Annotated in this window: 23 protein-coding genes; 13 read left to right on the top strand and 10 right to left on the bottom strand. The window is 42.9% G+C overall.

The window, feature by feature from the left end; all coding sequences use genetic code 11:
• Nucleotides 1-520: 520 nt before the first annotated feature.
• From D0T84_RS22935 to D0T84_RS10525, 3 genes are all read left to right on the top strand, one after another.
• On the top strand, nt 521-649 hold the full coding sequence (locus tag D0T84_RS22935) for a hypothetical protein (protein WP_255495312.1): 129 nt from the start codon (nt 521-523) through the stop codon (nt 647-649).
• Between the two features lie 680 nt (nt 650-1329).
• The gene (cysK, locus tag D0T84_RS10530) at nt 1330-2277 is read left to right on the top strand and encodes a cysteine synthase A (protein WP_163307837.1); all 948 of its coding nucleotides are present in this window, start codon (nt 1330-1332) and stop codon (nt 2275-2277) included.
• Between the two features lie 272 nt (nt 2278-2549).
• Complete coding sequence (locus tag D0T84_RS10525; protein ID WP_163307836.1) at nt 2550-3845, top strand: O-acetylhomoserine aminocarboxypropyltransferase/cysteine synthase family protein; 1296 nt, start codon at nt 2550-2552, stop codon at nt 3843-3845.
• A 247-nt stretch (nt 3846-4092) separates the two neighbouring features.
• Here the strand turns inward: D0T84_RS10525 and D0T84_RS10520 are convergent, their stop codons facing one another.
• Together D0T84_RS10520 and D0T84_RS10515 are read right to left on the bottom strand one after the other, a co-directional pair.
• Entirely contained in the window at nt 4093-6090 is a 1998-nt protein-coding gene (locus D0T84_RS10520) for a glycoside hydrolase family 97 protein (RefSeq protein WP_163307835.1), read from the bottom strand.
• A gap of 303 nt (nt 6091-6393) precedes the next feature.
• A complete protein-coding gene (locus D0T84_RS10515; protein WP_370525490.1) occupies nt 6394-7773 on the bottom strand; it encodes a Gfo/Idh/MocA family protein in 1380 nt (459 codons plus the stop codon).
• Between the two features lie 284 nt (nt 7774-8057).
• Here D0T84_RS10515 and D0T84_RS10510 point away from each other — a divergent pair, with 284 nt between their 5' ends.
• From D0T84_RS10510 to D0T84_RS10470, 9 genes are all read left to right on the top strand, one after another.
• Nucleotides 8058-8636: an RNA polymerase sigma-70 factor gene (locus D0T84_RS10510; RefSeq protein WP_163307833.1), complete on the top strand. Its 579-nt coding sequence runs from the start codon at nt 8058-8060 to the stop codon at nt 8634-8636.
• Between the two features lie 63 nt (nt 8637-8699).
• Complete coding sequence (locus tag D0T84_RS10505; protein ID WP_163307832.1) at nt 8700-9686, top strand: FecR family protein; 987 nt, start codon at nt 8700-8702, stop codon at nt 9684-9686.
• A gap of 212 nt (nt 9687-9898) precedes the next feature.
• A complete protein-coding gene (locus D0T84_RS10500; RefSeq protein ID WP_163307831.1) occupies nt 9899-13282 on the top strand; it encodes a TonB-dependent receptor in 3384 nt (1127 codons plus the stop codon).
• Nucleotides 13283-13293: 11 nt separating this feature from the next.
• Nucleotides 13294-14829 carry a RagB/SusD family nutrient uptake outer membrane protein gene (locus D0T84_RS10495; RefSeq protein WP_163307830.1) on the top strand — a complete coding sequence of 512 codons (1536 nt, stop codon included), beginning with the start codon at nt 13294-13296 and terminating at the stop codon, nt 14827-14829.
• A 195-nt stretch (nt 14830-15024) separates the two neighbouring features.
• Entirely contained in the window at nt 15025-17952 is a 2928-nt protein-coding gene (locus tag D0T84_RS10490; protein WP_163307829.1) for a GH92 family glycosyl hydrolase, read from the top strand.
• 13 nt (nt 17953-17965) lie between these two features.
• A complete protein-coding gene (locus tag D0T84_RS10485) occupies nt 17966-18820 on the top strand; it encodes an endonuclease/exonuclease/phosphatase family protein (RefSeq protein ID WP_163307828.1) in 855 nt (284 codons plus the stop codon).
• A 57-nt stretch (nt 18821-18877) separates the two neighbouring features.
• Nucleotides 18878-20848: an alkaline phosphatase gene (locus D0T84_RS10480; RefSeq protein ID WP_163307827.1), complete on the top strand. Its 1971-nt coding sequence runs from the start codon at nt 18878-18880 to the stop codon at nt 20846-20848.
• 118 nt (nt 20849-20966) lie between these two features.
• Nucleotides 20967-22421, top strand: a complete 1455-nt coding sequence (locus tag D0T84_RS10475) for a metallophosphoesterase (RefSeq protein WP_163307826.1) — start codon at nt 20967-20969, stop codon at nt 22419-22421.
• A gap of 251 nt (nt 22422-22672) precedes the next feature.
• The gene (locus tag D0T84_RS10470) at nt 22673-24280 is read left to right on the top strand and encodes a trehalase family glycosidase (protein ID WP_163307825.1); all 1608 of its coding nucleotides are present in this window, start codon (nt 22673-22675) and stop codon (nt 24278-24280) included.
• Nucleotides 24281-24349: 69 nt separating this feature from the next.
• Here D0T84_RS10470 and D0T84_RS10465 read toward each other — a convergent pair whose 3' ends face one another.
• The 7 genes from D0T84_RS10465 to D0T84_RS10435 form a co-directional block, all read right to left on the bottom strand.
• Nucleotides 24350-25165: an SDR family oxidoreductase gene (locus D0T84_RS10465; protein WP_163307824.1), complete on the bottom strand. Its 816-nt coding sequence runs from the start codon at nt 25163-25165 to the stop codon at nt 24350-24352.
• A gap of 36 nt (nt 25166-25201) precedes the next feature.
• Complete coding sequence (gene uxuA / locus D0T84_RS10460) at nt 25202-26377, bottom strand: mannonate dehydratase (protein WP_163307823.1); 1176 nt, start codon at nt 26375-26377, stop codon at nt 25202-25204.
• A 307-nt stretch (nt 26378-26684) separates the two neighbouring features.
• Nucleotides 26685-28709, bottom strand: a complete 2025-nt coding sequence (locus D0T84_RS10455) for an alpha-glucuronidase (RefSeq protein ID WP_163307822.1) — start codon at nt 28707-28709, stop codon at nt 26685-26687.
• Between the two features lie 352 nt (nt 28710-29061).
• Nucleotides 29062-30033, bottom strand: coding sequence for a Gfo/Idh/MocA family protein (locus D0T84_RS10450; protein WP_163307821.1), 972 nt, complete (start codon nt 30031-30033; stop codon nt 29062-29064).
• Between the two features lie 56 nt (nt 30034-30089).
• Nucleotides 30090-31052: a glycoside hydrolase family 43 protein gene (locus D0T84_RS10445; RefSeq protein ID WP_163307820.1), complete on the bottom strand. Its 963-nt coding sequence runs from the start codon at nt 31050-31052 to the stop codon at nt 30090-30092.
• Nucleotides 31053-31156: 104 nt separating this feature from the next.
• Entirely contained in the window at nt 31157-32572 is a 1416-nt protein-coding gene (locus D0T84_RS10440; protein ID WP_163307819.1) for an MFS transporter, read from the bottom strand.
• Between the two features lie 21 nt (nt 32573-32593).
• Nucleotides 32594-35146, bottom strand: a complete 2553-nt coding sequence (locus D0T84_RS10435; RefSeq protein ID WP_163307818.1) for a glycoside hydrolase family 11 protein — start codon at nt 35144-35146, stop codon at nt 32594-32596.
• A 638-nt stretch (nt 35147-35784) separates the two neighbouring features.
• Between D0T84_RS10435 and D0T84_RS10430 the strand changes: the two genes are divergently transcribed.
• Entirely contained in the window at nt 35785-39867 is a 4083-nt protein-coding gene (locus tag D0T84_RS10430; protein ID WP_163307817.1) for a two-component regulator propeller domain-containing protein, read from the top strand.
• 97 nt (nt 39868-39964) lie between these two features.
• Here the strand turns inward: D0T84_RS10430 and D0T84_RS10425 are convergent, their stop codons facing one another.
• Nucleotides 39965-42166, bottom strand: coding sequence for a glycoside hydrolase family 97 protein (locus D0T84_RS10425; RefSeq protein WP_163307838.1), 2202 nt, complete (start codon nt 42164-42166; stop codon nt 39965-39967).
• Between the last annotated feature and the right edge of the window lie 337 nt (nt 42167-42503).

Genomic DNA, 42503 nt, shown 5'->3' with positions numbered 1-42503 from the left:
TTTAATTAAACTTTGAATGTTAGATACTTAAAGTTAATCAAAAAATCGCTATTATGCTAATGTTTAAGTAATTATCTTATTTCGAACTCACGTTAATTTAAAACACCTTACGGCATAATACCCCATCACTCTTTTACTACAAGTCCCGCTTTGCTAAACTTGCGCCAAGAAATGGTAACCCCTACCCGCGCAGACTTGCAGTCTGTGCGTTACGAAGCAATAATTACTCTTGGAGTAAGACACGGACAAAATGTCCGCACCAACAGAGAGGTTTTCGAAATCATGAAAAAAAGTAACATAAAAAACAAAGTGAAAAGCTGTCACTTTTGTCACTTTTTATTTATAAACAATTAATGTCAATCAGTAGTTGATAAATTTCATTAGTCGTTTTACATACGCTTCGCTCCTGTGAACGTTGTTTGTCGTGACTCGGCATAACATAAAATAAATTTTAGTTCTGCCCTCGTTACTTAAAACGTTCTTTTATCCTGCGCGCAATCACAGATTGCTTACCTTACTTTTGGCCAAAGCTCCAAAAGTAAGCAAAAAAGCATTACGCCCCGCTTCACCGTACGACCCACCATCGGCTTGCCGGCTGAATGAAGTGATGAAAGATTCATCGTTCTACAGATTGGCAAACGATGCTTAAAAGCGCCCGCACTTCATTCTACGCCGCCTGCACCGGGTGGGTGCCCCGTACGCTCGCTAATGGCGCTGGCTGACGCCTGACGGGCAGGATTTATCCCAATGTCATCAAGTTAAGTAAATCTTATAGCCTGTCATCCTGAACGATAGTGAAGGATCTCTTTTCTTAAAAGCAATTTGCCTACACGGGATGCTTCGTCCCTCAGCATGACAAGGACAAAAAAGCTTGACTTAATGACATTGGAGTCTATCTTCTTTCTTGACGTTGCGTTGCGACTCCGTGCATAAGTTCCGCAGGCGGGGTACCCACCCGGTGCAGGCGGCGTGAAACGGGATGTTGTCCGAGCCGCAGGCGAGTTTCGTCCCGTTTAACCGGCCAACCGTTGGTGGGTCGCCGAGGGACAAAGCACTAGCCTTTTGCCTTCTTTTGGGCAATGCCAAAAGAAGGGGCAAGCCCGGGAGGGCGCGGCAGTAGGGAGCTACGACTAAAGTATTTAGCCTAGGATAGCCTTTATGTAAAAAATGAAAGAACATATAATTTAAACAAAACGAAATACTGATTCGCATTACTAATAAATATACCACAAACATGGTATAAAAATACCTCACTTTAGCGATTTCAGGTATGTAGGAAAGCATGTACCTTTGTATCAATAATTAAACAAATAAAAAAAATAAAAAATTATGGGAAAGATTGCAAAAAAATTGACAGACCTGATAGGGAATACTCCGCTTCTGGAGTTGTCAAACTATAATAAGAAACATGGACTCGATGCCCACGTTATTGGCAAACTGGAATATTTTAATCCGGCATCCAGCGTAAAAGACCGCATAGCAAACGCAATGATAGAGGATGCCGAAGCATCAGGTATCCTGAAACCAGATAGTGAACTGATAGAACCTACCAGTGGAAATACCGGTATCGGTCTGGCATTTGTAGCCGCGGCTAAAGGTTATAAACTGACCCTGACTATGCCCGAAACGATGAGTATAGAGCGTAGAAACCTGTTAAAGGCTCTTGGTGCAAACATCGTACTGACTCCCGGCCCTGACGGCATGAAAGGAGCTATAGCGAAAGCGGAGGAACTACAAAAGCAGAATCCGAAAGCTGTAGTATTACAGCAGTTTGCAAACCCTGCCAATCCTGCTATACATAGAAAAACTACAGCAGAAGAAATCTGGCGCGATACGGATGGGAAGGTAGACATCTTCGTAGCCGGTGTGGGTACGGGTGGTACGGTTAGCGGAGTAGGCGAAGTGTTGAAGAAGTACAACCCGAATGTAAAAATCGTTGCTGTAGAACCAGCGGATTCCCCTGTGTTGTCGGGAGGTAAACCGGGTCCGCACAAGATACAAGGCATAGGCGCAGGTTTCGTACCCGAAACATATGATGTCTCGGTAGTAGACGAAATCATTCAGGTAAGTAATGATGACTCGATACGCACAAGCCGTGAGTTAGCCCGTGAGGAAGGGCTTCTGGTAGGAATATCATCCGGCGCGGCAGTATATGCGGCAACACAATTAGCGAAAAAGGCTGAAAATAAAGGGAAAAACATAATCGTTATACTTCCCGATACAGGCGAACGTTATTTATCAACCGTATTATATGCTTTCGAAGAATATCCTCTTTAATCAATATACAGCCATTTAGAAACTGTTTAAATTTTATTCGTTCAAATTTTTAGAGATGTTTTAGAGATGCTTTTTTACATACGCTTCGCTCCTGTGACCGTTGGTTGAGTTGAGAGAAAGGAAAAAACAGCCGAAAACAGACTAAAAATGAACGAAGAAAAAGATATAATAAAATATTCGTATAAAATTTAAACAGTTTCTTTGGTTATCTTTATTTAGTTTGAGTAATTGGCTTCCGACCAGTTGTTAAAAACATTATTAAAAACAAGAATATGAGCAACTATAAATTTGAGACACTACAAGTACATGCCGGACAAGAAATAGATACCGTTACCCGTTCGCGCGCTGTGCCCATTTATCAGACCACATCGTATACATTCGACGACGCGCAATATGGAGCCGATTTATTCGCTCTTCGCAAATTCGGGAATATTTATATCCGCCTGATGAATCCGACCACAGATGTCTTCGAAAAACGTGTAGCTGCACTCGAAGGCGGAGTATCTGCATTGGCGACCGCATCGGGACATTCAGCCCAGTTTATAGCGTTAAATAACATCTTATCTCAGGGAGATAACTTTGTAACAACTTCTCATCTATATGGGGGAACACACAACCAGTTTAAATCGCAGTTTAAACGCCTCGGAGTAGAAGCGCGATTTACACCGGACGATGAGCCTGCTTCATTCGAGAAACTGATCGATGGCAAAACAAAAGCCCTCTATCTGGAAACTATAGGGAATCCAGACCTGAATGTACCCGATTTTGAAGCTATTGCTGCTATTGCTAATAAATATGATATTCCTTTGATTGTGGATAATACATTCGGTGCAGGGGGAGCAATATTCCGCCCAATAGAGCATGGGGCTACTATCGTTGTGGAAAGTGCTACCAAATGGATAGGCGGTCATGGTACATCGTTGGGTGGCGTTATCGTAGACAGTGGAAAATTCAACTGGGGCAATGGTAAATTCCCTGAGTTTACACAGCCATCCGAAAGTTATCATGGTCTTGTATTCTGGGATACCTTCGGAGCAAACAGTCCGTTTGGCAATATCGCATTTACAATTCGCGCACGCGTGGAAGGGCTTCGTGACTGGGGTAGTACAATCAGTCCGTTTAATTCATTCCTGCTTTTGCAGGGGCTCGAAACTTTATCACTCCGTGTAGAGCGTCATGTGGAAAATACGCTGGCAGTAGCCAAATGGCTGGAGAAACATCCGAAGATAGAATATGTCAATTATCCCGGACTGGAAAGCAGCCCGTATCATGCTGTAGCTAAAAAATATTTTAACCGTGGATTTGGAGGCGTACTATCTTTCAAATTGAAAGGAGCAGGCGAGAATGCAGATACATTAATAAATTCGCTGAACCTGATAAGTCATCTGGCAAATGTGGGCGATGCAAAATCTTTAATTATCCACCCGGCAACAACTACACACGAACAGCTTTCTGCCGAAGAAAAGGTTATCGCAGGAGCCGTTCCCGGATTACTCCGGTTATCTGTAGGTATAGAAAATATTGACGATATATTAGCCGATTTGGAACAGGCTTTGAAGAAGATATGAAAATATGATTTTTAGAGATGAAAAAGAGACTAACAGCACAATTCTGTTAGCCTCTTCTTCTTTAACCAAAAACTTTTTTATTTTTCAGATTCTCCAGTTAAAACTATGCACTTGGGTGCAAGGCTTTCAGCTTCTACAAACATCCTGAATCTTTTTGTCTTCATCAGTATATGTGTATAATAGAGCCTAAAAATAAACGAAAAACAACCCATAAAAAAGCTATGGAAAAGTTACTAAGAAGATAATTTTACTTCCTTGTGATTTTCACCACATATCCGCCTCCTGATGCCATAGTAATCAGCAGTTTCCGGTCTGACGGAATATCTATGATTTCTTTCTTGTAATCTTTGGCTACACGGTCGGCATTGATACCGTCTTTGAAAACCTCCCCCTTGAAATTTCCTGCGCCGAGGAACGACAGGTCGAGTTCCATATTGCGTGCATCCCAGTTAGTCATTGCACCTACATACCATGTATCCCCTTTCTGGCGGGCAATAGCTACATATTTTGCTATCTCTCCGTTCAGGGCTATGGTGTTGTCCCATATTGTAGGCACCGCAGCGATAAACTCAGTACATTCAGGTTCGGCCATATAGTTTGACGGGCTGTCGCAAAGCATATTCAGCGGTGATTCGAATATTACATATTCTGCCAACTGCCGGCAACGTGTGCCCTGGCTCATGGCTTCGTTATTCACACTTCTGTAATTACTTTTAGTCGCGTTGCGCATCGAACCCTGAGTGTAATCCATAGGACCTGCTACCTGACGAATGAATGGGATAGTAACATCATATGTCACCTGATCCAGATCTTCAGCCCATTTCATCTGTTCCAATCCGTTTACACCTTCAAAGTTGATTACATTCGGATAAGTACGTTGCAACCCTGTTGGCTTGTATGAGCCGTGATAGTCTATCAACAGTTTATACTTTGTAGCCATTTCTGCGCCACGGCGGTGGAAGTCAACCATAATCTGGTCGTCCCTGTCCATAAAGTCTACTTTGAAGCCTTTGATACCCATTTCGCTGTAATGCTTGCAAACGGCTTCCATATCGCGGTCGAAGGCGTGGAATCCGGCCCACAGGATAAGGTCTACATTTTTGGATTTGGCATAGGCAACCAGTTCGGGCAGGTTGATTTCGGGCACTACTTGGAACAGGTCGGCCTTTTTGTTTACAGCCCAGCCTTCGTCGAGGATAACATATTCGACACCATATTTGGATGCAAAGTCGATATAATACTTGTATGTTTCGTTGTTTACCCCTGTTTTGAAGTCCACATTGTACAGGTTCCAGTCGTTCCACCAGTCCCATGCCACTTTGCCCGGTTTCACCCACGAGTAGTCGCCCTGCGATGGGGTAGCCAGTTTGTATATCATATCGCTGTCTGCCAGCTCCGCATCTTTTTCGGAAACGATAACCACACGCCACGGGAAGTTTGTTGCTCCGTCAAATTTAGCCAGATAGTTTTCACGCGATTTTACCAGCATTTGCAGGTTGTTGTGCCCTCCCTGTTCCACTTCTTTCGGATATGGAGCAAAGACGCCTTTCAGGCTGTTTGCTTTATCGGCAGGATAGAGGAACATGCCCGGATAGTTCATCAGGTCGGCCTCGGCGATACAAACTTTCTTGCCTTTCACGCCTTCTACTACCAATGGGTTTATCGCAAGCCTTTTTTTGTTCCATTCCGACAGCAGGAGGTGGGAATATGGCTGTTCAAAAGAATTTGAGAATTGTTCTTCCAGCGTTGCTGTCTCCGGCTTGTTGGCATAATTGATAAAAGCCTTGCTGTCGGCAGGGAAATTAAATTCGGCCTGCTCGTTATCCACTATAAACGGTTTCTTCGAAGTGGATACAAAACGATATGCTATACCATCGTTGTAGGCTCTGAAAATGATGTTATAATCCTTAAACTTCAGTGTGAGTTCGTTATAGTTATCTACGATTTGCTTACGTTTATATATTATGGCATTGATGGTCTGGTCTACTGTCTTGGTGGAAGAACCCGATAATTTAGCTTCTTTTCCGTAAGAGGAACCATCGTTGAGCGTCATGGATATGGCGGATTTATCGAGCATCAGGTCACCGTTGTGCGATACCGAATAATCGATGGTTTTACCTACATTGATGGTCGCTTCCAGTTTTCCGTTTGGTGCTTTCAGGCTGAATTGTTTTTGTGCCATTGCCGTGACGGAAAGTAAAGTCATGCAAAAAACAGACAAAATGATTAGATAATTTTTCTTCATGGTTTATTTTAATGTTTAGAGTTTTAGCATCCAGTGTCAATAATCTGTAGGTATAATGTAAGAATTTGTCTCAAAAATATTTTTTGTATCTTTTTACATACCCTACGTTCCTGTGGCCGTTGGTTGTCGTGCCGAACGGAGTGAAACAACGTTCGGCGTTAGCCGATTGAAAACCGGCAAAGTGAAGCCGATGACAAAGATAATAACAATTTAACAGCCTCAGTGCAGTTCCCCGGCAAAAATCTAATTGAAAGACTACCTGCCGGGTCAACTGAATCAGCAATGAATTATTAAAAAAGAGTTTTATTGCGCAAACTTCAATCCCTGTACTTTATTCCATCCTCCACGGGTGAAGTCCGGAATTTCTACAGGAGCAGAATTGTTATCCAGAGAGATTTCTGTCAGCGGAATCAGGCAGCACCATTCAGCCAGGTCATATACATCCATATCCAGCGGCAAGCCTTTTTGCAGGCAGTAAATCAGGCGGTAGTCCATGATAAAGTCCATACCTCCGTGACCCCCTACTTTCTTTGCTTGGTCTTCTATATCTCTGGCAATAGGATGTTTGTATTTCTCCATCAACGCTTTGCGTACATCATCCGGTACAAAGCTGTGGGCGCTCAGGTTTTCGTGGTTTTTAGCAAACTCAGGGTCTAGTTCCTCGCTATCCAATGCATAGCCTTGTATCGGATATTTGTTGGCAAATCCTTTTGTTCCGGTCAACTGGTACATGCGGCTGTAGGGGCGCGGGGAGTTTACATTATGTTCGATAAGGATAGATTTGCCTTTCTCGGTAGAGATAAGGGTACTTGTATGCTCCCCATTGCGGAAGTCTTTTACATCCTCACCTCTTTTCTCTTTCAGGTAGTTGATGCTCGATATCTGTTTGGCGTCTACCGATACCAGATAGTTCAGTTTGTCGCCGCGGTGGATGTTCATGGCCTGGCATACAGGACCCAGTCCGTGGGTCGGATACACATCGCCACGGTGTTTCATATTATAATCCATGCGCCAGTTGTTCCAGTATTCGTCCCAGAAAGGTTGCAACCCATGTATATAAGCGCCTTCGCCATGAACGACCTCACCCAGCAGCCCTTGCTGAACCATATTCAGGGTAGTTAGTTCGAAGAAGTCGTATACACAGTTTTCGAGTTGCATGCAGTGCTTGCGGGTTTGTTCTGAAGTATTGATCAGACCCCATATTTCGTCCATCGTCATGGCAGCCGGCACTTCTATGGCTACATGCTTGCCGTCTTTCATGGCCTGTATACCTATGGTAGCATGTGACAGCCAGTCGGTGGCTACATAGATAAGGTCTACATTGGGCAGGGCGGTTACCTTGCGCCACACGGCAGTATCGCCATAAAACTCCTGTGCTTTGGGGAATCCGCGTTTAACCAGTATTTCATTCACTTTCTGAGTGTTCTTTTGCTCCACATCGCAGAGGGCGACTATCTCTACTCCGGGGATATGTGTCATGCGGCTTACCGCTCCGGGGCCTCGCATACCCAGCCCGATAAAGGCTACGCGCACAGTAGGCAGCGGGTCGGTGCGCAGTTCCAGTACATCGGTCTGTCCGGCAGGGCGGGTAGGAGCAGTCGTTTTAATAATATTCTGCGAGAATACATTCAGATTACCAAGAAGAAGTAAGCCAAGTAAAACTGTTGTGATTTTTTTCATGATGTATAATTAATTTAGGATAAATCGGATCAATATAATATACCTAGACCAAAGGTTTATAAATTGCGCGATCAATCACATTTTACAAATACTATACAATGATGGTGTGGTTTTATACTCACTTTTTTTATATTTTTCTTTTTATTAATCGCGAACTAAAAGAATAAATAAGGGCATAACTAACTGTATAAAGATAGGAGATTTTTTCCAGAATCTTTTTTTAATTAACCCCTCAACCTAAAAATATATATACATTTGTACCATACTATTACCATGTTTTATCGACAATGGAAAGAGAAAACACATATAATCAGCTGTTTGAAATGATGCGTGAAGACAATTCCGACGCATTTGACAAACTATACCACCTTTTTTATGCTCCTCTATGTGTATTTGCAAACAGGTACATAGAAGATTATAGCGCCGTGGAAGATTGTATACACGACATATTTCTGAAAATATGGAGGGATAGGAAAAGTATATCTATAAATACATCGGTACGCTCCTACCTGCTCACAACTACCAGGAATCATTGTCTCAACCTGATTGAAAAAAGAAAAACTGAACTCACTTACGAACAATATATACTGAATACATACGATCCATACTCTCCCGAAGATTTATATTCTGTAGAAGAACTGGAGAGTATGATCGAAAAAGCAATTGAAAAACTTCCCGAAAAATACAGGACAGTATTCAGAATGAGCCGATTTGAATATATGACCTATAAAGAGATCGCCGAAAAACAAAATATATCGATAAAAACAGTTGAAGCATACATGCATAAATCTCTGGCTATGCTGTCTGTATCATTAAAAGAATACCTTCCCTACATTATTCTTTTCATTTTTTTCAATAAAAATTAATTTTTCCATAGGGTGTCCTGCAAGTTATCTGTCTTATATATGTAAGCAACCATAAAATGCATTATGAATAGAGAAAGATTTGAAGATCTTATATACAAGTTTCACAACAAACAATTAAATTCCGAAGAAAAAGCGGAATTTGAATATTTCCTGACTTCCTTTGATGAAGCCAGGGAAATATTCCACGATTGGAACCTTGTACATCAGGCATCCGAAGCACTTTCCATCCATAAAAATATACCTGAGATATCTATTCCTTCTACTAGAGTTCCGTTATTTACCGGTTTGCGCCGTTGGGTGATAAATACGGCAGCTGTTATTTCCATACCTTTAATTCTTGGCCTGACATACCTGTTAATTGATAAATATAGCCACGAGACGCTGACTTACAATGAAATAACGGCAGCCAACGCGAAGGTGGTTAATATCACATTATCAGACGGTTCGAAAGTCTCATTATATGCAGGTTCTACACTTAAATATCCAAATCAGTTCGAAAACGATGAACGCCTTATAAAGCTGAACGGGGAGGCGACCTTCGAGGTTAAATCGAATCCTAAGAACCCTTTTTATGTAGAGACCAGTGACGGAACACGCGTAAAAGCATACGGGACAAAGTTTTCGGTGCGGGATTATAATATGGATAAGACAATTTCTGTTTATCTGGAACGCGGCGTTGTAGATTTTATGTCGCCACAGCTTAGCCATTCTGTAACAATGAAGCCGGATACTAAATTGATATTCGACAAAGTGGGGAAGAAATATATCATACTGAACACTACTCCGAATGAATATGACGCTTACGAGCAGGGTGTATTGCTGTTCAACAACAAGCCGCTCGAAGAAGTAGTGCAAAAACTAAGCAAAGTATATAATACAGAAATAATAATAGAGGACGAGAGCCTCAGGGAATATAACTTTACTGCGACAATTAAAGACGAATCTATATACCAGATAATGGACATGTTGTCTATAAGCTCCCCTCAACTGGAATGGAAAAAAGAAGACCAGAAGATAATACTAACCAAGAAACTAAAATCTGAAAAATAAAAAACGGAAACGATATGAATAAATGCTTATCACTTTTTTAACAGAAGCTTAATGCCAACAAAATGATTCTTTAAGAATAACAACATTCTTTTGTAGACATTTTTAATTTACAATTTTATGAAGAAACATTACCACTTATTTCTAAGGGGCCGACAATTCTTTGCCCTGCCCGAAAACCTATTAAAGAATATTAACCTTAAAAAAAGTATGCTATGACATTAAAAGATTTTATTGTGAGAGGGAAATGCAAATACCTCTTATTACTAGGACTGTTTTTGATGTCCTTCACCGTCCAGTCCCAACGGGCGGATTCAATTACCGTCAACAGAACAGGAGCAATCCGTGCCGTACTACAGGAAATAGAAAAATCATCTTCGTACCACTTTCTGTATAATGATAAACTTGTAGATGCTAACAAAGTGGTGTCTATAAATGTCAAAAACAAGCCTGTAAACGAAGTGCTGAATACCCTCTTTGAAGGCTCAGACATCACTTACACCATAGTAGATAATCAGATTATACTATCTGCCGGTGCCAATGGGGTAAAAGATGTGAAACAAACAGGACGTTCTGTTTCGGGTATCGTAAAAGACGAAAGCGGATTGGAACTTCCGGGAGTAAGTATTGTTGTCAGAGGTACAACAACGGGTACCGTTACGGATAACGACGGACGGTATAGTATCAATGTGCCCGACAATGCAGTATTGATATTCAAATATGTAGGATTTGTTTCTCAGGAAATAAAGATAACGAACCAGAGTGTACTGAATATAACACTGAAAGAAGATACTCAGGCACTCGAAGAAGTAGTGGTCGTAGGTTATACTACACAGAAAAAAGCCGACCTTACAGGTGCTGTTTCATCTGTGAAAATGTCGAGCCTCAACGATATGTCTGTAAGCGGTATCAACAGTGCCCTGCAAGGCCGTATGTCAGGTGTGACCGTGTTGCAGAGCAGCGGTGCTCCGGGTTCGGGAACCTCTATCCGTATCCGCGGTATGGGTACATTCGGTAATAATGAGCCACTGTATATCATCGATGGTATGCCTGCCGATAATATGAATGACATCAATCCTGGCGACATCGAGCGTATCGATGTATTGAAGGACGCCGCTTCTGCTGCCATCTATGGTTCGCGTGCCGCTAATGGTGTTGTAATCATACAAACTAAAAAGGGAGCTAAGTCCGACAAGGTAAATATTGCTTTCAATATGCACCAGGGATTTTCTTCTCCACAGAAAAAAATTGATGTATTAAATGCCGGTCAGCGTAATATGATCCATCTGGAAGCGTATGATAACGCGACCAAATACGATGGATATACCGGAACACCGTCTTCATATTATACATCGGATTATGCAAAAGTAAGCCGGACAAACTGGCAAGATGAGATTTTCTCAAGTGCTGCACATCAGGCTAACTATGACCTATCTCTTTCGGGAGGTTCCGACAAATTCAAATATAATATCATGGGCGCTCATCTGACACAGGACGGGCTTCTTAAGAACTCAAACTTCAAGCGTACCACTTTACGGATTAACACAGAACTGGAAGTCATCAAAAATCTAAAGGTTGGTGAAAACCTGATGATTACACATTCTAAGCAGAATATTGTTCCTGAAATGGGTGCAAATGGCGCTATCGCTCCTGCCCTTCAGTTCGACCCGTCTGTTCCTGTGTACGAAGACAAGGCTAAAGGCATCTACAGCGGTAGCGGTGAGCTTGGCGCTGACCTTAGAAACCCTATTGCAACACTAGACCGTGCCGACCGTGCTCGTACACGTGACCGTATATTCGGAAATGTTTATGCTGAATATAAATTCCTGAACGATTTCACTGTCAAGACCGATTTAGGTTACGACTGGTCAGACTGGGGCGAAAAATGGTTTGTAACCAGAGTTCCTGAAGCAGGTCGTGCATCTAATACAAACGAGTTGACCCAAAGAGACTGGAAAGATTCGAAATGGATAACAACCACTACCTTGAAGTATGATAAAATATTTGGTAATAATAAATTAATGCTTTTGGCCGGTACTTCTTACGAATCATTCAACTCTGAGTTTACAAATGCCCGTGGTACCGGTTTTATCTCAGAAGATAAATCTCAACGTTACCTGTCGGCCGCTACCAATATCGCATGGATGCAAGGAGGCAGGGAAGAATGGGCGATGAACTCTTATTTTGCCCGCCTCGACTACTCCTTCTCTGACAGGTATTTATTATCAGCAAGTTTCCGTGCGGATGGGTCGTCCAAATTCGAAAAAGACAACCGTTGGGGATACTTCCCTTCCGTATCAGGAGGATGGCGCATTTCGGAAGAGCCGTTCTTCGAAAGCATGAAAGCAAATGCAATCCAGAATTTAAAACTCCGGGCATCATGGGGTAAGCTGGGCAACCAGGATGTAGGAAGCAATTACCCTACGAAGGTGCTTATTGCCAACACGACCGACGATGATGGGTATAATACTGTATTTGGCAATTCCGAAACAGTAGGTTTCGGACGCTATGAGTCTACTCTGGCAAATCCTAACCTGAAATGGGAAGTAACTACTCAAACCGACCTCGGTTTGGATGTCAGTTTCCTCAACAAGTTTGATTTTGGATTCGACTACTTTACTAAAAAGTCAACAGATGTATTGCTGGAAATCCCCGTGCCTTCTTTGGCCGGTATCGATGGTGGTATGATAGTAAATGCAGCCGAAGTACGTAACCGTGGGTTTGATATGAATCTGACTTATAATACGAAAGTTAAAGATTTTCATATAAACGCGTATGGTAACTTCAGCAGCGTAAAGAATGAAGTGCTCTCTATGGGAACCGGTAGCCGGAATATGTTTACCAGCGCATACCGTGGAACAAACATCACTCGTACGCGTGTAGGCGAACCTATCGCCCACTTCTACGGATACAAGAATGGTGGTGTTTTCAAATCTCAGGAAGAAATAGACGCCTATGTAAATGATAAAGGTGAAAAGATACAGCCAAATGCAAAAGTAGGAGACCTTAAATTCTTCGATTTGGATGGTAATGGTAAAATAGACTCCGAAGATCAGACCAATATTGGCAGCGGATTCCCTGACTTTACGTATGGCTTTGGAGCAGACTTAGAGTACAAAGGGTTCGACTTTAGCTTCTTCTTCCAGGGTGTTGCCGGATATGACATCTTCAATGCGCTGAAATATGAAGGTATGTTCGTAGATTCGCGTTACAACCAGTTTGCTGCTATACTCGACCGCTATCATCCGACAAACAACCCTGATGGCAACGGTCCGCGCGTAACGGTTAGAGATACGAACAACAACCGCAGAATGTCTGACTACTATGTGGATAAAGGAGATTACCTGAGACTGAAAACCCTTACTGTAGGTTATACTTTCAATAAGAATGCCGTTAAGAAATTAGGCTTACAGAAATTGAGAGTTTACGCGACAATGCAAAACCTGTTCACATTTACCAGTTACAAAGGCTTCGACCCTGAATTGGGAGAAACATACGCAAACGAAATAGACAATTACGGCGTTACCGAAATCGGAGTAGACAGAGGACAGTTTCCTCAACCAAGAACTTTTATAATGGGGATTAATGTTAATTTTTAAATTGAAGAATCATGAAACTATATAAATTATTATTTCTTATTCCATTCATGCTAATCACTTCTTGTGATTTGGATAGAGAACCTTATGGTATTTCCAACTTCTGGAATACGGAGGCCGATGCTCAGTTAGGATTGGATGCTGCTTACGCCCCATTTTATGAAGAAGAAGGATTTGGGCGCGGACACTGGTGGGTAGGCGCCGCCAGCGACGATATGGTGATTAACCGCAGCAAAGGCGACGACGAAGCACTGACTGAGTTCAGAACAACAACAAATGCTTCCAGCGGACAGTTTTCCAACTGGAAGGTAATGTATAAAGTTATCAGGCGTGCAAATGATGTGATGAAATATACCCCTGGTATAGAAATGTCTGACAAGAGTAAGGATGTATTAATAGGTGAAGCTAATTTCCTGTGTGCATTTGCATACTTCCATTTAGCTAAAAGGTATGGTGGCCTGCCATTCTATGACTATAACAAACCGGATGAAATAAATAAGCCGCGCGAGACAAAAACAGAAACATATACACGTATCGAGGCTTATCTGAAAACTGCTATCTCTCATTTCGAAAAACATGACCTTTGGACAAGGGATAAAGGAGCGGAAGGACGTCCTCAGTTAGGCGCTGCTTACGGATTACTGGCTAAAGTATATGCTCACTGGGGTAAATACACTGAAGCGAAGTCTGCCGCAGAAAAAGTTATTAACTCCGGCAAATATTCGTTGGATAAAACCGATAATAACGGATACGCACATTTATTCTCCCCCGCCGGAGAAAAACACGAAGAAGTATTATTCAACCTGACAAACAAAGCTGTAAGGAACCAGGGAACTGTAACATCTGTTATCCTTCTTTCAGGAACACTTTCGGGCGGTACAGGCTGGTATTATTTCGCTCCTACCAAGAGTTTGTTTGATGCGTTCGAAAAACCAACTGTAACTTCAGGAGGTGACCTTCGCCGCGAAGTAACCTTGAAAGGCGTGGGCGATGTCGTACATTATCTGGGAACTGCAACCACTCTTACCAGCGATAATATCAAAGATATGACTACCGGATATATGGGTGCCAAATATTCAGCTGCTTACAACGATCTTTCCGGTTGGAACTGGGAAACCGGAGCAGATGTGCCTTTGCTACGTTATGCCGATGTACTGCTTATACATGCCGAAGCTGAAATTTTCTTAGCCGGAGGTGGTGCAAGCAACAGGACCAAAGGAGTTGCAGCTGCTGCAACATCTTTCAACGAAGTGAGAGTAAGGGCTTTTGGCGGAGATAATACAAAGGCCATCACTGCTCCTACCTTCAATGACCTGGTAAATGAACGCCGTTGCGAACTGGCTTATGAAGACGAGCGTCATTACGACCTTGTACGCTGGGGATTGGCCAAGGAAGTGTATGCTGCCGCTACAACAGAGACAGACCCAAGAGGGGCCCGTACATTCGACCCCGTTAAAGATGCACATTTCCCGATACCGCAACGCGAAATAGAAAACACGGACTATGTGTTGGTTAATAATCCTTTAGACGGATATTCCAATTTTAAATAATCCGGAATAAACTACTTATTATCTATTGAGGGTGTGTCATAAGTAAAACATCTCTGTCAAATTGTTACTCTCTTTGTCATTCTGAGTGCAACGAAGAATCTCGACCTTTCAGATACGGGATGTTTCACTCCGTTCAACATGACAAAAAGATATGGAAAAATACTTATGACACACCCTCATTAAACTAAAAAATTGATGAAAAAAATCTTGTTCTCTTTAGCTGTTATTGGATTGTTGACATGCTGTTCCGATACACCTAAAAATCCTATCGACTATGTAGACCCGTTTATCGGGACAGGTTTTCATGGCCATACATACCCCGGGGCTACAGTGCCGAACGGAGCTGTGCAATTAAGTCCCGACACCCGCACAGGAGACTGGGATGCTTGTTCCGGTTACCATTACAGTGATACTTCTATTTTGGGATTTTCCCATACACACCTCAGTGGGACAGGTTGCGCCGACTTGGGCGATGTGCTTTTCCATCCTACAACCAAAGATATAAAACCGGTGGCGAAGGGGTATATCTTCGAACCATTGGCTTTTTCTCATAAAGACGAGAAAGCATCTCCCGGATATTATTCCGTGGAATTCAAAAATGAAGGAATTAAAGCTGAACTTACAGCTACAACATATACTGGTGTACACCGCTACACTTTTGAAAAAGGGAAAAACGAATCTATCATCATTGATATGGCTCATGTGTTAGCCGAAGAAGTCATCGATTCTCTTGTTATAAAACAATCCGGCAATAATGAAATCTCAGGTATGAGAAGGTCTCAGGGCTGGGTAACCAATCAATATGTATTCTTTGTTGCCCAGTTTTCCAAAGATATTCAATCATTTGACCGTGTCAATGATGGAATCGTGCTGGAAAAGGATGCCAAAGCTAAAAGCAATAATCAACAGGCCATACTGAATTTTGGAGCTTCTGACGGCACACCAATTGTAGCTAAAGTAGGATTCTCTGTAGTCAGTGAAGAAAATGCCCGTAAAAACCTGAGCCACGATGTGGAAGATTTCGACTTCGATATGGTACACAATCAGGCTAAAAACTTGTGGGCGGAAGCCCTCTCCGACATCATTGTAGAAGGTGGCAGCGAAAACGATCTGAAAAATTTCTATACGGCGGCCTATCATTCAAAAGTGGTGCCGAATATAATGAATGATGTAAACGGCCAGTTCCGCCGCCATGATATGAAGATAGGCACATTACCGGAAGGAAAGAAATATTATTCGACATTCTCTATCTGGGATACATTCCGTGCATGGAATCCGCTGATTACACTGACTGATACAACATTGGTAAACAATATGATCAACTCTTACCTGGATATGTACGATGCTTCGGGCGAACTGCCAATCTGGCCGTTGTCGGCAGGCGAAACAGGCACAATGATAGGTTACCATTCCGTATCGGTGATTGCCGATGCCTATATGAAAGGCATTCGGGGGTTCGACATAAACAAGGCCTATGAAGCGATGAAAGTGTCTTCCGACAAAAACAAGAAAGGTTCGGATTATTATATCAAATACGGCTTTATCCCTTCCAATATAAAGAGAGAATCGGTATCCTGCCTGCTCGAATATGCCTATGATGACTGGTGCATTGCCCAGATAGCAAAAGAACTGGGGAAAGAAGATGATTATAAATTATATACAGAAAGAGCCTCTTCGTATATTAATGTCTTCGACGGGAACACTAAGTTCTTCCGTGGTAAACGCATGGACGGGAACTGGGATAATCCGTTCAATCCATTCGAACCCGGACGTGCCTATACCGAAGCTACTGCATGGCAATACCGTTTCTTTGTACCACACGATGTGAACGGGCTTATACAACTCTTTGGGGGAAAGGAAGGATTTACCGCTCAACTGGACAGCCTGTTTATAGTAGAGTCAAAGGTAGAAGGGCACATGTCTGATATTACCGGACTTATCGGGCAGTACGCGCACGGTAACGAACCGAGCCATCACATGGCTTATCTTTACAATTATGTAGGGCAACCCTGGAAAACGCAGGCAATGACGCGCCGTATCTTAGCCGAAATGTACCAGCCTACACCGGAAGGCATCAGCGGGAATGAAGACTGCGGGCAAATGTCGGCATGGTATATCCTTAGCAGTATAGGTATTTATCCGGTATGTCCGGGCTCAAATGAATTCTCTTTAACCTCTCCGTTGTTCAAAAAAGCAACAATTAAATTAGCAAATGGGGAAATATTGATTATAACCGCCAATAACCCACAAAAGAATGTATATATCGACAACGTTTCTTTCAATGGAAAAGAGATAAATGTGAATTATATCACATATCAGGATTTGATGCAGGGTGGAGAGCTTAAATTTACACTGGCGTCTACTCCGAATAAAAACCGGGGAATAGCTGAGTCTGACTATCCACATTCGATGAGTATGGGAAAAACGGTATCGATTCCTTATACCAGGAGCGATCTTGATCTATTTGTAGATAATATCGATGTAGACTTACATACAGTGACAGAGGATGCTAAGATTTATTACACGCTGGATGGAAAGGAACCCACAGAAGAGTCGGCTCTTTATACCCAACCGGTAAAATTATCGTCTTCCACCACCATCAAAGCCAGAGCATATAAAACAGGTTTTACTCCAAGCAGAGTATTCACAATACAGGCAACCAAAGCGATATTTAAGAATCCGGTATCGGCACAGGCAAAAGAGAACGGGACAAACTTCCGCTACTATGAAGGATATTTCAGCGCAGTAGGCCAGATAGAAAAAACACCGGTATTGGACAAAGGTATAATGCCGGAGCCTTCGATTGCGGGAGCAAAACAGGCTGATCATTTTGCCTTTACTTATACAGGCATTATCTTTGTACCTGAGGATGGTATCTATGAATTTATGACCATGTCCGATGATGGTAGCGTGCTGTATATCGACAATATAAAGATAGTGGACAACGATGGATCGCATGCCGCTATCTCTGCCACAGGACGCATTGCCCTGAAAAAAGGCTACCACACATATAAACTGTTATACTTTGAAGATTATGAAGGGGAACATCTGAGTTGGGGCTGGAAAAGACCTGCATCGAATAACTTTGAAAAGATTCCCGCATCTAATTTATTTATAAAATAAAAACTATTATAAAATGAGAAAACTGTTTTATTTACTTGCTGCAGTATTATTGTTGACTTCATGTAATAGTAAGCCTATCGACCTGAATGTAATGAGTTTCAATATTCGTTACGATAACCCTGAAGATAGCCTGAACAACTGGCAATACCGTAAAGATATTGCAGCTCAGGCGATAAAAGATCAAAATGCCGACGTTGTCGGGGCGCAAGAAGTTTTGGTAAACCAACTGAATGACCTTAAATCCCGTCTGCCGGAATATAACGCAATCGGAGTAGGACGTGAAGATGGTATTGAAAAAGGAGAATACAGCGCTATTTTTTATAAGAAAGACAGACTGAAGGAAGTTGAGTCGGGTTATTTCTGGCTGAGCGAAACACCCGAAGTCGTTGGGTCGAAAGGATGGGACGGAGCTTGTGAACGTATTGCCACATGGGCTATACTGGAAGATGTAAGCAGCAAAAAACAATTTTTCTTTATAAATACGCACCTCGACCATGTAGGCAAAGTTGCCCGTCAGGAAGGAGTGACCCTGTTACTGGACAGAGCGACATCGCTTGGTAAAGGATTGCCGGTTGTTATGACAGGCGACTTTAATGCTGCTCCTGAGTCTGATGTAATCAAACATGTAACAGATACATCCAATCCGGAACATCTCATCCACTCTAAAGATATAGCCGTAGAGAAAAGCGGTACGCAATGGACATTCCACGGATTTGGCAGAGTACCTGTGGAAAGGCGCGAATTTATTGATTATGTTTTCGTAAGCAAAGATATTAAAGTCTTAAAACATAGTGTACTTCCTGAAAAATTGGATGATAAATTTATTTCAGATCATTCAGTTGTAGTCGCACACATAGAAATAAAATAAATCTAGGGTGACAATGGCTATAGGCTAACAGCTAAAGACTAAAAAAGAAAATAAATAATGAAAAATATTAAAAATATAATATGCCATTTATTTTTAATGGCAGGGCTGATATTTGCTCCTGTTGTTACCGATGCCCAGCAACGGATACTCATTCATTCCCATAATGACTATGAGCAAAGAGTGCCATTTTATCAGGCTTATGCGCAGCAGGTAGCATCTATCGAAGCAGATATTTATGCAACTGAAAAGGCTAATGAACTAAAAGTTGCGCATGACCAGCAGGATGTCTCTGCGGCGCCAACATTGGATGAAGCCTATATCACCCCATTGGTAAATCTTTTCAAGCAGAATGGGGGAAGGCCCTGGAAAAACTCCGACAAAAATCTCATTTTGCTGGTAGACCTGAAAACTCCGGCGAACCCGACACTGGATATACTGGTATCTAAACTGAAAGCATACCCTAATGTTTTCGATCCTGCAGTAAATCCTTATGCGGTTAAAGTCGTCATTTCAGGCAATCGTCCGGATGAAGATGATTATGGGAAGTACCCCTCATTTATTTTTTTTGACGGATACAAAACAGACTATACGCCTGAGCAACTGAAAAGGATTGAAATGATAAGCCTCTCTTTTCGCGACTATTCCGTGTGGAATGGCAAGGGAACTATAATAAAGGCTGAGTTTGACGAGGTGATGGAGACTATAAACAAAGTACATGCTCTGGGTAAGCCAATCCGTTTCTGGGGAACACCTGACGGCGTTACGGCATGGAATACATTCCATAATATCGGAGTGGATTATATCAATACGGACAGGCCTGAAGCATGCGCAGACTATTTTTCCCAGTTCGAAAACAAGAACTATCAGATAGGTAAAAACGAAGATATATCGGATGAGGTTGCGCGTGCCAAACGGTTGGATAAAACCACTGTCGGATTTCAGGGATTCAATAATAAGCTGTTGCAATTGTCGAAAGGTATAGATGTATACACACCGACATATAAGAATGACGGCAGCAACAAAACGGTAAAGAACATTATCTTCCTGATTGGTGACGGTACAGGGCTGGCACAGTTACAGGCCGGAGCTACCGTTAATAATGCGAATTACAGGAGTGGCAACGGACTTACCATCTTCAACATGAAATATCTCGGACTGCAAAACACCAGCGCTAAAGATGCCTATACAACTGATTCTGCGGCGGGAGGAAGTGCTTTGGCTACAGGAGAGCTTCATAACAACCGCCATATAAGCATGAGCGAGGATGGTGTGCCTTATCCTTCGATGACCGATATTGCCTATGATGCGGGGTATGCCTGTGGTGTAGTAACGTTAGGTAATGTGGCGGATGCCACTCCTGCCGCATTTTATGGACATTCGGTAGAAAGGGATAATTCCGATGAAATCACGTCATACCTTCTGGATGGCAAACTGACCATACTGAATGGTGCAGGTATGTCTGTTTTCACCAAAAGAAATGATAACAAGGATATACTAAGCGAATTGAAAAAGCTGTATCGTATATCCACATCTATTGATGACATAAATGCAGACAACAAAAAGGTAATCTGTATAGATGAACAAATGGATTTAGCCGCCTCGGAGGAGACTCTGTCCATGCTTGCCGACGCTACCAATCAGGCTATAAAGAAACTGACTGCTACTAACAGCAAAGGATTCTTCCTAATGGTGGAAGGTGCCAAGATAGACTATGCGGGACATGCCAATTCGTTCCCCGGTTCTGTGATGGAAACATTGAGTTTCGACCTTGCCGTTAAGGCGGCACTGGAGTTTGCCGATACCAATGGTGAAACGCTGGTTGTAGTAACCGGCGACCACGAAACAGGAGGACTTACCCTTGTGGATGGTAATGCAGAGAACGGACATCTTACAGCCCGCTATATGACAGACGACCATACACCGCTGATGCTGCCTGTATTCGCTTACGGACCGGGCGCTTCCGAGTTTATGGGAGTGTATAAGAATACACAGATTTTCCATAAGATGAAGAAGGTTTTAGGATTGTAAATTAATAATCAGACCTTTTTGTCATACTGAGGTACGAAGCATCCCGACCTTTAATCGAATTGTTTCTACAAGAGACTCTTCACTTCGTTCAGAATGACAGAGAAAAAATAAAAATAACATGAAAAAACATATACTTATAATCATAACATTTTTCTTTGCAACTTTTTCATTTGCCCAAAAGAATACGATACAGCTCAAATTCAATAAAGACGGGCATTTTAAAATTGCACAGTTTACGGATATCCATTGGAGTAATAATTCTCCTAATTGCAGTAAGACTATTGAAGTTATCAGGCAGGTCTTGGATGCAGAGAAACCGGATATCGCAATCCTTACCGGAGATATTGTAACCGATACCCCTGCTAAAGAGGGCTGGGAGTCTATTGCCAGGATTTTTGAAGAAGCTAAAACGCCCTGGGCGGTAACGTTGGGGAATCATGATGAAGAGGCAGGGCTGACGCGCGAAGGAGTATTCGATTTTATAGAAAGTTTTCCCTACTTTATTGGGGAAAAAGGCCCGAAGCTGAGTGGCAGCGGCAATTATGTACTGCCTGTTCTGGCTCATCAGGGAACTAAGGCCGCCGCTCTGCTCTATTGCATCGACTCGCATAATAAACCTTCGGCTTATAAGTATGGTCACTACGACTGGATACATTTCGATCAGATAGACTGGTACAGAAAGACCAGCGATAGGTATACACTCCAAAATAATAATGCACCGCTGCCGTCGCTCGCTTTTTTCCATATTCCTGTCTTGGAATTTAATAATGTTGTAGGAAAAGAAAAGACCCTGGGAAATAAGGAAGAAGGTGTGGCTTCTCCTGAGATAAATTCGGGAATGTTCTGCTCTATGGTAGAAAAGAAAGATGTGATGGGCATTTTTGCAGGACACGACCATAATAACGATTATATAGGTATAGAGCAGGGTATAGCATTGGCTTTCGGGCGTACCTCGGGGGTCGATGCTTATGGCAAACTGGAGAGGGGAGGACGTATTATAAAAATGTACGAAGGCAAAAGCCAGTTCGATACATGGGTAAGAACACCTAAAGGCACAGAACTGGAATACTATTATCCTTCAGGACTATCTTCGGCAGATGAGGAAACTATGCAATACCTGCCGGCAAAAAAGCTTGAGGTAGCAAATCAAGGCGTGGAATATAAATATTACGAAGCAGACTTTAAACTCACTCATACCGATATGATCGCTTCTGCCCGCCTTGTAAAGACAGGGATATTGAATAATTTTTCTATTGCCCCAGCTACGGTGATGGATTCTATGGCCTTCGAATATAAGACATATATAAAAATACCGGAGAGAGGTGTTTATCAGTTCTATACATTCTCTGATGATGGTTCCAAACTCTTTATTGATGGTAAAGTCGTTGTAGATAACGACGGGTCACACAGCCTGAAACGTGCAGATGGAAAAATTGCACTTGAGGCAGGGTATCACGAACTGAGACTTTTGTATTTTGAGAATTATATGGGAGAATTTCTTGAAGTAGGTATATCGAGCCGTAATATAAGGGAAGATGTGATTCCGGATAATATGTTTTATATTGGTAAATAATTATCTTATATATAGTACTAAGATGACTTTTGTCATGCTGACGAAGGAAGCATCCCGACCCATTTATTCATAAAAAAATGAAAAGATATCCTTTGTGCCTCAGGATGACAGCAGAAAGAAAAGGTAACAGATAAAACATATTAAAACCTGTCACATTTGGCTCCGCTTCGCTCTGCCGATTTTCAATTGTCACTTTTTACAAATAGAAACCTGATAATAAATAGTTTACAAAAAGTAACAAATACCATAAAATGAAAAGAATTTTAAGTATCATTGTTCTGACCTTGGTCTCATTTAACTTGTTCTCGCAAGAGGAGAATGGCGAAGCACTGCCAAAATATAACCTTCCGTATAAAAATACCTATGTGAAAGAGGCTTTGGTGACAGAGAATGAGTTCCGTATAGCTAAACCGGAAGAGGTTGTGCCCAAAAGTTTCGAAGAAGCTAAGGATATACTACCTGCCCCTATATGGGAAGGGCATGCTAAAGAGATAGAAATGTACTGGAAAGCCTGGCAGATAGCTATCGGCAATATTCGCCAGCCACAAAAAGGCTCGGGATTTGTTTCCAGTTATCTGGATACGGCTTACAATGGCAATATATTCATGTGGGACTCCTCGTTTATGATGATGTTCGCCCGCTATGGTTACCGCTTCTTCCCATTCCAGCATACATTGGATAACTTCTATGCCAAGCAGCACCCCGATGGCTTTATCTGTCGCGAAATCAAAGCTGACGGAGCAGATTGCTTCGAGCGCTACGACCCTACAAGTACAGGGCCTAACCTGTTGCCGTGGAGCGAGATGTTGTATTACAAGCAATATGGAGATAATGAACGCCTCGAAAAGATATTCCCTGCACTGTGTGCCTACTATAAGTGGCTGAAACTGAACCGTACATGGCCTAATGGCACTTACTGGTCGAGCGGGTGGGGCACAGGTATGGATAATATGCCCCGTGTACAGCCTCAGTATAATATGATATATAGCCACGGACACATGGTGTGGCTGGATGCATGCCTACAGCAAATACTGATGGCTAATGTACTTCTCGAAATAGGCTTCTATCTGGAACGCTGGCAGGAGATAGAAGAGTTCGAAGATGAGATAAAGATGCTGACCAAGTATGTGCATGATAATCTGTGGGACGAGAAGACCGGATTCCTTTACGACCAATATGCTGACGGAAGCCTGAGCACTACAATGGGTATGCCTGCATTCTGGGCATTGCACACCGATGTGCTGGATACTAAGCAACTGGATAGAATGATAAAGCATCTGGAAGACCCGAAGACCTTTAACCGTCCGCACAGGGTGCCATCACTGTCTGCCGACAATCCGAAGTACAACCCTAAAGGACGCTACTGGCAGGGAGGTGTCTGGCCGGGTACAAACTATATGGTTATCACGGGGTTGGATAAGAGAGGTTATGCCAAACTGGCTAAAGAGATAGCTAAGAATCACTATAACAATGTATTCGAGGTATATAAAAACACAGGTACATTCTGGGAATATTATGCTCCCGAAGCAGCCGAACCGGGCTTTATGGCACGCAAGGACTTTGTAGGCTGGACAGGGCTGCCGCCTATCGCCGTATTTATCGAATACATTCTGGGTATCCGTTCCGACTTTGCCAATAATGCCGTAGTATGGGATATTACCCAGACGGAAGCACACGGTATGGAGCGTTACCCCTATGGGCCTGACGGACTGGTTTCCCTTAATGTGAATAAGCGTAATTCGCCCGAAGAAACGCCATCCGTAACCGTAGAATCAAACGTAGCATTTGAACTGACAATATACTGGGGAAAAGATAAGAGTAAGAAAGTAAGTATTCAGCAAGGAAAACAAACAATCTAACCGGGACAGCCCAAAATGAATCTGCCTCTGACAGTTGTTCGGAGGCAGATTTTATGCTTATAAGTACTCCTACACTCCGCTGAATGCTGAAAAACCTCCATCCACAGGCAGTATAGCCCCTGTGATAAAGCTGGCCGCGTCACTGCAAAGGAACTGCACAGCGCCGTTCAACTCTGTTATGTCCCCAAAACGTTTCATCGGTGTCTTAGCCAGTACTTTCCGGCTCCGTTCCGTTAATGAACCGTCTGGATTGATAAGTACGGCACGGTTCTGGTTGCCGATGAAAAATCCCGGCGCAATGGCATTGACACGCACTTTATCTCCGTATTTCAGAGCCATTTCTGTAGCCAGCCACTGGGTAAAATTGCTGATACCCGTCTTAGCCACGGAGTAACCCGGCACACGTGTTATTGCCGAATAGGCAGCCATAGACGTTATATTGATAATATTACCATATCCTTGTTGCGCCATAGCCTCTCCGAATATATACGAAGGATATACCGTTCCGTTCAGGTTCAGATTGGTAACCTTTTCCCAGTCGGCTATCTTCATGTCAAAGAACGGCTGGCCGGGTGCTAAGGTTGCTCCAGGCACATTTCCCCCGGCTATATTTATAAGGATCTCTATCCTTCCATATTCAGCCAATATATCTTTTTTGTTCCGTTCCAATGTGTTTAGGTCGAGAACATCGGATTTGAAGAATGTAGCTTCGCCGCCACCCGCTTTTATCTCTTCTGCCAATGCCCTCCCGCTCTCTTCCGAGCGTCCCAGGATGATAACGATTGCCCCTTGTGTAGCCATATACCGGGCAATGCTGGAACCTAACACACCATAGCCTCCGGTAATGATCGTCACACGATCTTTTATACTAAATAGTTCATTCATAATATTCTAGTCTACTTACTGTTCACTGCTTACTCCTTACTGTTGACTGTTTACTGTTTTCACCGTAGCTATAACGCCATCTATCTGAGCCAGAGCATACATACGCCCGTAAAATGAATAGCCGGGATTATACCCCTTATCCCCATCGCCGAGCATCAGCCGCCCGTGGTCAACACGCATTGGTAATAACGGATTTTCACGTTCAAATATGCGTACCAACTCTATCAGGTGCCCCCTGCCTTCGAGGTGTGGTGCTTCTATAAAATTACCATCCGCCATCACATCCGTACTCCGCAGGTGAATAAAGCGTGTGCGTGAAGCAAATCTTCTCGCCATTTCGGGCACATCGTTATGCAGTCCCGCACTGAGCGAGCCTGCGCAAAATGTCAGCCCGTTGTACGGATTATTCACCGCGTTCAGTATCCAGTCTATATCCTCGGCGGATGTTACGATACGCGGAAGCCCCAGCATCTGATAGGGAGGGTCATCCGGATGAACGCACATATTGATCCCATATTCCTCGCATACAGGCATCAGCTGCGAAAGGAAGTACTTCATGTTTTCACGTAACGTGTTCCTGTCTATTCCTTTATAAAGAGACAGCAGGTTTTTGAATATGGCAACCGGATTCTTGTCTCCTTCTTTTATATTGCCGTTGACAAAGCCCTGAGTTTTGACTATAATCGTATCTATTAAGGCATCCTTCTCTTTTTCAGTAATCGTCTTACTCAGCTCATGCACCTTAGCCATTTCTTCGGCGGTGTAGTCTTTCTCAGCACCTTCACGTCCGAGGATAAAGCAGTCGAAGTAAGCAAAGCGTATCTTATCAAAGAATAGTGAAGACGTACCGTCCGGCCACGGATGCTCAAGATCTGTCCTTATCCAGTCTATCACAGGCATAAAGTTGTAGCAGACCGTTTTTATTCCTGCTTCGCCCAGATTGACAAGGCTTTGGATATAATTCGCAATCAGCCTGTCCGTATCTTCGCCTCCGTATTTTATAGCTTCACTGACAGGAAGGCTTTCCACTACAGACCAGTGCAGACCGTGTCCCACGATATATTGTTTCAGGTCGTTTATCGCTTCAGGTGCCCAGACCTCTCCATTGGGAATATCATGCAATGCCGTGACAATGCCCTCCACCCCTATTTGCCGGAGCATAGGAAGGGTTATCTTATCTTTTTTGCCGAACCATCTCCATGTCTTTTCCATATAATTAGAATTTCAAGATTAGAGTTTATATTCAATAAGATTATATATGGTTTATTCTCTGTGATTTAATTGCCTGCTGCTTTAGCTGGAGGATAATAGTCTAATCAGATAATGGCTTTAGCCAAAATGTTTTGACTAAAGTCGTTTTCTATCTGTATTATTATCCACGACTTGAAAGTCGTGGCAACTAAAACTCCTAAAAATATGCATCTTACTCTTTTATTGAATATAAACTCTATTTCATATTTTTTAGTTTACTACTGTTGACTGTTGACTGTTGACTGTTAACTGTTAACTGTTAACTGAATCAATTATGATGCTTCATATCCAACTTTATCTTTTTCAGGTCTTCCAGTTCGTGTACAGGGCGTTCTATATCGTATGGTACCGGGCGGTTCGAAAATGTCTGAAAGTATAACAGGCATGCGTCTTTCCACCATATGGCGTCACGCGCCTGTATTTTCAGTTTCGACTGCACTTCCCTAAAGCGCTGTTCATCTGTATATTGCTCCATCCTGTCCCATACTTTCTGATATTCCCTCACTTGCTGCACACCCGAATCGTATTTATAACAAAGGGCATCCCACAACGTTTTACTATCCTTCATCTTATAATCCCACGGTATATGATGAAACCAGAGCAACAGGTTTTCCGGGCAAGATTCTATAGTGCCATACACTTTATCCAGTGGCGGAAAATACTGAGACACAGCATTGCTACCTGCCGCAGTACGGTCAAATCCCAATCCGGCACTATCCGCTTTATGGTAATACACAGCAGTCCAGTCAGGCCGCCCCGCTTCCGACAGCCAGGGTTCAGGCCCGTAATGATGGTTTTCCGCAAATATATGATGAAGACCCAGCGGCATCATATAATCTACAGTGGCCTCGCGTGATGAGAGCATAATTTCTTTAACCGGTTTTACAAATCCGTCATTATTTGAAAATGTCATCTTTATCCACTCATCGGCAATCGTTTCAGACGGCAGCTCATGATTCCACGCCAGACGCCCGAATGCATACCAGTTGGCTTGCGCAAAATGATGCCCGCACCAGTTGGTATCCTCTCCTATATTGGCTACGGCTGAGATTGCCGTCAACTTGGCCGGACGTAATGTGCCGTCTGTTAGTCTTGCTATAGTAGAGCCTTTCCCGTCGGAATATGTATCACTATCCAACGTCTCTTTGAAGAGAGACGCCAGATAGACAAGATGGTTTGAGAAACCCAGGTATTCCTGTGTAATCTGGAATTCCACCATTTCGGCTGTATGTTTTAATGCGCCAAATAGAGGATTGAACGGTTCGCGCGGCTGAAAATCGACAGGCCCGTTCTTTATCTGGATAATTACATTATCCCTGAATTGTCCGTCAAGCGGAACAAATTCTGTATAAGCTTGCTTAGCCCTGTCTTCTTCTGTTGGATTATATACAAACGCGCGCCACATCACTATTCCGTTATAAGGCTTCAACACATCGGCAAGCATATTTGCGCCGTCGGCATGGGTACGCCCGTAATCCTGAGGCCCGGGCTGGCCTTCCGAATTGGCTTTGACCAGAAATCCTCCAAAATCGGGAATGAGTGTATAAACTTCCTTTACTTTATCCTGCCACCATTTCCGTACATCCGGATTCAGCGGGTCAGAGTCCTTTACTCCTCCTATGACTTTAGGTGACGAAAAATTGACAGATAGGTACACCTTTATCCCGTAAGGGCGGAATATATCTGCCAGCGCTTTCACTTTTGTAAGATGCTCGTCAGTAAGTATTTGCGGGGAGGCGTTCACATTGTTCAAAACAGTTGCGTTTATCCCTACCGAAGCATTCGCCCTCGCATATGCTTCGTATCGGGGAGATAATGTGTTGGGCAGTTCGTCCCACTTCCACAGCGAATAGCCTGCATAGCCACGTTCTACCGTCCTGTCCAGATTGTCCCAATGATTGAGTATCCGTATATCATATTTAGGGCTTTCTTCCATATCAAGGTTGAAACAATCCGCCCCTGTTTGCTGCAAGCGCAACAAATGATATGCTCCGTACAATAAGCCTGCATCCTGTGACGCTGATAGGATTATTTTATTTTTGTCACTTTTTATCCGATAACCGTCTTTCAAATAGCTTAACTTTTTATCCAGTTGGAATTCGACAGGCTGGCCCTGCCAATGCGCGGCCAATTCCTGACGGGCAATATCAATTGACGGACTTTTGTATTTAGAAATAACCTGCGCCTTCTCTTGTCCCGATTGAGAGAAACGAAGCCACAGACGGCTGCCGTCCTCCGCAAAAAGTGACAGAGGTAACACAAGAGTAAAAACAATTAAATATATGTGTTTCATGTGTTTATAAAATACGAATTGTTAAAAAGTGACAAAGGTGACACATATTTCATCATTTTTCAATGTTACTTTTTAGAGTCTGTTTAAATTTTATAGCAAGTCTTTTTTATAGCTATTTTTAGATGGATTTTATCATTTTTGCTAGCCGGTTTAGCGGGCTAAACCAAGAGTAAAAAGGGTAAAAGACGCTAAAAAGAGCATAAAAAAATTGCTAAGAACTATTGACCTGAACCTGTAATAAAAATTTTCGCTAAAATTTAAACAGGCTCTTAGTTGTTACAATTGAAGCCTATATCATATTATATAGATAAATTAATTCATAATTAATGCAATACACCCCTACATAAATCAATTATCTGTCAAAAGGATAACGGACTCCCCACTCCTTCCGCAGATCGTCCATCATACGCATTATGCGCACCGTCTCGGCATGAGGCATATACGGAGATTCCAGCCAGCCGTTCCGCAGGGCTTCCATGCAGGCATATACCTGATATTCGTATCCTGTGATCTGTGGCGGGCAATCGTACCGTGCTACGGTTTCATAATTATTATTTACCACGGTTATGCTCTGCGGGTTATTTATATTTTCCACTATCAGATGTCCTTCTCTGCCTGAAATAACTCCCTGACGGTCTGTTTTAACGTACATACTGCTATGTAATACAGCCATCTGCCCACTTTTGAATGTAATGGTTATGCTATTCTGTGCATCAACCCCTGTAAGCATTTTTGTACAGGAAGAAACGATATTTTCAACTTCTGTTCCGAATACCATAGATGCAAAATTGACGGGGTATACTCCCAGATCGAGTAAAGTGCCACCTGCTAAAGACGGTTCTTTTGAGCGCTCTTTGTCGGCAATAGGGTAGCCTAGGTTTGCAGAAAGCATCATCGGATAACCGATAACGCCGCTGGCTAAAATTTCATTTATCTTTTGCGACAGCGGCATATACCGTGTCCATATCGCTTCTGTGATAAATACATTTTTCTCTTTAGCCAGATTTAATACCTCTTCTGCCTGCCAGGCGTTTACGGTAAAGGCTTTTTCACACAATACCGGTTTTCCTTTCAGTATACATTGTATGGCATTCTCGTAATGAAGGGAGTGGGGTGTTGCTATATAAACCAGCTCTACCTGTTCGTCATCGAGCATAGCCTCATACGAACCGTAAGCCCGTGTAATTCCCCATTCCCGGGCAAAAGCGTCGGCTGTATCCTGCCTGCGTGAAGCAACTGCATAGGCTTCTACATTCTCCATGCCTTTGATGGTTTTAGCCAGCATTCCGGCAATCCAGCCTGTTCCGATAATTCCTATTTTCATACGATAATATTTTAGAGCCACCCCCTCCCTTTTGGGGAGGGACGGGGTGGGGTGTGTTAACTATTAACTGTCTTTATCGTTCCATCTTCATTATATTCCAGTTCGACAACCTTCATACTACGCAACCATGTTTTGCCGCCCGAAGGGGCGCTGTCGTGATGGAAGAGATACCACCTGCCTTTAAACTCAACTATACTGTGATGCGTTGTCCAGCCTATAACCGGGGTCAGTATCACGCCCTTGTATGTGAACGGGCCATAAGGATTGTCCCCTATAGCATAGCATAGCAAATGCGTATCTCCGGTAGAATAAGAGAAATAATACTTGCCGTTGTACTTGTGCAGCCACGAAGCCTCGAAGAAACGGCGGGATGTATCTCCCTGTGTCAGAGGGCTGCCGTTTTCGTCCAGTATAACCACATCGTGCGGCTCTTCGGCAAACTCAAGCATATCGCCCCTCAGCTTTGCCACCTTAGCACAGAGTGCAGGTTCATTGTCGGCAGGGATGGCAGCACACTCCAGTGCCTTATTGTTACGGTAGCGCTGCAACTGGCCACCCCAGATACCCCCGAAATAGATGTAATATTCTCCATTCTCCTCAAAGACACATGGATCGATACTGTAACTGCCTTTTATCGGGTTTTCCTGAGCAACGAAAGGCCCGTACGGCTTATCACTTACGGCAACACCTAACCGGAAGATGTCGTTCTGGTCTTTTAATGAAAAGTAAAGATAATATTTCCCATTTTTAAATGCTACATCATTGTCCCATAATTGGCGTCCCGACCACGGAATGGTTTCCACGGAAAGTACTTCACCGTGGTCTGTTATTTCTCCGCTTTCAATATCTTCCATCGAAAAGACATGGTAGTCCTTCATATTGAAGTGATCGCCGTTATCATTTTCAGGAATACCGCTTTCCCAGTCGTGGGATGGGTATATATATATCTTACCTTCGAAAACATGCGCCGAAGGGTCTGCCATATAGGCGCCGGGAAATAAGTGTTTTGCTTTTTTCATCGTTATATTTTTTTAGTTACTCCGCCCTACGGGCAGTAACAAGTAATTAATAATTGGTTTTCTATTGCTAACTGTTGACTTACTCTTCGTTTGCCGATAATTCATTATTTTTCATTCAGATGCCTTTCTTCAATCTCCCTGTTTATTTTGTCGATTACATCATCTTCCAGTTCATACTTAGATATAATAAACATGGCAAGGATAAGTAGCATAGCAGGTATCACAGCTACCAGCCACAGAATACCCTGCTGAGCGAAGTCCGACTGTGAAACCGCATTATCTTTGTCAAAAGCCACAAAAGCCAGTACAAGTCCGGGTACGACCCCGCCCAATGCCATACCTGCCTTGTAGAAGATACCTGTCAGGGCATTGACGATACCCGAAATCCTTTTTCCTGTGGTGTGTTCGCCATAAGAGATTACTTCGGGAACCAATGCCCACATATATCCTGTAGCAACAATTATACCTGTAGACTTTATGAATTGGGCTACAAATACCAGCCAGACTTGAGTCTTCAATGCAGGGATTACAGAGATAACATAAAGCAGCACCATGCCGATAATGGCAACGGTAAGGAAGACATAAAACATTTGTTTTTTTCCAATAGCACGTTTTATAGCGGGTACCATCGGCATAAAAATAAAGGCGGGAATAGAACCTAATGCCATAAAATAGGGCAGCATATCGGGTGCCCCTACATTATAAATCATATAATACGACCCCGCGGAATTCCCGATAGCCATCATAGCGAACGCCGTAATAAAGAAAAATGCCAGTATACGCAAGGGGCGGTTGTGCTTAAACTCCATCCATAGGTCAGAAGCTTTTACATTCTCCGTCTCTTTTTCGTCCATTACTACCCGCTCTTTGGTCTGGGTATAGCAAAAGATGAGTAAAGCCAATCCTACGACAGCATAGATAGTCATGGTAATAAACCATGCGTTTCCTGCTTCCGATGAATTGATTTTTCCATCGGGAGAAAGCATTTTTACAATGATAGGAATACCATAAGCGACAGCCAGCCCTCCCAGATTGGCTAAGAACATGCGGGCCGAGGTAAGTTTTGTAATCTCATCGGTATCGCGTGTGAGCGAAGCATTTAGCGCCCCGTAAGGAACATTTATCAAGGTATAACACATCGAAAGGCCTACATAGGTAATATAGGCATATACCAGCGAACCTGAAAAACCATTCCAGAAACAAAGGATGGCAAAGCCTGTAAGGGGAATACCGCCCAGAACCAGATAAGAACGGTATTTGCCGAGTTTAGGATTGTGCTTATCTACAAATGCCCCCACTATAGGGTCCCAGATAACATCGACAACCCTGACTATTAAGAACATGACGCCTGCCGCAGCCGCAGAAATGCCAAATACATTGGTGTAAAAAATAAGCAGATACATCGATACTGTCTGGTAGATAAGGTTCTGAGCCAAATCGCCCGAGCCAAAACCGATACGCTGTACCCATGATAATTTGTAAAAACCTTTCGATTCGGTCTTTTGTGTTGTTGATTCCATTGCTTTTTCGTCTTTGTTATATTATTCTTTTTCTTTTCCGGTCACAGTATTACCAATGGTCAGCACATGCTTATATAGATTGGCTTTACCCTTACTCTGATAACCTTCGACACAGAAGGCTACCTCATATATTTTCCCAAGCCTCATACCCATTGTTTCCCAGGCTTTGAAGTGCTCGCTAACGGGAATAGTGCCGGCAGTGTTCTTATCGGTACGTACGCTCCAGTATTGCCGGAAAGTTGTGTCGCCTTCAATGGAAGGCTGTTCTACACGTATGGTTTCATAAATATCATACATACTGCCGCCGATATTGACAGTACCTTTGGATACAGCTCCGGGCGGACGCCAACTGCCCCAAGACTCTACAATATAAAATTCGACCAGAGGATCGACCGACCAGCCATAAACACATAAATACGAATTGCCATCCGGCTGGTAGTCGCAACCATAATCGAGGGATATGGAGCCAATCTCATCATGTGTCTTTGTGCTGTCAAACTTTTTGCCTGTACGGAATAGAGCATTATTGATATTGTCCCAGCTGCACTCAAACGCGCCACCTTTCTTCAAAACCATGCTCACATCGCCTTTGTCGTGCCAAAGTTCGTATCCGAAGCCATCATGTACGCCGGATTTATTACTTCTGATGGTATCGGAATACTCTGCCTGAAAGGGGGATGCCGGTAATCCTTCTTTGTTTTTAAGGTTCGCACCCTGCGGATTGTCAGCCCACGCATAACGGACCGACAGGGGTTGTGGTACTTGGTTGCTCCAGACTTTTACTTTATTCTTTTCTATCACTATCGCATCGGCCCACACATATCTTTTGTCAACTCCCGCAACCGCGAATCCGTTGAGTATATCGTTGGAGTATAGGCCGGAACCGACCGATTCGAATGTGAGGACGATATTATTACCGTCCAGCTTCACCCCTTCGAGCCGGGGGCCGGAACTTACAACCCCGGTCTCTTTATAGGCTACACGTTTAGCTTCTAAGGCCAGAGATCGCCCCACGCCTTTTTTATTCAGTGGATGAATATCGTTCCATTCGCCTAGACCGAGTGTTACGGCCATGCCTGTATATGGCAGTTTTAGTGCCAAACGCTGGGCTTCTCTCAATTCTGCCAGCCCGCTTTCTGAAGGGTATCGCGATGGTTTGTTCAGTTCGGGGAGCTGTGCGTATATGAAAGGCAATTCCGGCTCATTCCGCTGTGTTCTCCAGTCTTTAATCAAATCCCGAAAGAGGTTTGTATATTCTTTTGCCTTCCCTGCATTCGATTCTCCCTGATACCAAATGACTCCTTTCAGGCTGTAATTGGCTAGAGGCGCAATCATACCGTTATACAGTCCCGTAGGCTTGTATTGGAAAAATGTACTTGCCGGAGCAGGAGAAAGCGCAGCCCCTACACGGTATTTCCATTCTCCGGTCAGATCAATTTCTTTGCTCCCTGTGATAATTTTATAAGGCTTATCTTCTTTGATGCCACCCCATCCATTTGTAACGATCCTTATAGCAATAGTATTCTTCCCTGCCTTCAATGTACCTTCCGGAATCTGATAAATACGGGGCGGGTACTGATAGCCTGTCGTTCCTACAAATTTTCCGTTTACATAAGCCGAATCGGAATCGATAATATACCCTAAACGAAGGATAGCCGGTTTGCCGGCATCTCCGGCCGGCATCTCGAATTCTTTGCGTAACCATATTACTGCGTTCTTTACATTTATGCCTTTATCTTTCCACAATCCCGGAAGATAAAAGTCATCCCATCCTGATGTATCTACGTCTTCTTTATGCCATAACCCGATACCTTTGTCAGTCTTTATCATTGCCGCATACCATTCGTTCCCCGCTTTTTGCTCCCGCGCTCTTGTGTCTTCTACAAAACCAACAGCAGCGCATTTCTTTGCTTCGGCTTCATATACAGGATAGTTTTTTATGGCCTCGCCACTGATCCACGCCTCAGCCGGAGAACCGCCAATAGCCGTATTGACAAGCCCTACGGGTACTTGATGTTTGTCGTACAGGTCTTTCGCAAAAAAGTATGCCACGGCTGAAAAATCAAGTATATTGCCAGGTGTTACGGCTTTCCATTCCCCGCCTTGCAAATCAGTTTCTTCATTTTGAAAATTATACTTCATCGGTACACGAAATTGCCGTATCCGGGAGTTGTTAATATCTTTTACCTCATCCCTGTACAAATCCAATGTACGGCGGACAGGGAGCTCCATATTCGACTGCCCGGAACAAAGCCATACATCGCCGATAAGGATATCTTTTATCTCTATATCGTTTACCTGCATGATGTAAGGGCCTCCTGCGTCATGCTTTGGCAATTCTATACGCCAGTTACCGTTCCTGTCGGCTTTGGTATCGTATGATTTGCCGAGGAAGGTTATGTTGATTTTCTCACCCGGAGAGGCCCAACCCCATATATTGAGTGGCGCTTCACGCTGGAGTATCATACCATCGCTTATCAGGCGGGGTAGTTTTACTTTTGCCTGAATACATGTAGCACCGAACAATAAGATAGTGCTACACAGTAGCATCTTAAACATGTTTCTTTTATTCATATACAGTTATTTAAATAACATAATATTTATGGATTTTATATTGTAGGAGCAAACATATGTGTTCGCCAGTTGTATTGAGGGTGTGCCAAAAGTCAAAAAAAGAGTAATTGTCATTGCTGGCTTGATTCGCAATTTATTCATAATCAAGGTTGTATTCTTGAGAGCCGTATCAGGCACGGAATGACAGGCTTTTGCCCCCTGCGAGTATCTATTTTTCAGATGGCTTAGATATCATTTTTCATGTAATGCAAACATACAAACGATCGGAGAGAAGCTGATTTCCGGATGTTTCAATCTCTTTTCGGGATGTAACATCTCTCTCCGGGATGTAACATAAACTTTTCCCTATGTAACATTCCCTTCGAAAATGAGGATATATCTTAGAGCCTGTTTAAATTTTATAGCAAATCTTTTTTATAGCTATTTTTAGATGGATTTTATCATTTTTACTAGTAGGTTTAGCGGGCTAAACCAAGAGTAAAAAGGGGAAAAGACGCTAAGAAAGAGCATAAAAAAGTTGCTAAGAATGAATTACAAGAGCCTATAATAAAAATTTTCGCTAAAATTTAAACAGGCTCTTATTATTATTTCTAAATTTGCATATACCTCATATATCTAGTTACCAACAACAAGAAAATGTGAAAACGCGCATTCTTATATATATACTATTCATTTTTGCTTCATTACACATTACCGGCCAGACAGGGAAGTTCTATTCCCCTGACGAGGATTTGTCCAACAGCCTTATCAATCAGGTATATCAGGACAAGAGAGGTTTTATATGGATTGCTACCGAAAACGGGTTAAACAAATTTGACGGAACAAAATTTACGATTTACAAGCATCAGCCCGAAGATTCTACTTCGCTGAAAGATAATTATGTACGATCTGTCTTCGAAGATAGCGCCGATAATCTGTGGGTGGGTTGCATCAACGGCCTTATGATATACGACTGGGCTACAAATTCTTTCAGGGAAATAAAGATGTATAAGGATGGTAAAGTAGTAGCCCCGCATATCACTTGCATGATGGAAGCCGCAAATGGAGACATCTGGATTGCAACCTCCGGGCAAGGCCTTTTTGTCCGGAAAAAGGAAGACCCTGAACATTTGGTAAAATCAGAGTTGGCATCGGAACTGAACAGCAACTACCTCAACCTTGTGTTCGAAGACTCGAAAGGCAATCTGTGGATAGGGTCGGAATACAACGGGATAAACCTGTATCGGCCAAAGACAAGGGAAATAAAGGTGTTTACCGCACCCGGAGGTATCAGCAGCAACAATATTTCATCTATAGCAGAAGACAAGCAGGGAAATATATTTGTAGGAACTCTTTCGCAAGGGCTTAACAAATATGATGAGCAGGCGCAACTGTTCAGGCAGGTGTCTTATCCCGGCAACTCACAACTGTTAGTCAAAACATTGCTCCTGAGCAGAGAAAATACATTATTTATAGGAACAGACGGGCAGGGGCTAAAAATATATGATGATAAGAAAAATATCGTTGAAGATTATGAAATAAACTCCGCCCCTTTTGATTTTTCGAAAGGGAAAGTACATTCTATCTTACAGGACAAAGATAATAACTACTGGTTAGGCATATTCCAGAGGGGTATAACCTTTATTCCCGGAACAGAAAAGAAATTTGATTATTATGGTTTTAAGTCTTTAAAAAACAACCCCATCGGATCCAGTTCGGTAATGTCTATCTGCAAAGACCATGAGGGTATTACATGGATAGGTACCGATAATGATGGCATATACGGCATAAATGACAAAGGCGAACGGGTTTCCCACTTTGCGCAAACCCCTTCCCCTGCCTCAATATCAAATATCATATTAAGTATTTTCGAAGATTCGAACCACGACTTGTGGGTAGGCTCATATACTAAAGGGTTGGCCAGGCTAAACCGGAAAACCGGAAATTGCGAATACATCCCCGAACTATTGAATGAGAAAGTGTACTGCATCTCGGAAGACAACCAGAAAAATCTGCTTGTGGGGACATACGGTGCGGGATTTTACCAAATAAGCCTGAAAGATGGAAAGATGGTTTATTTTGAATCGAGAAAGAGCGAGGATGATGATTTCTCCATTGACGAATTAAGCAATCACTGGATAAACGGCATATTATTCGACAGCGAAGGGCTTATATGGATAGCTCACTACAAAGGTGTGAGCTGTTACAACCCGGCAAAAAAGACATTTATCAATTACCTGAAACAGAATACCATCGTACCCAAAACAATAGCCTATACCCTCTATGAAGATAAATCGGGGAAAATATGGATCGGAACCTCTTCCAGCTTATATGTATTCGATAAGAAAGATGAATCGGTAAAAAGTTATTCGATAAAAGACGGTCTACCCAATGATGTAATTTGCGGGATACAGGAAGATGAAAACGGCAATATCTGGATAAGCACCTATTTGGGAATCAGTAAATTTGATGTTTCCGAAAACCGTTTCATAAACTACTATGCGGGTGACGGCCTGCAAGGAAACGAGTTTACCCGCGGCGCACAGTTCAAAGACTCGAAAGGAAAGATATATTTTGGTGGTATCAACGGTGTCACATCCTTCTATCCTAAAGATATAACCGATACGAAGAAGGAATTGAGGGTTTTAATAACAGACTTTTACTTATTCAACCACGCTATCCGGAAAGGAGATAAATCGGGAGGGCACGAAATCATAACCACATCGGTACTTGACGCGGACAGGTTCACTTTAAGTTATAACGACAATACTTTCAGCATTGAGTTTTCCACACTGGAGTACACTAATCCCGAACGTATCGTCTACCAGTACATGATCGAAGAACTCGGCTCCGACTGGATAAATTCTTACCCCGGAGCAAACAGGGTTACTTATACGAACCTCAACCCGGGAACTTATACGTTCAAACTAAGGGCGCAAGACCATGACAATTATTCCGCAATAAAAACAATAAAGATAGTCATTACACCACCCTGGTACCAGTCTGTATGGGCATACACCGTTTATGCTATACTGATCGTTTTATTCGCTTACTTTATAGCCAATTATATCCGGTCGCGCGTGCTGCACCGTCAGGAAGAGATGAGAAGAAACCATCAGGAACAGATAAATGAAGCCAAACTGCAATTCTTCATTAATATATCCCATGAGATACGGACACCGATGACGCTGATTATAAGCCCGATGGAGAAATTAATGTCTGAGAATAAAGATGCTAAGCTCCAGAAAACATATATAATGATTCATCGCAACGCCCAACGCATACTGAGGCTTATCAACCAACTGATGGATATACGGAAACTGGATAAAGGACAGATGCGCCTGCAATTCAGAGAAACGGATATTGTAGGCTTTATAGAAGATTTGATGCTGACCTTTGAATACCTCGCCCAGAGGAAAAACATATATTTCGATTTCATACATAAAGACGAGAAGCTAAATGCCTGGGTAGACCTCAACAACTTTGATAAGATACTGCTCAATATCCTGTCAAACGCATTCAAATACACGCCCGACAATGGTAATATCACTATAGAACTGACTTCCGGACATGACGAAAATGTAAGAGGGCCTCTGCGGGAATATTTCGAAATTACCATTACCGATAGTGGCATAGGTATTGATAAAGACAAAATAGAGCAAATCTTCGAACGCTTCTATCAGATTAATAATGACCTCACTAATTCCAACTTTGGTACGGGTATAGGACTACACCTGTCCAGATCGCTGGTTGAACTGCATCACGGGACAATATCGGCAGAAAACAGAACCGATGCTCAAGGCACCCGTTTCATTATCAGGGTTCCTCTGGGTAGCGACCACCTGAAAATACAGGAACTCAACAATGGAGAAACCTATAAGACCGAGCCTGTGGATAGGCTTTCTGTCTCTCCTGAAATAATAGACAATGGAGAAGACAGGAAAAAGGAGAAGCCTAAGACCAGATACCGCATACTGGTAGTAGAAGATGAGGACGAAATACGTGATTATATAAAAAATGAGTTATCGTCAGAATACAGGATAACAGAAGCGCCTGACGGCAAAAAAGCACTGGGGATCATTCTTACCGAAAACCCGGACTTAATCATCAGCGACATTATGATGCCCGAAATGGACGGCATCACACTTACCCGAAAGGTAAGACAAAACGTCAATATCAACCATATACCCGTTATCCTGCTCACGGCAAAAGCCACACAGGAAAACACGATTGACGGGCTCGATATTGGTGCGGATGCCTATATCTCAAAACCTTTCAATACCGAACTGCTAAAGAGTACAGTCGCAAACCTCATAGAGAGCAGGCAACTACTCAGGAATAAATTTACCGGACTGCAACAACAGGAAGACAAACTACAAAAAATAGAGATAAAACCGGCTGACGAAATACTGATGCAAAAGGTTATGAGAATCATCAATGAGAATCTCTCCAATCCTGACCTCAGCGTGGAAATGCTGGCTACAAATGTAGGCATGAGCCGTGTACACATGCATCGCAAACTCAAGGAACTGACCAACCAGTCGGCTCGTGACTTCATCAGGGGGATACGCCTGAAACAGGCCGCTACTCTACTATCGGGTAAAAAGCTGACAATATCTGAGGTCGCTTATGCTACGGGGTTTTCCAACCTGTCTCATTTTTCCAGTTCATTCAAAGAGTTTTACGGATTATCTCCGAAGGAGTATACCGGGAGGAACCAAAAGAAAGACAATCAGGCTTAGAACATTCAGATTAAGCAGAATAATGTATTATTAATATTCCCTGATACCATTTAAAGAGATACTTATAATGGTATCAGGGAATATCCGATCCTTTACCTTATAGTTTCTTCAGCCCTTTAACCTGAGTTTTGTCATTTACAGGAAAAACACTTATCGCATATCCGCCTCCGGGTGCTGATTGTTGTTTCAGTTTAGATTTACTGTCAACAATAACCTTGCGGATTTCATAAGCCTGCGGATTTGTTTTGTAATGAGCGTCCTTCGCATCCGAATATATAGTGGCAATGTACTGCTTATCTGCATCCAGAAAATCAAAGGAGATATTCGAAGTAAAGCCTTCTTCTCCGGCAACGTTTCCTACAAACCAGTTATCTGTCCCTTTGGCTTTACGGGCTATGGTAACGTATTCTCCCGGTTCGGCTTCGAGGTATTTGCTGTCGTCCCAATCCAACGCCACATCTTTGATAAACTGGAAGGCATCCATAAATCGCTCATAATGTTCAGGAAAGTCGGCTGCCATCTGCAAAGGGCTGTACATTGTCACATACAGTGCAAGCTGGTTAGCAAGAGTACTGTTCACATGCGATTGATTGTTCGGATTGATTTTTTCAATATCCATCTCGAATATGCCCGGAGTATAATCCATCGGCCCGCCTATCAGCCTTGTAAACGGAAGGACAGTCACATGGTTCGCTTTACTGCCGCCAAAAGCCTGATATTCCGTTCCGCGTGCCGATTCATTACCTATCAGGTTTGGCCATGTGCGGCTGACGCCTGTAGGACGGGTAGCTTCGTGGGCATTAACCATAATTTTGTGTTCCGCTGCTTTTTCGATGGCATACTGATAGTGGTTGTTTAACCATTGGCTATAGTGATATTCTCCGCGTGGGATCATATCCCCCACATATCCTGACTTAACGGAAGTGTATCCGTTGTCATTCATGAATTGATAGGCAGCCTCCAGATGACGTTCATAGTTGCGGACGGAACCCGAAGTTTCGTGGTGCATCATCATTTTCACACCTTTGCTTTTTGCATAATCGCGTATCCCTATCAGGTCGAAATCAGGATAAGGCGTAAGGAAGTCGAACACATAATCTTTGGCATTCCCAAACCAGTCCTCCCAGCCTATATTCCATCCTTCTACCAGTACGGCATCGAATCCGTGCTTAGCTGCAAAGTCAATATACCGCTTCACATTCTGCGTTGTAGCACCATGACGGCCATGAGGCTTTACTTTCGAATAATCGGTAACTCCCAGTTGTACGCTTGGTAAATCATACGTATACGACCATTCGCTTTTTCCGGTAATCATCTCCCACCAAACGCCTACATATTTCACAGGCTTGATCCATGAGGTATCTTCTATCTTACATGGTTCGTTCAAATTCAGTGATATATTGGAAGCCAATATATCACGGGCATCGTCGCTTACGATAATCGTCCGCCACGGTGTATTGCAGGGAGCCTGCATGTGTCCCTTTGTACCCTTAGCATCCGGTGTGAGCCACGATTCAAATACAAAATTCCTGTCATCCAGATTCAGGTGCATGCAAGCGTAATTGATTAAAGCGGCTTCATGCAGGTTGATGTAGATTCCGTCATCTGTTTTGAGCTGCAAGGCGGTTTGAACGCCTGTTGGAGAGAAAGGCGTTTGCGAAGCATTGGGCGTAATGGCTCCTTTCATCAATCCTCCGATTTCAGATAAGCGGGACGTGGTATAATCATATTCCTGCGTATCGTAATCGCCCGGTATCCAAAGTGCGGTATGGTCTCCGGTCATGGCAAACTGAGTGCGTTCTTCCCTGATAACAAAGTATATCAGGTTCTTTTGTCGGGGAAACTCGTAACGGAAACCTAATCCGTCATCAAACAGCCGGAAACGGATAATCATTTGCCTGTCAGTTTCTTTCTGATTCAAAGTTACGGCCAACTCGTTATAGTGGTTACGGATGTCTTTAGCCTCTCCCCAGACTGGCTGCCATGTTTCATCAAAAGATGATGCTTTGGCATCTACTACCTCAAAGTTATCGTATAAGGATGTTTTCGGGTCGGTACTTTCGGTTTTTATATCCATCTCCGCTCCAAACTCGACTTTGGTTGTATTACCAGTTAGTTCCAGTCCCAGCTTACTTGGTTTTATAACTTGCTTTCCTTTATAATCGAGCTGATAAGTAGGTATCCCTCCGTTCTGTACGGAAAACTTCATTACCAGATTTCCATCAGGGGATATTAATTCTTGTGCTTGTACCATATAGGATAAAACACATAAGTTCAACAAAAAGATTATTTTCTTCATTATATTATTTTTCATTTTTATAAAAAGTGATAATTCAGGGAACAGTCAACAGTCAACAGTCAACAGTTAGCAGTACATAAAAAGGCAACAATCTACCTCCACTACCGTGCGAATCTTTCGCGGGGCTTATCCAATTGAGGGTGTGTCAAAAGTAAAACATCTCTATCAAATTGCTACTCTCTTTGTCATTCTGAGTGCAACGAAGAATCTCGACCTACTAGATACGAGATGTTTCACTCCGTTACCAATGACGTCATTTAAATTATATCCGTTTTGACAATCATAAAATTGTGTTTTTTAGCTAGTTTACCCATAAGTCTTATTTCGTTAGCATTGA

Source organism: Dysgonomonas sp. 521, from assembly GCF_010501055.1.
Taxonomy (GTDB): Bacteria; Bacteroidota; Bacteroidia; order Bacteroidales; family Dysgonomonadaceae; genus Dysgonomonas.
This window is presented reverse-complemented; position numbering and strand designations above follow the sequence as displayed.

Bases quoted from the DNA above. Each gene is read 5' to 3' on its own strand.
- cysK (WP_163307837.1), top strand. From the start codon at position 1,330: ATGGGAAAGATTGCAAAAAAATTGACAGACCTGATAGGGAATACTCCG.
- D0T84_RS10525 (WP_163307836.1), top strand. From the start codon at position 2,550: ATGAGCAACTATAAATTTGAGACACTACAAGTACATGCCGGACAAGAA.
- D0T84_RS10520 (WP_163307835.1), bottom strand. From the start codon at position 6,090: ATGAAGAAAAATTATCTAATCATTTTGTCTGTTTTTTGCATGACTTTA.
- D0T84_RS10510 (WP_163307833.1), top strand. From the start codon at position 8,058: ATGGAAAGAGAAAACACATATAATCAGCTGTTTGAAATGATGCGTGAA.
- D0T84_RS10505 (WP_163307832.1), top strand. From the start codon at position 8,700: ATGAATAGAGAAAGATTTGAAGATCTTATATACAAGTTTCACAACAAA.
- D0T84_RS10500 (WP_163307831.1), top strand. From the start codon at position 9,899: ATGACATTAAAAGATTTTATTGTGAGAGGGAAATGCAAATACCTCTTA.
- D0T84_RS10495 (WP_163307830.1), top strand. From the start codon at position 13,294: ATGAAACTATATAAATTATTATTTCTTATTCCATTCATGCTAATCACT.
- D0T84_RS10490 (WP_163307829.1), top strand. From the start codon at position 15,025: ATGAAAAAAATCTTGTTCTCTTTAGCTGTTATTGGATTGTTGACATGC.
- D0T84_RS10485 (WP_163307828.1), top strand. From the start codon at position 17,966: ATGAGAAAACTGTTTTATTTACTTGCTGCAGTATTATTGTTGACTTCA.
- D0T84_RS10480 (WP_163307827.1), top strand. From the start codon at position 18,878: ATGAAAAATATTAAAAATATAATATGCCATTTATTTTTAATGGCAGGG.
- D0T84_RS10475 (WP_163307826.1), top strand. From the start codon at position 20,967: ATGAAAAAACATATACTTATAATCATAACATTTTTCTTTGCAACTTTT.
- D0T84_RS10470 (WP_163307825.1), top strand. From the start codon at position 22,673: ATGAAAAGAATTTTAAGTATCATTGTTCTGACCTTGGTCTCATTTAAC.
- D0T84_RS10465 (WP_163307824.1), bottom strand. From the start codon at position 25,165: ATGAATGAACTATTTAGTATAAAAGATCGTGTGACGATCATTACCGGA.
- uxuA (WP_163307823.1), bottom strand. From the start codon at position 26,377: ATGGAAAAGACATGGAGATGGTTCGGCAAAAAAGATAAGATAACCCTT.
- D0T84_RS10455 (WP_163307822.1), bottom strand. From the start codon at position 28,709: ATGAAACACATATATTTAATTGTTTTTACTCTTGTGTTACCTCTGTCA.
- D0T84_RS10450 (WP_163307821.1), bottom strand. From the start codon at position 30,033: ATGAAAATAGGAATTATCGGAACAGGCTGGATTGCCGGAATGCTGGCT.
- D0T84_RS10445 (WP_163307820.1), bottom strand. From the start codon at position 31,052: ATGAAAAAAGCAAAACACTTATTTCCCGGCGCCTATATGGCAGACCCT.
- D0T84_RS10440 (WP_163307819.1), bottom strand. From the start codon at position 32,572: ATGGAATCAACAACACAAAAGACCGAATCGAAAGGTTTTTACAAATTA.
- D0T84_RS10435 (WP_163307818.1), bottom strand. From the start codon at position 35,146: ATGAATAAAAGAAACATGTTTAAGATGCTACTGTGTAGCACTATCTTA.
- D0T84_RS10425 (WP_163307838.1), bottom strand. From the start codon at position 42,166: ATGAAGAAAATAATCTTTTTGTTGAACTTATGTGTTTTATCCTATATG.